Origin of the sequence: Rummeliibacillus pycnus, assembly GCF_044359855.1 — a bacterium.
In the GTDB taxonomy this organism is placed as follows: Bacteria; Bacillota; Bacilli; order Bacillales_A; family Planococcaceae; genus Rummeliibacillus; species Rummeliibacillus pycnus_A.
Genome location: NZ_CP132291.1, coordinates 3,344,946 through 3,402,616, shown reverse-complemented (window position 1 = coordinate 3,402,616; position 57,671 = coordinate 3,344,946). Strand labels below are relative to the sequence as shown.

Genomic DNA, 57,671 nt, shown 5'->3' with positions numbered 1-57,671 from the left:
TATGGGGTATTCGCCAAGCCTAATACTTTTTTCATATCTACGACAGGCAATACTTCACCACGTAATTGAATAATACCTTCAACATGTGGGTGAGCATGTGGGATAAAAGTTACCGGAATCGGTTGAATAATCTCTTTTACTTTAATAACATTAATACCAAATTTATTAGAGCCTACTTCAAATTCGACAATTTCCAGCTCATTTGTGCCGCTTTCTAGTAAAATACCTTTGTTTTCATTCATGCGGGCTTCCTCCTTGAACACTACTTCTTATTGCTTCAATTGTACCATATATGCACAATTACTCCCATATCAATTCGTGACATTCGTCCGAACTCTTAAATGGATAAGCAACCCGATAATCGTCATTACGATTAATGTAGATAGCGCTATTCGGCTCGCGACAGTACCATAGTCCCTTAGCAATAAAGTTACAGTCCCGTAGATAACTGGACCAATTATAGATGAAACTTTCCCTGAGAAAGCGAATAATCCAAAGAATTGTCCTTGTTTCTCCTTAGGTGATAATTCGATAATCAGAGTTCGTGATGTAACCCACATGGAGCCAAGCGAAATACCAAACATGCTGCCTGCGATCCAAAACATCAAAGGATTTAAAGCAAATACAGCAAATATTAATGCCACAATCATTAATAACGACACACAAGTTACTGCAGATTTTGCACCAATTTTCTTCGTAATATATCCAAATGCTATAGAGCCAATAATCGTTGAAATGGTCGAAACTAAATATAGTAAGATAAACTCACTAGATGTAAATCCTACAATAGCTGTTGCATAAACTGCCATCATGGCAATAGTCGTTGCGATGGCATCATTTATAAAGAAATAAGCAATCATAAAGGTGAAGATCGCTTTATACTGTTTCATATCTTTAAACGTTGCAATAATTTCTCTATAGCCATCTAAAAAAGCTGTCCGACTACGCTCACTTTTAGGAATTGGTTGATCTTTATTGATCAAGAATATTGGCAATGAAAAAAGCAAATATAATACCGCTGTTGGAATAAAAGCTTTATGAAAATCCGAATTACCAACGTATAGATAAACTAACAATCCAAATAGCGTTCCTAAATAACCGATTGCAACACCAAATCCTGAAATTAATGGCATTTCTTCTTTTGTTCCTAAATCCGGCATCATTGCATCATAAAATACTAAACTAGAATTGAAAAAAAATTTGGCAATCACAAAACTAATAACTACATAAAATAAACTAATAGGAATCCCTGCATCTGATATACCAAAATCGATTGAGCTAAAAACGCCCATTAAGAAAGTAAAGAGAATTGAAATTAAGGCAAACCATACAATAAATTTCTTTTTAAAACCTGTACGATCAATCCATACTCCAAATAATGGTGAAAAAATGACTAAGAAAAAGCTCGCAATGGCATTTGCATAGGATATAAAGGTACTTGCAACTTGCTGTTTTACTTCATCTGTACCTAACGTTTCATCCATGTAAAACGGAAAGAAAATGGTATTAATATTCGATGAAAAAATCGTGTTTGCAAAATCATAAAAGGCCCAGGATAATATAGGTAAAGATAAATATAAAGCAATTGAACTACGTGCTTTTTTATTACTAAACTGTTTCTCCATAGCCTCCACCCCCAATAGAATATTATTCCATAAGACACGTATTATTTCCTTTGTTTCATCAAAAATTTACAAATTCCTTACAAAAAAATAAGTTGATCAAAAGAAACTTTGATCAACTTATTTTTGAATTCTTAATTTCCATAGAAATCGATTAATGCCTGTGTTCCGTTATCATCATATCCCTTAGCAGACAACTCATCATACATTTGTTTTGCAAGTGTTAGTCCTGGCAATTTGAGATGCATGAGCTCTGCTTCTTCTAAAGCGATACGCATATCTTTGATAAAGTGTTTTATATAAAATCCTGGAGCTTTATCACCATTTACCATACGAGGGGCTAAATTGCTTAATGACCAAGATCCTGCAGCACCTGCTGAAATAGATTCTAATACAGTGTTAATATCTAAACCTGCTTTCTTACCATATGCAATGGCCTCACAAACGCCAATCATATTCGTTGCAATCGCAATTTGGTTACACATTTTTGTATGTTGTCCTGCTCCTGCATCACCTTGATAAACGATATTTTCACCAAAGGCTTCAAACAAAGGTAATACTTTGTCAAATACAGCTTTATCTCCTCCAACCATAATGGATAGCGTTCCATTTTGTGCTCCCACATCTCCTCCAGAAACTGGAGCATCTAAAGCTTCCATGTGTACTGATTTAGCATGTTCTGCGATTTTTTTCGCTAAAGTAGGTTGTGAAGTCGTCATATCAACAACAATTGTGCCTGCTTTACTATTTGCAAATATACCGTGATCATCAAAATACACTTCTTCTACATCTTGTGGAAAGCCTACCATCGTAAAAATGATATCTGATTTTTGTGCTGCTTCTCCAGCAGTGCCATACCATTTAGCACCTAATTCGATTAACGGCTCTGCCTTAGCTTTCGTACGAGAATAGATATGTACTTCTTGTCCATCTTTTAATAAATGCTTAACGATACTTAAGCCCATTACACCTGTACCAATAAATCCAATTGACCATTTGTTTGTCATGATTGTTCCCCCTGCTAATGTGTTAACCATATTGTACCAGATTTTTAGGGGATTTTTAATTCTCGGGTTCATAGGAAATCGAACGTAAGCTTAACAGAGCCTAAATAAAAAGAGCAGATACCTAAAGTATCTGCTAAGAAAGGGGGAAATGAGATTGTTGCTGTGTTCTTTATTACTATTCCACCCATTTAAATATTTAAACCTAAATTCCGAAAAAAAGATGATTTTTTTCATTTCATTTGGGGAACGGTTTAATGCTTTATTAAATCAACGTTTATAGAATACTCATTCATCTCATTACCATTTTGTAATTGATAGGTATTTAATAATTGATCTAACTTTTTACTTAAGCGGATGGTTTCAACATTTGAAAAACCATTCTCAATCCCAGAGCGAATCATTTTCTCTCTTGTTTTTTCCAACTTTTTCAAGATGGATTCAGACATACACCATCCTCCTTTCAGCAAAATTCATGTTCATTATTATACTATTATTCCCACATTTTCGGAGATGAAAGTTCCGACATTATTCGACAATTCAACTTCTAGCTTCTTCCAAGTAAACATAGACGATATTACCACCTTGTTGTGCAATTCCTTGAAAATGCTTAAAATCTTCTCTTTCAACCAATGCTTCTCTTAATGAATAAAATTCATTTTTTCCAACTTTTATCTCTTTTAATGTTCCATTCTTTAACTCTTCTAGTTTATTTTTATAATCATTCATATTAATAACTCCCTTTTCGTATGTTGTAAAAAAATAAAATATAATTATCTGCAGATATTACTTTACGTGTGAACAATTTTAAGGCAAACTGTAAAGTATTAGTAGATGAAGGGACTGATTTTCATGAAAATAGCTGAAATTGGAAATATTATTGAGTTTGGTGATGGTCTTAAAGGTATTGTCGAAAAAATAAACGAAAACTCTGTAATCGTAAATCTCACTTACATGGAAAACTTCAATCAATTAGATATGGAAGAAAGAACAGTTGTAAACCATAAACGCTACAAAATTTTAGCAAATGTTGCTGAAAAATAGCGAAGAAAAGTCTTCTGAAAATTTTTACATATCCTGATTACAATTACTTTCTAACAATTACATTTATTGCAAATCACCAAAACACTAACGGCCGTCCTTCAAATTTTGTTGGGTGGCATTTTTTATAGAAGTAGAATTAATAACTGAAGGATTCAATTATTTTTTCTATACATTGGAATCCATTTCATAATGCAAAATATTTAAAAACCGAAAATGGATTTATGAAATTGATTCATTGATTGAAAGTATTCAATTTATTATTATGATTTACAATGTCATGGTAGCACTTCCATCCTATTATTACCATTTATTAATCCCGTAACCTGCATTTTTTATATCTATTCAGTTTTGAACGTTAAATCCTCAAGTCACAACGCTTTTTCGCTAGGAAATTCAAGAGATGTTTTCTATTCGAAAGCTTTTGTGATATTCAGGTCTGAACGAACATTCAGTATTATCTATCCATTTTCTGGACTCAATAAAAAAACGAGTAATGAACCAATCATTACTCGTTTTTGTTTTAAAGATTAATACGATAAATCTTTAATAGAAAGTCCTAACTTTTTTAGCAACACTATAGCTTGTTCCTTTTCTTCAGGAGATAGAACGTTTGTTAACTCATGCAATTGTTGTTCATGTCTTGGGAAAAGCTCGTCCATAAACGTCTTTCCATCATCAGTAATTTCTGCATACGTGATTCGGCGATCTGATGGACAAGAAATACGTGATAAATAACCACGTTTTTCAAGCTTATCAATTACATACGTAATAGAGCCACTTGCCAATAAAATTTTACTTCCGATCTTTTGCAGGGGTTGACGCCCTTTATGATAAAGTAATTCTAATACTGCGAATTCTGTTGGGTTTAAACCATTTTCTTGGAAGAACTGATTCGTGCACTCATTAATCGCTTTATTTGCTCTAGAAAGTACGATAAACAATTTTAACGATTGGTTCACTTCTTCTGATGCCATAATATTCATCCTCTATTTCGATTATCTTGATTTAAAACTATTATAGCGATACGGTAGAAGTTTTGTCAAAACATGCTTTTTCTTAAACTGGATAATAGAAATTGCGTTGCAACTGTAACTTAGGGAAATGGATTGACCTATCATTTTCTGCCACGCGATCATTTTGACTTTTTATAACTTGAGGAAACACAAGTTCAAAAGTAGTTCCTTCCCCTTCTTTACTTGTTGCAAAAATTTTCCCACTATGTTCTTCAATTGTTTTTACTACAAATGGTAGGCCTAATCCTGTACCCTCTGGCTTTGTTGTATAAAACGGAAGGAAAATATTTTCCAATTGTTGCTCTGACATACCTGTCCCATCATCTTTGATTGTTAAAGTTACTGTATCATAGTAATCTACATACTGTTGAATTGTAATATTACCACCTGCAGGCATTACTTCAATCGCGTTTTTTAATAAATTGATTAATACTTGTTTCATTTTATTTTTATTTCCTAAAATAAAGTCGTCTTGATATATATTCTTTTCGTATACAATTTGAATGTTTTGAATTAGTGCTCGAGGTTGCATTAACTCAATTGTTTGATCAACAAGTTCTCCAATTGAAAAAACATTCATTTCATATTCACCAGGTTTTGAAAGATTTAAAAATTCATTGACAATGCTTTCAATTCTCTGTATTTCACTATCGATAACTGATAAATAGCGTTTATTCTCATCAGTTGCAGTCATTTTCATCAAATCTGTAAAACCTTTGAGAGAAGTCATAGGATTCTTAATTTCATGAGCGATACTTGCTGCCATTTCACCAATCATTTGAAGAGTTTGTTGGTGTTCAATTTGCTTAATTAACATAGTCTTTTCTGTTTCATCACGTATTGCGGTTAAGTGAATATCAGCTAAACTATCATAGTTGCACATTAATTGTACGTAACGAATGCCGTCTTTAGTTGGAACTTGTATTGTTACTTCTCCATTTCCTGTTTCAACTAATTTATTAAAAAATCTTTGAATTTCACTTTTATCTTTTGGGAATAATGTTAATAATATTGTTGAATATTGTCCAATAAAGCCTTTGCTAGAGATATTAAGTAACTTTTCCGCCATTTCGTTCATTTCGATAATTTTGCCTTCTGCATTAGTTAATATAAACCCATTTCCAGGTTGATCGAATACACGTTGATATTTTGCTTCTATATCATAGTGCTTTTCAACTTTAGAAGGCGCTTCGGAATAATGAAAGCATAGTAAAATCCAATCGTATACATCTGAGTAATAGCTGGTAACTTTCATATCCTCAATCTTGTAATATAAAGTATCAATCGTCATTTTTTCAGCTATATACGAATGACTTTTAGTAGCATCAATCATTCTTTTCCAAGTTTCATAGGATTCTTGGTTAAACCAACTACTAATATTTACATCTTCTTCAATTTGTAATAGATTTTGAGCTAATTCATTTGCATACAAAATATGGTATCTATGATCCACAATAACAATTGGTTCTTCACATTCTTGAAACGAAAAATCAAAAACTTGAAAAATTTCCTTAGCCATTAGATACTCACCAAGCCCTTCTTTTTTATACTTATATGAATCTTGTCCAAAAACTATGACAAATTCTCTTATATTTTAAATAATATTGTTTATAGTAATATTCAGATTATTCCATAAATTCTAATTATTTAAAATAGGTATTTGTACTTATATTAATTTCGTTATAATTATTCTGTTACCTTTATTCTAATAGGTCTATGTAAAATATTCAATTAATTTCCACAATAACTTTTTAACTAGAGGAGCTTTTACATGAATATCGTTCTTGCTACATTAAACGCTAAGTATATTCATACCAATATTGCTATTCGGTATTTGAAATCATACGCTAAACCTGAATTCGACCCTATCTTAGCTGAATACACTATAAAGGATCCATCATTTAACATCGTGTCAGATCTTTATCAAAAAAAACCAGATATTATCGGTTTTAGTTGTTATATATGGAATATCGAAGAAACTATTCGCGTTATTCGAATGATAAAAAAAGTAAGTCCAAATACTAAAATTATTTTAGGTGGTCCAGAAGTTTCCTATGATGTTCATGATTGGCTACATCGTATTAAAGAAGTCGATTATATTATTATGGGAGAGGGCGAGTTGGCATTCAAACAATTGCTTCATTATTTAGACGGCCAAATTCCACTAGATGATGTACCTGGTATCGGTTATTTAAAAGAAGGTAAAGTCATCATTCATCCTGCTGCACCTAAAATTGATTTACGTGAAATACCTAGCCCATTCCGTTTCGAAGAAGACATTCCACATATTCCAAAACGGATTGCTTACATCGAAACGAGTCGAGGCTGTCCATTTAATTGCCAGTTTTGTCTTTCTTCTATTGAAGTTGGCGTTCGTTACTTTAATCGTGAGAAAATCAAAAATGATATTCGATATTTAATGGATCATGGTGTTCGAACAGTAAAATTTGTCGATCGAACATTTAACATAAGCAGAAGCTATGCGATGGAAATGTTTCAATTTCTTATAGACGAGCATAAACCTGGTGTAGTGTTTCAGTTTGAAATTACAGCAGATATTATGAGACCTGAAGTTATTCAATTTTTAAATGACAATGCACCTAAAGGATTATTCCGTTTTGAAATTGGTGTCCAATCGACAAATGATTTAACAAATGATTTAGTCAAACGCCGTCAAAACTTCACTAAACTTTCTCGTACTGTCAATATGGTAAAAGAGGGCGGGAAAATTGACCAACATTTAGATTTAATTGCTGGATTACCTGAAGAAGATTATATGAGCTTCCGTAAAACTTTTAACGATGTATTTGCGATGAGACCTGAAGAATTACAGTTAGGATTTTTAAAATTATTACGTGGTACTGGTCTTCGTTTACAGGCAAAACAATTTGGCTACCAATATATCGATATGGCTCCTTATGAAATCTTTGCTAATAACTTATTATCATTTGACGATATCCTACACATTAAACAGACTGAGGATATTTTAGAAAAATATTGGAATGATCATCGAATGAATAGCACAATCGAGTTTTTAGTAACAGAGGTATTTGACTCAGCTTTCGACTTTTTCCAAGAGTTCGGAACCTACTGGGATGAACAAGGATGGTCTCGTATCGGTCATCAACTAGAAGACTTATTTACTCGCTTATTAGAATTCTTAGAGCAACGTGGCAATGTTCCAATAGATATTGTTACCAATTTAATGCAGCTCGACTATTTAAAAGCGCAACAATTCCAGCCTCGTAAAATTTGGTGGCAAAATCGAACACAAGAAGATGCTTCAAAAATAATTTTCAAAGCTTTACGCGAAAAACCTGAAATAGTAGGTTTAGAATTTGCAAGTATGAATATTGTAGAAAAAGATTTATACAAGCATACATTGTTAACGCCATTTAGCATTAACTATGATGCATATATAAATGGAGAAATAAAAAAACAAAAAGGCTATTTATTCACTTTCTTCCGCAAAGACGGATCACCTTACTTCGCTACAATTGATGAAACAAAATTAGCATAAAGTGAAACTTCCATCAGTGGGGGTATTACTGACTGTTAATGCAGGATAAAGTTTTGAACTTCACTCAGCTTGAATAATACTGCCCATTAATAAGAGATAGATCTCTCTAACCGAATAATAAAAAGGGATTTCTAATAAGCATTAAACAGCTTATAGATATCCCTTTTCTCTTTGCTTTATAGCCTAATATGATTAACCAATTATTACACGCTCTTTTGGGTAATGATAATTTGTTTTTTTAGATTTCCCGCCTATCGAATATAAGAAAGAAATTATTCCAACCCTTCCTATGAACATTAGAACCATCATAACGACTTTACCAAATGCTGATAAATGTTCTGTTAAGCCCAGCGACATTCCAACTGTCCCGAATGCAGATGTAATTTCAAAAATAATTTGCATTAGTGTCGCATTTGGCTCTGATAATGTTAAAATCATTGTTGCTACAAATACTATGAAAATCGATACAATAATAACTACGTAAGAACGGTATACATCAATCATATGAATTTCACGATGGAAGATTTGAATATCTGTTTTATTCCTTGCAAAATTGATCAAGAAAAGAATGGCAACCGCAAAAGTTGTCGTTCGAATACCTCCCCCAACGGAATTTGGCGAAGCCCCAATAAACATTAGCGCACTTAAAAAGATATCTGTCGCTTCATTGAAATTCGATATATCAACTGTTACGAATCCTGAAGATCTTGCAGATAGAGAATGGAACATTGCTGTAAACAATGCTTCATGCCAGCTCATTCCTTTAAACGAATGGAAAGATTCTAATATTAAGATCCCCAATGAACCAACAACAAATAGAATAGCGTAAGTTGAAGTTGTAATTTTCGTGAAAAGAGAAAACTTAAAATTCTGGTCTGTATTTGAAAGGAATCTTTTCACTTCAATTAATACAGGAAATCCAATAGTCCCTAATACCATCATGATCATATTAATCAATTGTACGAAATAATCATGATGAAAAGGTTCCAAAGAACTTCCTGTTATATCAAAACCTGAGTTAGTTGTAGCAGAGATTGCAGCAAATAATCCGTTATAAAGAGCCTCTTTAAATGTGTCATAATACTGTGTAAAATAAAGAGTTAAAATTGTTGCCCCAATGAATTCAATCCCCAATAATATTTTGAGAATCTCTTTAATTAAATGTACTACACCTGATAGATTATATTGATTATGGTCTACCATAATTAATTGTCTCTCACGTAAACCAATTTTTTTTCCGAACAAAAGCCATGTGAAGGTACCTAATGACATAATACCGATTGCACCAAGCTGCATAATTAAAGTCAGCATCACAATTCCAAAGGTAGTATACGTCTCTGAAATATTGACAACTGATAATCCCGTAACACTTACTGTACTTACAGCTGTAAACAAACTATCTAATAAGGATACATGTACACCATCTTGATGCACACCTGGTAATCTTAAAAGAATAAATGAAATAGCTATAGCAACAAAGTAATATGAAACGATCGCTTGGAATGGCGTTGAACGCTTATTTAATTCTTTAGCTGTCCCCATAATATCGATCCTTTCACTCTTGAAACCATGATACAATCAATTGTATGCAAAATAAGGCAAAAAAGAAAGAGCCTTATGATATTCAACTTATAAATTTCATTATATATACACTATATAAAGTAACCATGTACCCAATTTGATCATAAAAAAATCCTATTCGAAAATTCCTGCGAATAGGATTTTTTGGGATTATTCTTCAATCTCTTATATATGTTTCGTTTGATTCACTGCTAACTTCTTTTTATTTCGTACACCTGTGATATAACCACCCAGAGCTATTAAGACGAGAACGCTCCAGAAAATACTTTTCCATAATACGGAGTGGGGGAAATGTTCATCTAATATTCCAACTTTAGGATGCGCTAATGTCATCACAGTTAGTTTTACACCAACCCATCCAACGATTAAGAATGCAGCTGTTTCAAGGGATGGGTATTGTTGTAATATGCGCACAAACCACTGCGCTGCAAATCGCATAATGATTAAACCGATAATACCACCTAAGAACATCACTGCAAATTGGCCGCCATTAATACCACCAATATGGAAGCTACCCAATTCTGGTAAAGTTACAGCGAGTGCGACTGCTGCTAACATCGAATCAATGGCAAAAGCTAAATCGGCCAATTCTACTTTTACAACGGTAGCCCAAAATCCAGATGCCTTTTTCTCTTTCTGTTGCTTATCCTCACCGTTTTTATGTTTTCGAATATCATAAATATGTTTACAACAAATAAACAGAAGATACGCAGCACCAATTCCCTGTACCCACCACCAGTTAACCAAAAATGTAATTAAGAACAGTGCAGCAAAACGTAATACAAATGCACCTATTAATCCATAAAACAATGCTTTTTTCTGTTGTACTGGTGGCAAATGTTTGACCATGACAGCCATTACAACAGCATTATCTGCTGCTAATAATCCTTCCAATACAATCAGTACTAATAATACCCATCCATATTCCAATAATATCGTTTCCATCCAATTTCCTCCTTTTTGCACAAAAAATAAAAGACCCCTGCCTAAAAAGGCAAAGGTCTCGCTTAGCAATTTGTAAAAGTAAAATTTGCTCTCATACCCGATGACAGTTAAGTCATGTAATGACGAGTATAAGGTAGGTTTCCCAATAGCTACTCCCCTTTGACAATAATGTCAAAAGTTATTTAGTTTTTGTATACGCCTAGTATAAAGAAAAATGATCTAAAAGTAAATGGGTTTACCTGATTATTTTATTTCAATTTGATATTTCTGATTATTTTTATGTTCTTCATAATATTGAATCATAGTCGGAATTGTATTGATAAAATCTGCACATTTAATTCCTGAATCCTTTAATAAAGTATTTGCAATTGTTGTATCAAAACTTGCATTCCAAGTTAAATAGTCAAGTGCTTCGTATTCAACACCAAGCTTTTTACGAATAGCGTGAATACCCAATGATGCTTGAGCAACATTTAACGGAATATGTCCTTTTGGTGTTTTACCCGTTATTTCTTTTACAAAAGCACGATATACTTCTTGAACGGGATGAGGATTCGGATCTGTTAAATGAACAGTGGTACCTCTCGCTTCCTCAAGTTCACTCAAATAAACAGCAGCTTCAAAAATATAATCTACGGGAACTACATTGATTTTGGAAGTAGAATGGCCGATATAAGGCAGAATTGGCAACTTTTTTAGCCGATCAATCATATTCAGTAAAAAATAAGGACCATCAAACTTTATCGTTTCTCCCGTTTTTGAATCTCCCCGAACGATACCTGGCCGTATAATTGTAACAGGAAGGCGGTCTTTTAGCATGTCTACTGATAATTCTGCTTCGAACTTCGTTTCCTCATAAAAGTTTTTAAATCCATCTGGACGTACAAGTTCTGTCTCAAGTAAATTTCCTAAGCGAGTTCCTGCAACATATGCCGTACTAAAATACATATAACGTTTTAAATGGGGTAACTCTTCTACAAAGAGGTTCATCATCTCTGTACCATGTACATTGACTTTCCAAGCAATAGGTCTTGGTACGGCTAAATCATAGATAGCAGCTAGATGCCATACGACTTCCACTTGATCTTGTAGCATAATAATTGTTTCATCGCTTAAATCTAATTGTGGTAAAGTAATATCTCCTTCAATTAGTACAATCTCTCTGTCTGGAAATTGTGTTAGAATAGCCTTTTTCTCTTTTTCTGCCTTATCAAATTGAGTAGCTAAAACAATGGCGTAAATACGTTCATAATGATATTTTTTAAATGCCTCGCGAATGATCCTACTTGCAATAAATCCTGGAAATCCGGTAAAAAAGGCTACTGTCATTGATTTTCCCTCTTTCTATTGTTATAAGAATGGCAAATTTAACACTCATTAGGATTATATTATCAATATATCATCAGCACTCATATTGAATCCCGTTTATATTTACAAAACTTTAATAGTACGTTAATTTACTAGAATCATCCATAATAGGCGAACAGATTGCAATGCTTCTATTCTATTATCATAATTATTATTCAGAATATTTACAAATATTTGTTGTGCAAATCAATATCATAAATCCAATTTTGTTTTTTAAATTCGAACATTTCAACACATTAATTTTTCAGTATTCAGATATGAATGTTCAGCTACGGTATTTATTTATCAATATATTTAAAAAAATAAAAAGACTGTAGATAAACTCGAATTTCTTCTAGTTTATCTACAGCCTTATATGATTTATTATCCATCGATTTATGCTATCGGCAACAGTTATATCTTCTATTATTACTTAATATCAATTATATTTGACAACGCAATTATTAAAGCAAGCTATATAATCGAATGTCTGGATTTTTATCATTAAACCAACGCATCGCAAATTCATTTTCGAATAAGAATACGAGGTTATCGAAACGGTCATGTACTAACATACTGCGTGGGCCTGACATTGATTCTTTAACATCTTCTTCATTTTCAATCCATCGAGCCATTTTGTTTCCGATTGGTTCCATACGAACATCAACATTGTATTCGTTTTTCATACGATTTTCGAATACTTCAAATTGAAGTTGACCAACTGCACCAAGAAGCACGTCTTCTGTATGAAGTGTTTTGTAGTATTGAATTGCTCCTTCTTGTACGAGCTGTTCAATGCCTTTATGGAAATGTTTTGATTTCATAACGTTTTTCGCAGTTACACGAACAAATAGTTCTGGTGTAAACTGTGGTAGTTTTTCAAATTGGAATGTTTTTTTACCACCAACAATGGTATCACCGATTTGATAGGTACCTGTATCATATAAACCAATGATATCTCCAGCAACCGCTTCATCTACAGTTTCACGATCATCTGCTAAAAACTGTGTAGATTGTGTTACTTTAAAGGATTTATTAGTACGTGTTAAAGTGACATTCATACCACGCTCGAATTTACCAGATACAATACGTACGAAAGCAATACGGTCACGGTGTGCTGGATTCATATTCGCTTGGATTTTGAATACAAATCCAGAAAATTCCTTATCTAAAGGTTCTACAAGAGCTTCATCTGCTGTTAAACGAGGCTGTGGTGTTGGAGCAAAATTTAAATACGTTTCTAAAAATGTTTGTACACCAAAGTTAGTTAAAGCAGATCCAAAGAATACTGGAGTTAGTTCGCCTTTGATAATGCGTTCTTCTGAGAACTCATTACCAGCCTCATCTAGAAGCATAATGTCGTCCATTGCTTGTGTATAATAGGATGTTTCTTTCATGTCATGTTCAACAGCAAGCTCACCATTGTCATCTAATGGTAAGAAACGATTTTCTTCGTCTGTACGGAATTGTTCGATACGTTTATTATATCGATCATAAATACCAAGGAATTCTTTCCCCATACCAATAGGCCAGTTCATTGCATAAGCTTGTATACCCAATACTTCTTCTAATTCTTCCATCAATTCAAGAGGTTCTTTACCTTGACGGTCTAACTTATTGATGAAAGTAAAGATTGGAATACCACGCATACTACAAACTTTAAATAATTTTAATGTTTGCGCTTCAATCCCTTTGGCAGCATCGATAATCATAACAGCACTATCTACTGCCATTAAAGTACGATACGTATCTTCAGAGAAATCTTGGTGCCCTGGTGTGTCCAAAATGTTGACACGGCAGCCATTATAGTCAAATTGCATAACAGATGATGTTACAGAAATACCACGTTGCTTTTCGATTTCCATCCAGTCAGATGTTGCAAATTTACCTGATTTTTTTGCTTTAACAGTACCTGCATCACGAATGGCACCACCAAAGTATAGTAATTTTTCGGTCATTGTCGTTTTACCAGCATCCGGGTGGGAAATGATGGCAAACGTACGACGAGCTAATATATCTTGTTCAAACATAGAACTCATTTCTTTATCTCCTTCTAATCAATTCGTCTTATTATAAATTAAAATATCCAAATGAAGACAATTTTTTCTACACTGGGTATCACGTTCCTTATCTATTTTAAATACTTATATATATATTTTGAACAATAATTTTCATCTTCAAAACCTAACCTTACAATTATAACAAAAAAAGTGAGGGTTTTAATACCCCCACTTGTTGTGATTGTCTTATTTTTTTACGATTAGTTTTTGGCCTACATAGATTAAATCTGATTTTAAGTTATTCCATTTTTTTAGATTTGCTACTGAGACACCATATACTTTCCCGATAACTGATATCGAATCACCACTTTGTACGGTATATTTCTTGGTACCTGTTGTTTTTTTGGTTGATGAAGTAGTTGAGGAAATCATCATTTTTTTAGGTTTTTGTATCTTAATTTTCTGGCCGATATAAATCGTTTCTGATTTTAGATTATTCCATGCTTTTAAATTCGCAACTGAGACGTTGTAAACTTTCCCAATAACATATAGAGAATCACCATTTTTGACCGTATACGTAGTTGTGTTTTTTGAATTGCTAGAAGTTACGGAAAAACGCCCATTACTTTTAGGATTTGTTTTTAGCTCACTTACATTTAGCTTTTGGCCAACATAGATTAATTCTGATTTTAGATTATTCCATGTTTTTATATTTGATATGGTTATTTTATACTTTTGAGCGATTCTGGATAATGAATCACCCTTTACTACTGTGTACATTTTAGTACTCATCGTATTACTCGGTTTCTTGATGGCGTCATTTGTTTTATTAGATGTTTTTGGACTTGTTGTTGGTTTACTCACATTTAACTTTTGACCTACAAAAATTAATTCTGACTTTAGGTTATTCCATTTCTGTAAATTCGCAACTGTTGTTTTATATTTGTGAGCAATTTTTGATAATGTATCACCTTTTACTACTCTGTATGTTTTTGTATTTGTTGTAGTACTTGGTTTTTTGTTCGTACTATTCGATGCTGGTTTTGTAACAGAGGTTAATTTTCTTATGTTTATTTTTTGACCAATATAAATTAAATCTGAATTTAAATTATTCCATGTTTTTAAATTGGATACCGTTACATTAAATTTTTGGGCAATTTTTGATAATGTATCACCTTTAACAATTATGTAGGTACTTTGTGTACTATTTGAGCCCGTTGTAGGTTTACTTGACCCAGAAGATGTTCCGTTAGCTGCTTCCTTATCAAGATAAACAGTATCATACTGGGTTAAATTATAAGTTTCTATTAGATTATTAAGCTTTGTGGCATAAAGTGTATCCGTAGCATATGTACCTGTTAATGCAGCTGTTGCATCTCGATATGATTTTGTATTTGCAACCCAAACTTTCGAATAAAAATAAGGATTCCACGATAATCCATTTCTAATTAAATTCACATAATCCTGCAATGATCCTTGATAAGATGGATATTTTCTAAATTTAGCGTTTACTTGAGAATAATGTCCCTTTCCATCATCCTCTAATGTTGGCATTAAAACATATTTCCCATTATATGTACCCTTCATCCCAAATAAATTATAATTTGGTGCTGAAGAAAGATCACTTGTACCATAAGCGCTTTCCAATGTAGCTTGTGCAATCATAACAGATGCATATAATCCATTATTATGTGCAAGTGATCGAGCAATTGGTGCAATACCACTTATAAAAGAATTAACAGAGTAATAGCCAACACTAACCGCTGTATCTAAAACTTGATAATTTTGTTCTGGTGCTGAAATCTCTTTTTCTTCAACATTTTTATCTTTTACAGATTTAGTTTGTAGTATAGGTTGATCTAGTGCTTTTTCAGTCTCTGACTCTTTTACAATAATACTAGCATCATTATTTATAGTTGTATTATCATCTTTTGATTCTTCATCTTGAATTGATATTTCTTCTTTTGAATTATTTTTTAAAGTAGGGGTATCCTCTTTCACATCTAATTCAGATTTTTTAATAGACTGCTCGAGTTTTGTACTATTTGTTTCTTGTTTATTGACATTCTCATTTACAGCTGCCAGGGTAATATTAGGGACTGTAGCTGTCGTAATGACAGCTGAGATTCCTGCAATTAAAACTTTATTAACTTTCCGTTTCTTATCCATACTAGTTAACTTATTATCTTTTAATTTCATATTTCTCCCTTCCTTTTTATTAGCATTATTACTTGTATCATCGCATCATTTTTAGAAATTTTAAGTTCCCTCTCCTAAAAAAACAAAAAAATACTACAAATGTTAACAAAGTGTAACATTTGTAGTATTTGAAATAATTATTTATTAGTATTTTTGAACTTTTCTCTAGCAGCTTCTAGTGCTATTTCTGCATCACTATGTGGGTATTTTGTGTTTTCTATGATTTGATAATCTTCATGACCTTTACCAGCAAAAATAATCATATCACCCGGTTCAGCAATCTCTACAGCATAGCGTACTGCTTCTACACGATCACCAATACATTTATAACGATCATGTTGCATCCCTTTTTCTAGGTCATTCATAATACTTTCGTAATCTTCATAGCGAGGATCGTCGGTTGTTAAGATAACATAATCGGCACGAGAAGCTTCTGTTGCCATATCTGGACGCTTTGATTTATCGCGATTACCACCTGTACCGATTAAGAAAATCATTTTGTTTTTCTTATATGGCATTGCAGCTGTAATTGCTTTTTCTATTGCATCAGGTGTATGTGCATAATCGACAAAAATATTAATAGGAAGATCTTTTGTCGAAACTTGTTGCATACGTCCTTTTACAGGCCCCATTACCTCTAATTGTTCGATAATATCTTTAATCGCATAGCCTTTACAATAAAGAGCAGCTGTTGCAGCTAAAGCATTATAAACATTAAATTCACCAAGTAAGTGTAATTGTACTGGGAAAATACCTTCTGGTGTTACCATATCAAAATAGGTCATATGGTCATGATATTGACAATTAATACCTTTGAACATTGCTTCTTCATTCTTTAAGCCATATGTCCAAATTGGAAAAGGTGTTAAACCTGCATATTTTTCTGACCACGGATCATCAGCATTTAATACCGCATGCTTGTCTTTATCAAGATCTTGTCCTAGTTGTGAGAACAGCAAACCTTTTGCATTTCCGTAGTTTTCCATTGTTCCATGAAAATCTAAATGATCATGAGTAAGATTTGTGAAGATTGCTACATCAAAATCCACTCCTGCTACTCTTCCTAATACAAGACCATGAGATGATACTTCCATTACCATTCCACGACATCCTTCTGCTCTTGCACGGAATATCATTTGTTGCGTTGATAATGCATCACTTGTAGTGTTTCCAGATTCGTAAAGAATACCATTTAAGTTAAACCCAATGGTACCTTTCATAGCTGAGCGTATACCTAAACCAAGTAAGATATTCTCAATCATTGTTGCTACACTTGTTTTACCATTCGTTCCGGTTACCCCAAACATTGTCATATCTTTTGATGGATAATCAAAAAATTTAGCAGCTAGTAAGCCAAGTGCTCTATTCGTATCTTTTACGATTACTTGCGCAACATTACCTTCTAAATCAAGTTGATGTTCTGTTACTACAATAATTGCACCGTTATCAACTGCCTTTTGCGCAAAGTCATGACCATCAACTGTATAACCTTTAATACAGACAAATAGACTTTTTGGTTGAACACTGCGAGAATCAATTGCAATGTCTTTAATATTTTCAGGTAATGTACCGATAATTTTTTTTACAGGTAAACATTGTAGTAATTGTGTTGCTTGCATAATTAAATTTCCTCCTATTATTCATCAATCATAGATGATGTAACATACGCAAGCAGTAATGCAGCTGTATTGCGTAGTGAATCGACATGTGTTCTTTCATAAGCGTGCGAAGACTCAATACCAGCACCAAATAAAGCGTGGCGAATATCATAACCTGCTCTAATGGCAGCTGATGCATCTGAGCCATAGTAAGGATAGATATCTAATTTATAATCTATTACATTTGCTTTTGCGAGTGAAACTAATTGACGAGTTAATTCATAATGATATGGACCACTTGAATCTTTTGCACAAATTGATACAGTACACTCATCCGTAGCTTGCCCATCACCAATTGCACCCATGTCAACAGCAATATATTCTACAACTTCAGAAGGAATACTAGCATTACCACCATAACCAATTTCTTCATTATTAGAGATATAGAAATGTGTAGTATATGGCAATTCAATTTTCTTTGTTTTTATCGTTTTTAAAAGTTGAAGCAATAAAGCGGTACTTGCTTTGTCATCAAGATGGCGAGATTTTACAAATCCCGTTTCTGTTACTTCAAAACGTGGATCAAACGAAACGAAATCACCTACTTCAATACCGATAGCTCGTGTATCATTAGCATTCAAGACTTTTTCATCTACACGTACTTCAATATGTTCATCATTACGTGGTAATTCTCCTGCTCCTTTATACACATGTACTGAAGTTTCATGCATTAAAATTGTTCCTCGAATTTTTTTGCCGGAAGCAGTATGAATTGTACAACATTCTCCTTCCACTGCATTCCAGTTAAAACCACCTACCATTGACAGTTTTAATCGACCACTCGATTTAACATCTTTGACAATTGCACCAAGAGTATCGACATGAGCAGTAAGTAAGCGATGGCGCTCATTGTTTTCCCCTGGAATTGTTGCGATCAATGCACCTTTGTTAGTTTGTTTAAATTGTACTCCTATTTCTTTCAATAGTCCTGATATAAATTTCATAATGTCCATTGTGTAACCTGATGGACTCGCAATATTAGCTAATTTCCCTAGTAATTTGACTGTTTCTTGTTCATTAAAAGTGTTATTCATGACAAAAGCCTCCTACCTATTCTTTTCATAATATCAAAATACGACATTTTACGGCAACGCTAAATAATGTATGATGGTATTAATACCCTATTCAAGGTGGATATTAATACCATATCCGAGGTGTCTTTATGAAGGAATCAAATGTTTTGCGAAGAAGAAATCAATTCGTATTATTTATCCTAACAGCAGCAATTATCATCTATACATTGTTTAACTTATTAGGATTACTAGACTACGAAATACCAATACCCATCATTGCTATTCTATTTTGTTTACTTGTCAGTTTATTATCATGGTACAAAGCAGATGAACGCTTAGTATGTATCCTTCTAGTCATTGGACTAAATAGTGTTGGATTGCTGATTAACTTTCAATCCGGTTACACGCACTATTTAATATTTCTTATTTTACTACTTTTTGTACTCGCTTTATATCAGTCATTTTGGTTAAATTTTTTAATGATGATTGTGACAATGTTAGAATTTTATTTATTATTAAAATTTCATTATAAAGATTTCTCACATTATTATAATCGATCTGATATTACCATTTTCTTCCTAGTTATTAGTTTTTTTGCGGTAATTGGCATTATCCAAATTTTATATATGAATCAAAGGTGGAAAAAAGTAGAACAAGAAGCAAGTAGCAAAGAGCAAGAGTTGTTATCAAAGGAAGGCTATCTAAAATTATTTTTTGAAAATGCCAAGGATAGTATTGCTGTATTTGATTTAGATAACAATGTTATTGCAGTAAATCCTGCATTTGTTAAGCTTTATGGATGGTCTAAAGAAGAATGTATTGGTAAATCAATACCAATGGTCCCTCCTGAAAATATAGATCATGCAAATGACCGGATCCGTAGAATGCTAAATGGTGAAAGTTTTGACTTACTCGAAACAAAAGATATGAAAAAAGATGGCACCTATTTCGATGCAGAAATTACCCTTTCTCCAATTTTTGATACAGGTGGGCAAATCATCGCAACTTCTGTTATTACACGCGATATTTCATATAAAAAAGAAGCCGAACAAATTCGTATCCAATCCGAAAAATTAAAAATGGCGGGTGAGATTGCAGCTGGTGTTGCACATGAGATACGAAATCCTCTTACTGTAATCTCTGGTTTTGTACAAATGATGAATGATGATCAAAATTCACCATATAGTTTCTATACAAATTTAATCGATTCTGAAATTGATCGAATTAATTTGATTATTAGTGAATTTTTAGTATTATCTAAACCTCATTCAATGAATCCAATAGATTTTAAGATAGATAAAGTGTTATCCGATATTTTGACATTATACAAACCTGAGCTACAGGCTAGAAACATTGCTTTATCTGAACATTGGAATGATAATGATATTGCTATTACAGGTGATGCAAATCATATTAAACAGGTTCTTATCAATCTTATCAAGAATGCAGTAGAAGCTATCGAAAAAGACGGTGCTATCAAACTTACCATTGAAAAAACATCCACACAATTTTGTTCAATTAGCATTGAAGATACAGGATTAGGGATGAAAAAAGAAGTAGTCGATCATATATTTGAACCGTTCTATACAACAAAACCTGACGGAACAGGATTAGGAATGATGATTACTGAGAAAATTATTCAAGATCATCATGGCCATATAGAAATTGATAGTACATACGGAGAAGGTACTGAAATTACAATTTCCCTCCCATTATCGATAAAATAAATAGAAGGATTGCCCAACTCTCATCTTCCAATGACTGTTGGACAATCCTTTTCATTTTATAGATAGTTTTTGGTTAATTTCGCTACAGCGACGCGCTTTCCGAGGGCGAACCGACGAGCCATCTCTATTTTTAACGTAGAATAGTTTTTACTAATTTCACTTTTTGTTTATATGGAGGGAATAGTAAGTTATTCGCTAATTTTGTTGATTTTTTTAAGATTGATTTTGGGTGAGTAAAGCATTCAAAGCTTGCTTTTCCATGGTAATTATGAACTCCTGATGTTCCAACGCCTCCAAATGGTAGATGAACGCTCGCAACATGAGTAATCGTATCATTGATACAACCTCCTCCAAATGGCAATTCATCTAAGAAATATTGAACCGCTTTATCCGTTTCAGAAAAGAAATATGCAGCAAGTGGTTTTGGTTTTTGTCGAATTTGATGAATGACTTGGCGTAGATCATCATAAACTAGTATTGGCATAATTGGACCAAAAATCTCATCTTCCATGATGGGACTATTCCATGTAACATCCTGTAAAATAGTTGGTTCAATGTATAGGTCATCACGATCTGTTTGACCCCCAAATAAAATATTATCATGTTCTTTATCCAACAAATTCGCTAGTCGATTAAACTGCTTCGTATTAATAATCCGTCCAAAATCGGAACTTTCTTGTGCATTTTTACCATAAAATTTTTGCAACGTTTTTTTCAAATGTCTGATAAACGGTACCTTTATCGACTCATGGACAAGTACATAATCAGGTGCCACACAAGTTTGACCAGCATTTGTGAATTTTCCCCAGACAAGTCGTTTTACTGCTACTTCTATTTTTGCTGTTTGATCAATAATTGCTGGGCTTTTTCCACCAAGCTCTAATGTATAGGGTGTTAATCGCTCAGCACAAGCTTTCGCAACAATTTTCCCAACTGCAACACTTCCAGTAAAGAATATATAGTCAAATGAAGCGTGAATAAGTGCAGTCGTTTCTTCAACTTCTCCTTCTACAATGCGAATATAGTTTTCTTCAAATGTTTCTTGTATGATTTTCTTTAAGATTTCTGCTGTATTCGGCGCTGATTCAGAAGGCTTTACAATTGCCGTGTTACCACCGATAATTGCACCAATCAATGGTTCCATCACAAGTTGAAATGGATAATTATAAGGTCCAATAATGAGCGTAACACCATAAGGCTCTCTTACGACAAAGCTCCTTGCAGGTTGAAAATGTATCGGTGTCGAAACCGCAACCGGATGCATCCACTCCTCTAAATATTTTTGCATATAACTAATGCTTTCTAATACCAAGCCTACTTCTGTAGAATAGGCCTCAAACTCACTTTTATGCAGATCATCATACAATGCCTGCATAATCCCCTTTTCATTATTGCTAATCGCAGCCTTAAGTTTTCTTAACTGTTCTTTACGAAATTCAATCTTTTTGGTAGCGCTTGAAAAAAAATAATTTCGCTGTTCAGTTATCATCTGCTCTACATCTTGTGCAGTAAAATTCGCCATAAATATCCCCCTTCAACGTATAAAAAAGGTGTAGCCATCCATACTATTTTCAGCTACATAGCATGTTGATTTGCCAGCACGTACTGTCTTTTTCAAATTGTACCATTTGTGAATTTTGAATTCTACTCGCGAAGGGAGAACAGACGATGTTAAAAACAGAAACTTGGTGGGAATCACTATTTTCAGGAGACTTGTCAATTGGTATTTCAGTAGAGCGTCAGCAAGAAATAGATAATGAGGACTTTTTGTATTTAAAAAATTCAGGTGATGTTGATTTCCATGAAGAATCTCCATCTTAGAAAGGTCTTTTGGTTAATTTTCCAGCCTTCCATTTTCGGGTATGTATACGGTAAATGCCCGTATACATACTTTTTTTCTCCTTCAAGAAAGGTGGAGCATCGATGAAGAATAGTTGGAAAATTTACTTAAACGACTTAAAAAGTATTAGAACAAATTGGGTATCAGCTATCATTATATCTGGCCTCATTATATTACCATCCCTTTATGCATGGCTTAATATTGCTGCTTCTTGGGATCCGTATGGAAAAACAAACCAAATTCTAGTAGGGATTGTCAATGAAGATACTGGAGCAACAGTGCAAGGTAAAACATTTAATGCTGGTAATGAACTGATAAGTAAACTAAAAAATAATAATGATATGGATTGGCAATTTACTAATCGTACAAGGGCACTGGATCATCTAAATAATGGTGATTATTTTTCTGTAATAATTATCCCCCAAAATTTCTCTCATGATTTAGCTTCTGTAGTAAATGAAAATCCTCATAAAGCCCAGCTTGAATATTTTGTAAATGAAAAGATTAATTCTATTGCACCTAAAATAACAAGCAGTGGTGCTAGTGTACTTGTCGATTCAATGAGTAGCCAATTTATCGGCACTGTTAATGGGACAATATTTGATATCTTTAATCGTATTGGTATTGCAATGAAACAGGACTTACCTGATATTGAAAAATTAAAGAGTTTTGTCTTTACACTCGAGAAAGATTTGCCATCCATTTATAAAAAAATAAAATCCGCACAGCTGGATGTAAATAAAGCTAGGCAAATCGTAAATTATGCGAAAAAAGAGATACCCAAAACAGAGAGCTTAACATCTCAAGGATTAACAACTGTTAATGATACTCTTGATTTTATCGATCAAGCCGAGACACAATTAAATGCAATAAGTCCTCAAGTAAAAAAAGATATGCAAACAGTACAACAAATCGCAATGGATGCTAACAAGTTACTAACACAATTAAAGCAGGCAAATATTAGTTTTACAGAAATTGAAACTGTAAAGAATAATTTAGATACCCGAGTTACAGAAGCAATTGATAAAATATCTACAATCAACCAACTTCTACTGTCACTTAAACAATACAATCTAGAAAACAATGCTTCGACAAATTCGAAAACTTTAGATCAGGCCATCGCACAAACTGAAGCTACCAGTAAAATTTTAAACGATGCACAAACAAATGCCCGCAAAATGGATACAGCACTTGGAAATAAAGAACAAGAAATTACTAATTCAATAAATCAACTACAACGAATTGCTACTAATACATCTGTTGAATTAGATCGCTTTGTTAAGGAATATACGCAAACAGTGGAACCAACAATTTTTGAACAAATCCATCGTGCAAAGCAAACATTGATAGGTGCAAAGGAAGTCCTTACAGATATTCAGGGTACAATACCTAAAGTAGCAACCTTACTAAATAATACGGATGGCTTCATTAACGATACACAAAAAGGTATACAAACCTTTATAAGTGAGTATCCATATGTAAATGAAAGAGTGCACCGATTAGCTGATAAAATTCGAACTTTAGAAAAAGAGACCGATTTAAATAGCATTATTCAATTGTTAATAAATAATCCTATTGCAGAAAAATCATTCTTTGAACAGCCCATTAAGATGAATGAGCATCGTGTCTTTCCAATTGAAAATTACGGGACTGGCATGGCTCCGTTTTATACAGTATTAGCCATTTGGGTTGGCTGTCTCTTGCTGATTTCACTTTTATCAGTTGATACTAAACAGGTTGATGACTACGAAATTCGAGAAGTTTATTTTGGAAAACTTCTTACTTTCTGGACAATTGGAATTCTTCAAACAATCATTATTGTTTTGGGTAATATTTTTATCTTAAAAGTATCCGTACATGCCCCATTTTGGTTCGTTGTATTTTGTTTATTTATAAGCCTTGTATTTATGTCCATTGTATATACACTCGTTTCAGTATTTGGAGATGTAGGAAAGGCGCTATCAATCGTTTTGCTTGTTCTACAGCTTGCTGGTTCAGGTGGAACATTTCCAGTCGTACTTTTGCCGAAGTTTTTCCAAATACTTAATCCATTTCTTCCATTCACTTATGCTATTTCGTTAGCTCGAGAAGCAATTGGGGGAATAATTTGGACAAAAGTTAGGACTGATTTTGTTTTCTTATTTGTCGTTCTGGTTATAGTCTTACTTTTCGGTAGTATTTTCAAAAAACAACTCCGTAATTTAACACAGAAAATGTTACGAAAATCGAGAGAGTCTGGTCTTTTTCATTAATCCTTTTTTATTTCATTAAAAAGTACTTGCCTTTTTCAAAATTCATTGTATAATACTATCTTAGGTGCCAAACCTATGTGATATTTACTTGTAAATCATCACAAAAAAGAACTCCGTAACGGCACGGATTGCCGGGAGTTCTTTTCTTATGAGCAGGCAGATGAGCGCCTGCTTTTTTTATACCCTTTTTTTCTTGAGATACCCCTAGAGTAACAATCCCCTTCCATACTACATATTTCTGACATAATATATTCCTAATATATCTAATCATTTGATACATAATAACCAACTCATCTAATACTTCAACTTCAGATAACTATATTTTTTTCTACAAAAAAACTGCCTCCAGCTAGTAATTAAAGCTGTTAGACAGTTGTTGAAAAGTTATTAGAAAAACATATTTAAAATGAAGTAGCATACCGCTGCTAAAGCTGCTGCTGTTGGCATTGTAATAATCCAAGTCATGACAATTTTACGTGCCACTCCCCATTTAACACCTTTTACACGTTGTGCAGATCCCACACCCATAATAGCAGAAGAAATAACGTGTGTCGTACTTACAGGTAAGTGAATTAATGTTGCTCCAAAGATTACAGATGCTGAAGCTAAATCTGCCGCTGCACCATTTATAGGACGTAGTTTCATAATTTTACCGCCCACTGTTTTGATGATTTTATAACCACCAATTGAAGTTCCTAAACCCATTGCAGTAGCTGCTGCAACTCGTACCCAAGTTTGAATCTCCTCACCAGTTTGCCATCCAGCTGCAATGAGAGCCATTGTCATAATTCCCATTGCCTTTTGCGCATCATTCGTACCATGGGTAAAAGATTGAATTGCTGCAGTACAAATTTGTAATATGCGAATTCCTTTATTTGTTTTATAAAGATTAGCTTTTCTGAAAATCACTTTAAATAAAGACATCACAAGGAAACCTGCCGCAATAGCGATAAATGGTGATAATAATAAAGCTTCTAGAATTTTTATAAACCCACTATAGTTTAAAATACCGAATCCTGCAGCTGCAATAGCTGCACCAGCTATTGCACCAATAATAGCATGCGAAGAACTGGATGGAATACCATAGTACCAAGTAATTAAATTCCAAATTATAGCTGCTATTAATGCCGCTAAAATTACGATAGAGCCATTAGACAAAGCAAATGGATCGACAATATCCTTTGTAATCGCTTTTGCTACACCTGTAAAAGTAATGGCACCTATAAAGTTCATTGTTGCAGCTAACACAACAGCAACTTTTGGCGGTAGAGCTCTAGTTGAAACGGATGTCGCAATAGCATTGGCTGTGTCGTGAAATCCATTGATGAAGTCAAAAGTCAGTGCGAAAATTACGACTAAAACGGTCAGTACAATTATTGAATCCATTCGTTATCATTCGCTCCTTATGCATTACGCATAATAATTGTTTCCATCGTGTTCGCCACGTTTTGACAATCATCTGCAATATCTTCTAGTTGTTCATATATATCTTTAAGTTGGATAATACGTATTGGGTCTTTTTCATTTAAAAATAATTTTTTAATAGAAGTACGTAATACTTCATCACACTTACTCTCATAATCTTTTATTAAAATAGCATTTTCACGCATGCTAGTTAAGTTTTTATTTTGTAATTTATCCATTGCTTTTACGATTTCATCAGCACTTTTTACAATATAGCTGATGAAAGTATTCATCGATTCATCTATATTGGTAAGTGCGAACATATCATAATGAGCGATACATTCTTCCATACCATCAAGAACATCATCCATACTATTTGCTAAAGCAAGGATATCTTCTCTTTCAATGGGGGTCATAAATGATTTGTTTAGCATGACGATTAGTTCATGAATCAGAGTATCTCCTTCTGTTTCATATTTCTTCATACGAGTACTAATTTCTCGTAGATCCTCTAAATTTTGAATACGAAAATCATTGGCATAGTGGACTGCCTCTTGAACGTTGACTGAAATTTTTGCTAATACCTCAAAAAATGGATCTGCTTTTTTTCGACTAAACATAAATTCCTCCTGAAAAAGTTAGTGTCAAAACTTGTTGTTTTGAGCGCAAAAATATCTTAACAATAAATTAATAAAATTTCTCTTAAATTTACACTATTTAACGCAACATTTACAATCTTGTAATATAAGCGTTCACAAAACCGAAAAAAACCATTAGCTTTTTTAGTAAAAATCATTTTATTCACAGCATAATTTTAACTTAAATAGAATATTTAAGTTAAAATAAAATTTGCCATTCGTGAATTTAAAGCGATTTCACAAGTAGCATACCCATGTCAATTTAATTTTTTTGTAAAGTTTAACTTGTTGTATTTTTTATGAATTAGCCTGTATTCATAAAAAACAAATTTACAAAAAAACGTTTATTATCATCTATTCTGCTCTTCATAATTGGGGAATTTTATCAAATCATGCTACGATATTAGGCTAACTTCCTTTAAACGATCTCTGTCAACGAAGATAGCTATACCAGATTTTCATCTATTTTTACTTTTTCAGTGCCCACGTAGGAGGGAGGAAGTGATTAACTCCCGACTTTAACATCATCGTTCAATAAGAGAGATTATGTTCATTCTGGGCCCACTAAAAAAAGATACGTAAAATTTTACGTATCTCTCTACTTGTTCAACAAATGTTGAATTTGATTATATTTTTCTAACCACCATTTTCCATCTTGATCATGAATTATGCTTACTCCACCATTCGATAGCCGAGCACTTTGGGGGAAAATCTCAGCATTTTCTACCATTGAAAAAAGTGTATGGATTACAGCACCATGCGTTACTAATATTACACTTCCATCAGGATATTGCTCATGAATTTTAAGCAAACCACTTGCTATTCTTTCTTTTAATTGTCCAATTTTTTCCTGGTTTGGATATTCTTTATGTGGGTAAACCTTTACTCGTTCTTCATAGGTCATCCCCTCCGCTACTCCGAATGTTCGCTCAGCAAACTCTCTTAATTGAAAGAATGGTAATTTTAATTCTTCATTCATAATAGTCGCTGTAAGCATTGCTCTTTGTAGGGTACTGGTAAATATAGCATCGCATTTTATCTTTTTAAAATAGTTTCTACATACAGTTGCCTGTTTCTTTCCTCTGTCATTTAAAGTCGTATCTGTACCACCTTGAAGTCTACCTTCACAATTCCAATCTGTTTCACCATGGCGTACAATATATATTTTTGTCATACACACACCCCATTATCTACTATGAGTTACATCGTACCATAGAAAATGGAAAATACTCTACATTTTTATAGAGTAGTAGTAATTAATTTGCAATATGAAGAAGATTAACGGCATGAATAACCCCTTATTTTTCGACAGTAAATCTGCAATCTTATAATTCTTATAGCACCTGTTTCACACAATGACAAATTTTCACAATAAACGACTTGATTATCAATTAGTGCACTTTAATGTCGAATACGCAAACTTGACTCTTGTATATAAATCCGATCAAAAACGACAATAATTGAGAGTGATCTATAAATATGTAGAAGAACCCGGTGAAAGAGGATAAAAAAACTAATTGTTCTAAAATAATCGAAGTAAATTAGGTTGAATCAAAAAAACATTGTTAATTGATTGCTACTAAACACTAAATGATGGAGAAGAAAGTTAATTTGGTAATTGTGCGATACAACATTGAATTAATCTAAACTCCAAATAAATATCGCGTAAGTAATATGAAGAAAATGTTATTGTTCATTTATCCAGCTCAAGGCGCTTGCTTTTCGGCCAGGATGTGGGCACTTTCCTCGCTATAAGGTAGAAAGCGCCTATTCGCGTGAAGAACATCTACCTCACAAAGCTGAAAGAGCTCTCTCCGCTTTTATTTCAGCTCGCTTTCGTAAAACCTGCTTTTTGTGCTTCTTCTTCTGTACAAAACATTTTCTCTGCTTTTACTTCTTCGTAATTATTCATTCCAGGTAAATGGTACAATTTTTTCCCTTTACTATTAATATTTCCTTTAATTTTGCAAACTCCAGTTTCGGTGTTTTTGTTATTATTTTGTGATTGATTAGATGTAGAAGATGCATTTGCATTTGTTGATTTGCCCTTTGTAGCATCCTCACCAGGTCTCCAGTTTTTCACAACCGATTTAACAAAGCCACGATCTGTGACATAACCATCATATTGCCAAATACCTTTTTTCTCTTTTTTTGCTTCTTCTTGAATTTTCTCATACTTGTCTACATATTTTGTATTAGGTTTGTAAATATACCCTACTCGCACAAGTCCTTCCCGAATAAGTTGTTCTTGTACACTTTTTCCATCTGCATAAACATATGCTAGTAAGCGTCCATACTTATCTTCTTTACCACCAACATCAAATTCTAGTGAAACGTCTTTTACATTATTTAATATTTCTCTATTTCGAGCTTGTGCTTCACGACCAAATGGTTGCTCGCCTATTTTTTTATGGTACATTTCAGGTGCATCAACTAATAAATATCGAACTTTTTTTGTTTCACCTTTGTATTTTACTTTAATCGTATCGCCATCCATTATACTGATGACCTCAACTGAAACTCGATTGTTATCCTTTGTAGATTTGGAAGTTTGTCCAATTTTACATCCCGCTAAAACTAAAAGAACAAAAATGCATAATACAACCAACCATATTTTCATTTATTTCACCAACATTCTTTCTCTATTGCTTGATTTGTTTTTTGAACAGCGCCAAACCATTGGCGCTGTCCCTTACTAAATTTTATCTCTACCAACGATTGATTCACCTGCTTCTTCTAAATCACGAATCCGATGAGCTAATCGAGACGATGCAGATGCAGCAATACTTCCCACTAAATCATCTAAAAAAGTATGGACACCATGACCAGTCTTTGAATCAAGTTGTTGGATTATTCCAGTTTTCTTTTTATCTAAATGGCCATATGTTGTAACAGCAATACTCCCGTACGTAAGAACAGACCCTATTGCAAGTGTTTCATCGACGCCAAATAGACTTTCATCAGATTCAATTAACTGTTGCAATGGTTGAGATAACATTCTTTTCTCAGCCAATTCATCTAATTCAATCCCGACAAGAAGAGCATGCTGAACTTCTCTTTTGTTTAATACACGTTCAACTGATTCTACGCAATGGTTTAATGTTAACCCATTATTATAAGGATATTGCATTTCATAAACAATTTCCGCAATGTCATTGATTGTTACACCACGACGTTCTAATGCTTCTCGTGCTGCTTTCGCCACAATATCTGAAGACACTTTAAGTTTTTCATTGTACATTGATAAACCTCATTTCTAGTTAATAATTCAGTCTATCTACTATTATACCTTTACGAACTCATATGTTACAATTTCCCTACATATACATTAAAGGAGTGTTCAATGTGGGACAAGGAACCATTACAGATATTGAATTTTACAGCGAGACCCTACAGGAAAAGTTAGAACTATTAATCTATATCCCAGCAAATTATTCTCCCTTTTATAAATATTCCGTTTTAATCGCTTCAGACGGTAAAGACTATTTTCAATTAGGTCGCATAAGCCGTGTAGCTGACGAATACTTAGCCAATGAAGAAATTGAAAATTTGATTATTGTAGGTGTTCCTTATAAAAGTATTGAGGATCGCAGAAGGAAGTACTTACCTAATGGTGATTTACATGATGCCTATTTGCGCTTTTTAGCACATGAACTTGTGCCATATATAGATGAACATTATTCAACTTATCGAATGGGCATGAGTCGTGCACTTATTGGTGATTCACAGGCAGCTACCGTTTCTTTGCTTGCTGCTATCGCTTACCCTAATATTTTTGGCAAGGTGATTCTGCAATCTCCATTTGTTGACGATACGGTACTCGATAAAGTTCGCGAAGTAAAAGATCCACATGCTTTCTCTATTTACCATGTTGTGGGTTCTTTAGAACATGAAGTGACGACAATGAATAAGACGATTAAAGACTTCCTTACACCGAATCGTAAACTTCATCAATTATTGGTTGACAGAGGTTTTACTACTTTTTATGAAGAGTTTGAGGGACAACATACATGGAAATATTGGCAAAAGGATTTAAAAAGAGCAATAAAACAAAAATTTAGTCTATAAAGTAGTTATCACATTTCATGTTCTCAATTTTCTGCTATACTGAAAATTGAGAACAATAAACAATTAACTCCAAGGAGGTTCTGCTTGATGAAATATGGTATTGTTGCTTTCCCATCTAAGCAATTACAAGACTTTGCGAATTCTTATCGAAAAAGATATGATTCACATTACGCTAAAATTACACCTCATATTACATTAAAAAGTGTGTCAGAAGTAGAGGATTCACAAATTGATAATGTTTCAAATGCTATCAAAGAGATTTGTACTCATTTCACTCCCATCTCTATCCATGTGTCAAAAGTGAGTTCTTTTGCACCTGTGAACAATGCAATCTATTTAAAGGTGGATCCAACCGAACAGCTTTTAGATCTACATGAAGCATTCCATTCAGAGTACTTTGGTGGAAAGGCACTATACAAATTTGTTCCCCATATTACCATTGCACAGGACATGAATTCTGGAGAACATGACGATATTTTTGGGCAACTCCGTATGACAAATGTTGATTTTAGCGAAACTATCAATCGTATTCATTTACTATATCAGCTTGAGGATGGCTCTTGGACTGTTTATGAAACTTACCGATTAACAGGAGAAGCTTAACTTTTGGTTTTTGCGAAGATTGTTGAAACTGAAAAAGAATTACAAGATGCCTTCTTTGTACGAGAAGAAGTTTTCGTCAAAGAACAAGGAATTCCTCTTCCATTAGAAATAGATGAGTATGATGAAATCGCTACACATTTTGTAGCATACTTTGATAATCGACCAATCGCAGCAGGTCGAGTACGTTTTATAGAAGATTTAACCGCTACTGTTGACCGCGTTTGTGTATTACCTCCTTTTCGCAGGAAACAAATTGGTGTTTTAATGATGCAAAGCCTAGAACAATTTATTCAAGGTTCTAACATTAAAAAGGTGAAACTAAATGCACAAACGCATGCTATTCCATTTTATGAAAAACAGAACTATTACATCACTTCTCCTGAATTTTTAGATGCGGGTATCCCACATCGCGCAATGGAAAAAGTGTTTAATTCTTAAAAAAAAGCTACGATGTACTATGAAAAAAATCATAACACATCGTAGCTTTTTATATGGAAGTGTTTTACACTAGTTTGTAAATTGTCATAATGATTGTGTTAGTATCAAACTCAAGCTCACAATTATAATAGCTTTATCTATACATAAAAATTATAGATTAATCCTTTACCTGTAACGTTAGCCATACCCTTATCATATGAAGATGTATGAAGGGCGTTATATACTGATTTCTTTCGCTCCCAATGCATTAAATCTGAGCGTTTCGTTCTTTCTTCTTGTCCTCTGCCAAAACGAGATTCCTTTTTTATACCGTGAACATTATGAATATAGGAATAATGTTCACTATTAGAAAGAGAACGTCTGATATATTGTGTAGCTTGGAAGTCATCCATTGGTAATATATAGCCCATTAAAGCCACCCCCTGTAGTATACTTTTACTTTTATGCAAGAAATGTAATCGTTATTACAGGGGAATAGCCTCATTCTACATCATATTTTGAATTTTACTTAAATCTAAGGATTTGCCATTTTTAAGAATAGACGCAACAATCTGTTCTTCTAATTCTTTCGTTACTGGCTTATTTGCAAGCTTTGCAACCTTACGAACAACTTTGCGAACTTGTCGTTCATCTTGAAAATCAGCATTTTGTATAGCATTAGCTAGCGCAAAGACTTCTTCCATTGGAACTCCTGTTTTCTCTTCGATTTTACGGAAGAAATATGGATTCATCTTAACGCCCCCTTAGTAAATAAAGCTAGTGCCTACAATAATTAACAGAATGAATAAAACAACGATTAAAATGAATGTTGAACCGCCGCCGTAGCCACCACCGCAGCCACCACCGTAGCCGCCACCATAGCCACAACTACTGTAACCTCCATATCCTGACATTGCAATCCCTCCTCTCTTTTCTCCCATATGTTATGCGGAATTAACAAGAAGAGTCGGGCATTTGTACTATGGTTGCTGTCCTTTTGAATGAAATATCAAAGCACCGATCATTCCAAATACAATTGCAGCGCTAATACCAGAGCTTGTTACTTCAAACATTCCTGTCAAAACACCAATCCAGCCATGTTTTTCAGCCTCAACAATTGCTCCATTAGTTAATGAATTACCAAATGAAGCAATCGGAATTGTTGCTCCAGCTCCTGCAAAATCAATTAAGGGTTCATATAGATTAAACCCGCCCAATACAGCTCCTGCTACAACCAAAATGCTTAGAGTATGTGCAGGTGTAAGTTTTCCAACATCCATCAATAGTTGTCCTATTACACATATGAGACCACCCACGATAAAAGCTATTACAAGAGATACAATCATTAAAATTCCTCATTTCATCGAGATTTCAATTGCATGGGCAGTACAAGGAATAGACTCATTCTGTTGTACTGTTAATGGCGAAAGCAATGCCCCCGTCGCAACTGCAAGAACCCGCTCAATTTTTTTATCATTTAATTGTTTTAAAATATAACTAAAAAAAACAGATGCTGAGCAACCAGCACCACTTGCACCTGCTAAAAAAGCTTCATCATCGCCATAATATTCTGCACCGCCATCCCTAATTTTCATCACGTCTTGCTTGGACATACCTTCTTTAATAAGCATTTCTTTTAATATAGAAAGCCCTACTTTTCCAAGGTCACCAGTCATGACCAAATCATAATCCTTTAATTTCTGTCCTCGACCTTTTAAATGACGAGTAATAGTATCGCATGCAGCTGGAGCCATAGCTGCCCCCATATGAAATGGATTAGTTTGTTGCAAATCAATTACTTTTCCAACAGTAGCCGCTTCAATAGCTGGGCTATTCATCTGCCCCTTCGCTATTAAAACATAACCAGCAGCCGTCACAGTCCATTGTGCAGTGCCAGGTTTTTGTCCACCATATTCAACAGGATAACGGAATTGACGTTCAATCGAATTATGTTGACTTGCTGCTCCTGCAAGTGCATACCTGCTACCTCCCAATTCCGTCAATAATGATGCAATTATCACACCTGAAACTGCCGTTGCACATGCAGAAAAGAGACCAATATATGGTGCTCCTAAAGTTGCTGCTACAAAATTAGATGGTGTCATCTGATTAACTAAATCACCACTCATCAGAAAATCTATATCTTGTTTTTTTATTTTTGCCTTTTGTAAGGCAATTTGACAGGCTTGCTCGGCCATTTGTTGATGGCCTTTTTCATTAGTATCTTCATCTGCTCGCTCATCGTCATAAAGCATGTCAAAATCTGTTGCAAATACACTTTGTTTCTCAACAGGTCCAGCAACAACGCCAGAGGCAATGATTGCTGGCTTTGATGGAAAATATAATACACCTTGATCCATTACCAATTCGTCACCCCCATAGTTACTAAGATAAGCTTCACAAGAGCTACTACAAATGCTGAAACAACCCCAAAAACAATAACTGATCCAGCTAATTTGAAGATGTTTCCTCCGACTCCTAATACAAATCCTTCCGTTTTGTGTTCAATCGCTGAAGAGATAACGGCATTACCGAAGCCGGTAACAGGTACTGCAGATCCAGCACCAGCGAATTGACCAATTTTTTTATAAAGGCCAAAACCAGTTAAAAGCATCGAGAGGAATATCATTGTCGCAACAGTAGGATTTCCAGCTGTCTTTTCCGTAAAGTTAAAATTAGCAATATAAAAGAAGGTAATAAGCTGACCAATTGTGCAAAAAATACCTCCAACAAGGAATGCTTTAAGACAATTTTTTAATATTGATGGTTTTGGCGATAATGACTGTTGTAAGTCTTCATATTGCTTTGCATCCATTACGTTTCCTCCTTAGACAGATCTTTTAACTTTGTAATTTCCTTTTTAAGTTTTTCATCATTCATTTTTTTCTTCGATAATTTTTCGGTTTCCCAAATTATTTTCAAGTCTGTACTTACCAAAACTTCATGATTTGGTAAGGCTTTTTCCATTTCCTTCTGCCATTCTTTTTCGTATTTCTGTTTATTCCATTTAGAAAATGGCTTTACTTCGATACCAATGAGAGCTGCATCCTTTGTAAAAACTGCAGTTACTCTTTTGATATGTTGATCATCCTTCACAATTTTTTCCACATCTTGTCGCTCAGTCTTATAATTGTCGTCTTTAGTTGCTGTAAAATAAGCAGTTTTTCCATTATTGCAGCCAACCAACAATAAGAGGACAAGCAACAGAAGTCCCTTTTTCATACTTCTCACCCTTTTTGAGTTAGTATGATGCTTTTTAAATAAAAATATTCAGGTAGAGTGACAACAGCCCGATTCTATAATTAAATCACTCATATGGTATAGAGAGTTAGAAAGGGAGGTGAAAACAAGATGGGGTGCGGAAGAGAAAGTTCTAACGTAAAAGAAAGTTCAAGCCATAATCACCATAAAAAACAAAACTGCGTATGTGATGTTGTTCGCGCAATTCTTGATATTCAAAACCAAGGTGTAAATCATGATTGCGACTGTCCTACAAATTGCTTTTTAGAACCGCTTGGTGGTTTAGTAAGTCCTACAAGAAGCAATAATGTTGATACCCGCGTATTCATGCTACTTACAGAAGACGGAACACCATTTAAAGCATTCTTCAGAGAAAGTGGAAGTCCTGATTGCTCATGCTTCTCTGTATTCTTCAGAGTAGAGGATGTTTTCGATAGTTGCTGTGCAACTTTACGAGTTTTAGAGCCACTTACTCATGATAATAATGATGTTCAGCTTATTGCTAATCATGGTCAAGATTTAGACTTAAGAAATCTTTGCAAAGTAAGAAAATTTGCAGCTACTAATAGTTGTATCACAGTTGATTTAAATTGTTTCTGCGGTGTTCAATGTGTTAAAGATGTTTTCTTAGGGGTTTGCACAGATTAATTTTTTAGGTGAAGCAGCGTCGGTAAAAGAAGCGATGGCTTGATATTATATCAAGCCATCGTTTTATTGTTTGGCGAACCGAGGATTATTCTGGATAGAGAAGATAGGAACTACAGCTGAAGATGAAGGAAGGAGGAGATATTTTAAAAATGTAAGCAAATAAAAACGAGTTCAGAAAAGTTCTGATACTCGTTTTTATTACTTAAATCTAAATATAGTAACCTAATCATTGTACATTCAGACTATAAAAAGGATTTTCCCCGCCATAGTAAATCTTCAAGCTTAGAAATAGAGATAGGATGCACGACATCATTCGTAGTTCTGATCATAACCTCATGCGTTTCAATATTGACCTCTTGTACTTCTCCTGCAATTTCCCGCCCATCATTAACCACGAACACAAGGGGTTGATATGCTTTCTGCTGAAATGGATTGGATAAAAAAAGGAGTTTTTCTTTTCGTTTTCGCATTTCCCCATCTTCTAACACTGGAGACATTTCTTGTGAAATAAGTAATGATTCATCTTGTTGTTCCAAAATAGCTAATTTGGCTTCATCAAACTTTTCCATAAGGTCAGATTCTTCTATTTCTTTAAAAAAAGCTGGTGGGCTTTTGATAAAAAGGAGTGGGTTTTTCCCCACATTAACACATCCTTTTTTATCTTTATACTATGCCCCTAAGACAAAATTGGTTCACATTAGATGATTGATAAAAGCGGTAGCAATACCAAGATAGATTAATATACTTGTAATATCATTTAAGGTTGTGATAAATGGACCCGATGCTACTGCAGGGTCAATGTTTAATCGATACATTAATAGTGGAATAAATGCACCTGCTAAAGTAGCTACTACGATTGAGCAACAAATTGCTACACCTACTAGTAGGCCAAGTAATAAGGTGTGCTGCCAAAAGTAAACTATTCCTAATGCAAAGGTACCGCAAACAAGCCCCATAATGAGCCCTGTAATTAACTCTCTAAACATTAGCTTCAACTTATTTGTACTTTCAACATCCCCAGTAGCAATTCCTCGAACTGCTACGGCTAATGCTTGCGTTCCACTATTCCCAGATGTACCACCTATTAATGGAATAAATGCAGCAAGTAATGCAACTTTTTCAAGTGTACCTGTAAATAAATCTACTAAATTAGCTGTTATCATTCCCAAAAATAATAGTACGACTAGCCAAGGCAATCTTTTTTTAGCTGCTGCAAATGGGCTAGTATCAAAAGTATCCATATCAGAGACACCAGCCAATTTAGAGTAATCCTCTGATGCTTCTTCATCGATAACATCGATAATATCGTCAACCGTAATAATACCAAGCATTTCATTTTTTGAATTAATAACAGGTACAGCTAAGAAATTATAATCTTTCATGATTTGAGCGACATCTTCTTGGTCATCTATTACATTCACACTAACAACACGTTCATTCATAATATCATGTATGAGAGTATCTTCTTCCGCAATAATCAGATCACGTAATGATATAACTCCCGTCAAACAATTTGTTTCATCTACTACGAAAAGGTAGTAAATAGTTTCTGCATCTGGCGCAGCGTTACGCAAAATAGTCATGGCAGAGCGTACTGTTGAATTTTCTGGAATTACGACATATTCTGTTGTCATAATTGAACCAGCTGTGTATTCTTCGTAATGCAGAAGATCTCTAATTTCCTGCGCTGATTCATTATCCATTATTCTAAGAAAATGACTAATTTGATCTTTATCTAGTTCATTTAAGACATCGACTGCATCATCAGTATACATCTCAGCTATCATTTGTGCTGCATACGCTGGAGACATTTCTTCAAGGAATCTTTTGTATTCGTTATCGTCTAGTTCGAGGGCTTCGAAAATCTCCGCCATCTCTTTCGGGGACAAATACTGATAAATGGCCTGTCGTATGTCAGGCTCCACCTTCTCGTAAAACTGTGCCTGATCATATGGATGAAGTGCAAAATAATTTTCTCTGAAAACATCCATATCACCATTTTGTACTAACAATCGTAGATGTTCCTCGTTAAATTGCACTTCATCTTTTTCCATTGTTTCGTTTATCATGCATGTCCCCTCCTCTCGACTTCTATTCTTTAAATAACACCTTACTAATAATAGTTCGAACAATTGATAAGGGTCAATTAATTTTTGTAAAATATTTTTGGAACAAATTTAATAGTACCACTTAAACTTATATAGACTCAAATGTACCTTTCTCTATTTCCTAGGAAATATTTCTTTTTAAATAAACAAGGGGCTGTGAATCCTGTATACATACATCGTGTGGTTGAAGAGACGTTTTGCAAGTAGAACGATAAGTTTTATCATTGTATTTTTTCAATCCGACATAAATATGGAGAAACTAATCACTAAGCAAATCGTGCTCTAATTGAATTTTCACACCAATATGCCCACTACCTTTTGCACCTTGGTATGTAGAAATTCTAATTCATCAATAATTGATAAGTTCATATCAAAAACGCCATTCTTTCCTATGATTCTAAAGAAAGAATGGCGTTTTTTTTATTTTATGGAAAGTTTGTTTTGTTAGCTTGATAGCACTGACATGCTCCCCTTATGGTTTATTAATTATTTGAGTCCATATTAAAACTGCTACTGTCCCTACACATATACAAACTGCATATATAATACCGCTAATTCCACCCAATAATTCCAGTCCAAAAGGTAATAAAAAAGTAGCAATACCTACTATGTAAGAGAATATACCGAAAAACTTAGCTAGTTTATCTTTATCACCAATAAAGCAATCTTCTTGATAACCTGCAATGAGCCATAGTTTCTTTTTTATATGGATTTGATATCCTATAATAATCATAATTAAAGCAACAACTATACAAGTAATAAATCCTGCAATCACCTTACTCCGCCTCCCTTTATACACAAACCGTGTGAGCCAACTACGTTGACTCACACGGTTCGTTTTTACGCTATATAGAATTCAGGCGTTAACTTATTTTTTTCTATATATTTTAAGGACTTATTCAACCGGCCTAGATTTCGAAATTTTTCCGAATTAATCGCTGAAAATAGAAGAATATAGAGATTAATTAATCCAAACGAATATTACACAACAATAACTTTTTGCATATCTTCAGGGAGCTCACTATGCCATTCCATTTCTTCATGAGTTAATGGATGTTGAAGTACTAGTGAAACACAGTGTAAGGCCTGTCTATCAATGAGTTCTCTTGTGCCACCATATAAATCATCCCCTAGTAAAGGATGACCAATCGACGACATATGCACTCGAATTTGATGTGTACGCCCAGTATGCAATGTTAATCTTACATGACTTATTTTCTCACCTTGTACACTAAATCGTTTGATGACTTGTACATCTGTATGTGCAAATTGACCATCTTGCCGTACTTCTCTTTCAATAATGCTCCCATCCTTACGACCAATGGGTGAGATGATTTGTTGGAAGTCATCGAATACGTGTCCATGAACGAATGCTTCATAGGTTCTGCTAATGCTATGTTTCTTTTGTGCTTCACTCATAAGATGGTGAATATGCCGATGCTTAGCAATGCACATTAACCCTGAAGTATTACGATCTAATCGTGTCACCACATGGACGGTAGAGACAATTTGTTGTGCTTGTAAATGTGCCGCTATGACATTCGCAACACTACCAGTTGGATGGTCATGTGAAGGGATTGTACTTTGATACGGTGGTTTTTCTACAATAAGCAATGCATCATCTTCATATTGTACGGCTAATTCTCCTTTTTCGGGAAGTAGCCCCTCGCTTATTTCTTCAATAGGAAAAATAACTGTAATCTCATCCCCAATTGCAAGAGGATACCGCACATTACGTTCTACTCCATTTACGAGTAAAGACCCACCTTTAAATTTAATGGCTGTTAATGCTCGTTTTGATATACCATACTCCATTAATGCCTCTCTTAGTAATTGGCTATCATTTTGTGAGATAAAGGTTATACGATACCGAAAGTCTTTAATCATTCTTGTAAATCACTATCGATAAAAGAATCATGTACACGTTGCCAAAATGGGAAAGCTTTAAAACGAGCAAAACGAACTTTCTCATCTGCAACACGATATTGAATCGATTTTACATTTTTATGCAATAGTTGAACATGATCAACTGTAACCATAAAATCTTCTGCCATTACCGGTTTTAAGATGCAATTATGATGAGCCGGTAAAACGAGAGAAGATCCAACTGTACGGAAAACACGATTATTTATCGAAGCCATTTCTGTTAGTTGTAAAGCTTGCAAGGATGGATGCAAAATTGCACCTCCAAGTGCTTTGTTATAAGCTGTACTACCAGACGGCGTGGAAACGCATAGCCCATCACCGCGAAAACGTTCAAATGGACGATCATTTAGTTCTACATCCATTACGAGCGTAACTTCTGGTGATTTAACCGTAGATTCATTTAATGCTAAATACGTATAACAATCATCACTAGTTTGATAATTGATCGTAACCTCTAGGAGAGGATATTCAATTACTTTTAATTCATCTTTTGCAATAGAAATCACTAGTTTTTCGATTTCGCTTGGTTTCCAATCTGCATAGAAGCCAAGATGTCCAGTATGGATACCAACAAACGAAACTTCAGACAACATATGTGTGTAACGATGGAACGCATGTAGAAGCGTCCCATCTCCCCCAATAGATAATACAATATCCGGTTTTTCTTCATCTACTTCTAGACCAAAATCGGTTAAATAGTTAATCGCACGTTCCATTAGTTCATTTGATTGTGGATCGTTACGTGATTGGATGGCAAATCTCATAGGTTCTCTCGGGCTCCTTTCAGATGATCTTGACGAACTTTAGGTTTTGATGCTTCTTTATATTCTGTAAAATAGGCCTGCGCTTCTCGTATTTCTTCACGAATCTCAGACATTTCTTCATCGAGCTTAAAAGCTGCTTCTGCCGCATTTTGAAGACGTTTTTTTATTTCTTCAGGGAAAACCCCTTTATATTTATAGTTTAAGGAATGTTCGATTGAAGCCCAGAAGTTCATTGCAAGTGTGCGAATTTGAATTTCAGCTAATATCGTCTTTTCTCCTTGAATTGTACCGACAGGATATTCAATAATCATGTGATATGATCGATATCCACTATTCTTTACATTTGTGATGTAGTCTTTTTCTTCAATGATATGTAAATCATTTCGTTGACGTAACAATTCAATAACAGTTGGAATGTCATCTACAAACTGACACATAATACGAACACCAGCTATATCTTGTAATTCATGCGCAAGTGTATCTGAAGGTTCAAATACTAATCCCTTTTCTAATGTCTTATCATAAATACTCGCAAGTGGTTTTACACGTCCAGTAACAAATTCAATCGGTGATGTCGTGTTTGATTTTTCAAATTGTGCACGAATACCTTTTAATTTTATCTTTAGTTCGTCAACTGCTTGCTTATAGGGCTGTAAAAAGCGATCCCATTGTCCCATGATAAGTCCCCCTAACACATTTAGGCTTCACTCAATAGTTCTGCAAAAGTTTCTTCAACTGTAGTTGTAAAAACTTCTCCATAATTATAGTTACCTTCAATATTATATATAAGTGATTGTAATTCATCTTGAAAGTTGACCAATTCAATCTGCTCAGTATTCCATTTTAACATAGGATTTACTTTTGATTGTAACGTTTCGACTAATAGTGGCCAAACAGCTTGTGGGAATTTCACATAACTATAACCATCTTCTTCGTCCATTAAGTAAATAAATGCCATATCATCTGAATCAGTAATCATTTGTCCTGCTGGACGCCATTTAATATCGTGAACATTTTCTTGTAAATCAAATTGGATATGTGAATCTTGTATTGTACCTTTTTGTACTGTATAAGTTTTACGCAATGCCAATCTTCCTTTCTGTGAACCTGGTATCTATTTTATCATAGGCACTCAAATTTCTAACCATTTTTATGGATAATTGTCATGGTTTTTCGTCATTTTATGCACATTGCAATTTGTTATAAAATTCCTTTATAATTCATAAATAGAAAGGGTGTTTAATAATGACCCAACAATTAGAAATAGAATTCAAAAATATGTTAACAAAAGAGGAATTTGATCAACTGTGTGAATCCTTCAAACTAACAGAAGAAAATTTCCACGAACAAACCAATCATTATTTTGATTCACCAGATTTTGCTTTAAAAAATGTACGCTCTGGTTTACGTATTCGCGAAGTACAAAATCGTTTTGAATGCACATTAAAAGAACCTGCAGCAGGCATTGGTCTAATTGAAACAACGGACTTACTTACAAAAGACGTAGTTCAATCTATTCTAACCGGTAGCTCTACCCTTCATGCAAATGAAGTTAATAAACGCCTTCAAGCTTTAAAGATAGATCCACAGGATTTGCAAATTTTAGGTACACTCTATACCAAACGTGCCGAAATAGAATATGAAGGTGGTCTTCTAGTATTTGATCATTCTCATTATGCAGACACAGATGATTATGAATTAGAATACGAAGTGGCGGATGAAGCAACTGGTAAGGTGATTTTTGAGAAATTCCTTGCACACTATTCAATCCCAATGAGACCAGCTGATAAAAAAATCGCTCGTTTTATGAGCGCTGTTAATAAGAAACGAGGAGAATAGATGAACACACAATCATTACAATCTTTGGCTCAGCTTCAAGCATTACAAAGCATGAGCTCTTCTGGTACAAGTGCTGCGAATACTTCAAATTCGACATCTGATTTATTCGCTCAAATGTTGTCACAATTAACCAATTCACCATCTAGTACATCTGATACTACTCAAATGCTTGGACTAACAAATTCTCTTTCAAGCTCAAATAGTTCTTCCTATTTATCACAGCTATTATCATCTTACAGCCCACTCAGTAGCCTATTAGGAAACGCTTCTTCAACAGACTACAGTCAATTGCAAACTGGTCTAGGAAGCTCAGCTACAACTGATTATAGTCAACTATTAAATGGCTTAAGCAATTCCGTAAGCAATACAAATAACTCTTTATTTTACAAAGGTACATCGCCTGTTTATACACCTGTATCTGTTTTAAACAAGATCAACAATAATTATGACCAAGCATTAAGTAATTTAACAAACCAACAAGCAGGATCAACTAGCGTATCTTCTAATACTAACTACGATGCATTTATAAAAAAAGCATCTCAAACTTTTGGGATTCCAGAAAAAATGATTAAATCTGTTATTAAACAAGAATCTGGTTTTAAAAACAATGCAACAAGTTCAGCTGGGGCTGGTGGTTTAATGCAATTAATGCCGGGCACAGCAAAATATTTAGGTGTTTCTAATGTATATGATGCCGAGCAAAATATTATGGGCGGAACCAAATATTTAAAGCAATTGTATGACAAATTCGGTGGAAACTATCAATTAATGCTAGCTGCTTACAATGCCGGACCTGGTGCCGTAACAAAATATGGAGGTATCCCACCTTATAAGGAAACAACAAACTACGTCAACAATATTATGAATACATACAAAGCATAATTTGACAAAATACCAATAACTTCGCTACTATTCATTCATCCTTTATTTTTTTATAATTATGATGAATTGCTCTAAACATGCGACCGTTATTGGTTTTTTCATTTTAAAATATGAAATTTGGAATAGAGAGCGAGTAATTTGTTTGTGAAAATACAAAGAGGTTGATAAAATAGTATTACAGCTAAAGCAAAGGAGAATCATCTATGACGCAAAAACCTATAATTCCTTATGAGGAAATTGGTAAAGAAAAACTATATAAATTAATTGATATTTTCTATTCCAAAGTTGCTAAAAATCCGAAGCTAAAGCCTATATTCCCTGATGATTTATCCGAGACAGCTCGCAAACAGAAACAGTTTCAGACACAATATTTAGGTGGTCCCAATATTTATACAGAAGAGCATGGACATCCAATGCTCAAAGCACGCCATATGCCTTTTAAGATTACACCTGAACGTGCACAAGCTTGGTTAGAATGTATGTCTGAGGCAATGGATGAAGTAGGTCTTGAAGGTAAATTTCGCGATGTCTATTATCAACGTCTCGTCCTTACGGCACATCATATGATTAACTCACCGGATGATGACGAGGAGGTTTTAGAGTGAACAATATTCAATATTTAACCGAAAAACCTACTGTATCGCCCGCAACTGCACTGAGTAAGCCAATCGAACTTTATGTTTTTATGGATTTACTTTCTCCCAGCAGTTGGGAACTACAATCACTGATCCGTCAATTACAAATAAATTATGGTCAATATTTTTCAGCACGCATTGTCTTAAGTACAGAACTTAATTCATTAAATACTGCATGTCAACGAATTAATAGTTGTGAATCACATGAGGAGCTTGTCGATGTATCTCACCCTGTCCTCCCTTCAATTGCCGTAAAAGCAGCTGAACTGCAAGGAAAAAAAGCGGGTTATCGTTTTTTGGTGAAATTACAAGAATACGCTTTAATTAATACAAAAAATGTCTGCCAATGCAGTACGTTACAAGAAATTGCACATGAAACTGGATTAGATGTTGAAGAATTCCAATCCGATTTACTTTCAATGGAAGCCTCACGTGCATTCCAAAGTGATTTATGTATTACTCGTGAAATGGAAGTAGAGGAAGTGCCAAGCTTTGTATTCTTTAATGAAAATATAGAAGATGAAGGTTTAAAAGTTTCTGGTACTTATTCCTATGAAGTTTATGAAAAGATATTAGAAGAGTTACTCGATGACAAACTAGTTTGTCAACAACCACCTTCAGTAGAAGATTTATTCTATCGTTATCATACATTAACAACAAAAGAAGTTGCAGCTATTTATCATATCTCTCTCAATACTGCTGAACGTGAATTAAAGAAAAAAATGCTTCAACAAAAAATTGATCGAATAACATGTGATGAATTATCGCTCTGGCGTTTAAAATAAATATCTATCTATTGAATCCCAATTAATAGCGTAAGCATTATTGGGGTTTTTTTTGCTCTATTTTAAGCTAAGTTGGATTCGCTATTTTTTGACAAAAACAAAAGAAGCATCTCTACGAGAGATGCTTCTTTTCACAAAGGGGATGGGAGAAATGTTCACGTTCAAACAAAGGGGTGTATGTTTGTTTGTGATTTATTTCACATCTAAACTTTAGCATGAAAAATCATATATAGCAACGCTTCACGCTTATATTCACAAAGTTGTCATATAGTAAGCGTTTCCAACTGATTTGATGTTTTTTTATGTATATTATGTAATGAAATTGCCGATGATTATAACTTATAGGATGTATTTCATTTATATTCATTTTGAAGATATTGGGAGAACAACCTCGAAATTTGTCGTTGAAATTTGTTTGAACGCGCCTACAAATACCCAAATATTAACATGAAACCATCTTATAATTTACCTTATACTTTATAATGTTATCGGAATAATTTTGAGCAAACTCCGCACATCAGTAGATAATTTAAAATGATTCATAGATATGCAAAATTCATATGAAATCAAATAAGAAAGTCACAGAGGAAACTCCCTGTGACTTCAAAATACAATTTTTTATTCAGCAAGCAACTTTTCTAGCTCATCTAGGTTACGTTCAAATACTTTACATGCTTCTTCAATCGGAGATGCTGATTCCATATCTACACCCGCTGCTTTTAGTACATTGATTGGGTAATCTGAGCAACCTGCTTTTAAGAACTTGTTAATATAGCGTTCTACAGCCACATCGCCTTCAGATAATATTTGCGAGCTTAATGCAATGGCTGCACTCTTACCCGTTGCATATTGATATACATAATAGTTGTAGTAGAAATGAGGAATACGTGCCCATTCTAAACCTATTTCTTCATCTACTGCCATATCTGCACCAAAGTATTGTTTATTTAAATCGTAATACACTTGTGTCATACGTTCAGCAGTTAGCGCTTCACCTTTTTGATCTAAGTCATGGATAATATGTTCAAATTCAGCAAACATCGTTTGACGAACAATCGTTCCTCGGAAACCTTCTAACCAGTGATTTAAAATGTAAATACGTGTTTTTGGATCATCAATTGTTTTCAGTAGATAATCATTTAATAATTCTTCATTACATGTTGAAGCTACTTCAGCAACGAAAATTGAATAATCACCATATACGAATGGTTGATTATTACGAGTGTAATAACTATGAACACTATGGCCAAATTCATGTACAAGAGTGAATAAGTTATCTAAATTATTTTGCCAGTTTAATAAGATGTATGGGTTTGTACCGTAAGAGCCTGATGAGTATGCACCGCTGCGTTTTCCTTTACTTTCAACAACGTCTACCCAACGATCTTTTAATGCTTTTTCAATAATACCTACATATTCATCACCCATCACGCCTAAAGCTTTTAACATATGGCCTTTTGCTTCTTCGTAAGTCATATCGATTTTAGATTCCGGTACTAATGGTGTGTAAACATCCCACATATGCAATTCATCAACGCCAAGAATTTTTTTGCGTAATGAAATATAACGGTGCATTAGTGGCAAATAGTTGTGAATTGTTTCAATTAATTGATCGTACACTTTTTCAGGAATACTGTTAGCAGACATTGCAGCTTGACGCGCAGAATCATATTTACGAATACGCGCACTGACATTATGCGCTTTCACATTACCTGTTAAAGTAGCGGCAAATGTATTTTTAAAATCACCATACGTACCATACATTGCATGGAAAGCTGCTTCTCGTACAGAACGATCTTTGCTTTCTAAAAAGTGGACATAATTACCATGTGTTAATTGGACTTGATTGCCTTTTTCATCTTTAATTGTAGGAAATTCTAAATCAGCATTGTTCAACATGCTAAATGTGTTTGAAGATGCACCTGTAACTTCTGACATTTGTGAAAGGATTGCTTCTTGTTCTGCCGGTAAAATATGCGGACGTTCTTTATTGATTTCTTCTATTTCTTGTTTATATAATTTCAGATCTTCGTTTTCTGAGAGATATCCTTCAATAACCGCTTCATCTAAAGATAGAATTTCAGGTGTTAGGAAAGATAAACTTGTCGAAATTTGAGCATACAATGTTTTCGCACGACTATCCATCGCTTGATAAATTGCATTTGTTGTATCTTGATCATTTCGCATATGAGAATATGCATAGAGACGACCTAATTTACTATATACATCATCACGGAAACGTAAAACCTTAAGTAATGCCTCGGCTCCATCTTTAATTGTCCCTTGATAACTAGCAGCTTGTTTACTCTGCTCACTGATTTCTTTATATGATTCTTCCCAAGCAGTATCAGTTGCAAAAATATCTTCTAGTTTCCAAGTTAGCTCTGTAGGTACCTCCTCTCTTTTTAATACTTTGCTTTGTAAATTTTCAGTCATGATATGACCCCCTATTTAAATTTGCTCCTGAGAAACGAAGTACCCTAATATTTTCTCAATTTTCTTAATGCTTTGCAAGAAATTGAACGTATAAATACCGATATAGCGCTGTTTCGTCAAATATACTGTTAATATGCGTTACACCTATTTTTTTAAGTATTTCATTATAATCTTGTAGTGATTTCACAGCATATTTATTTATAAATAATACTGGATACATCTTTCTAAATTCATCGATAAAGTACGAAGATATATACTTGAAGTCGTATCCTTTTTCCAGCAAAAACAACAACCATAGCATCTGCCATTCAGCTTCAAAAACAGAAAAGCTGCTTGTTTTCGACACAGGTATGCCGATAAATAACGGTAAATTTTCCACATGGCAGCCCATAAAATAACACGCTCGTAAAAAGGAATCTTGTACCCCATTTTTACTTATAAATAATCGTCTCTTTAGGAATTGTTGTCTGTTCTTTTTCCAAAGCTGCCAATAGATAAGAAATTCATCTTTGGAAGGCTCTTTAACATTTAAAAAAGGAAAATGTTGAGTTTCTATAGATAAATGCTTTACATTTGCAATAAAACGATAACCTCCTAATGGGATTAAATGTGAAAAGTATAAAAAAGCTGCTTTTTCCGGATCAAAAGTAATGATATGCGCATGATTTTGAATATATGTGATAAATTGTTGTTTAAATGGGGATAGTTTTATTTGTTGAATACCATTTTTGTAAGGTTGCTTTTCTTTTGGGGTTTTTAAAATCCATATAGGAATCATATTTGCTTGCAGATACCCTATTGTACGAGTTTCCATTTGGGGAATAGGAATCGTACTGCATTGAAATTCAATCGCAAATTGTTGTTGTTCTTTTTCAACTAGAACGTCAGGTCGTTGAGCTAATACCGGTAAATAAGGCTCTAATTGTACATTTAACTGTAGTTTCTTGAACATCTCATACAATTGATGTTTTCCTAGTAAATGTACTGCTGTTTCACCTTCTGAAAAAGTTTGTTGGCAGTTACTCTGTTTTTTGTGCGCAAAATGTGGAATCATCACTTGTCCTATTTTCAGATGAACAGGCTCCTGACATTTGGGACAGTAAAACTGCTCGTGATTGCGTAATTCTATCAGTTGATCTCTTGCATATTGCCTTGTCAAAACGAATAACTGCTTATTCGCATTCAACGCTGTTAAAATAGTATCACCTCCTATTTTAATTGTAAGAATTTTCTATACAACTTGCAATAAAAAGAGTTATTCAAAATTACCGTTTGAACAACTCCTTTCGCGTCAAAGATAAACGTTAGATGTCTCTATAAATATAAAATGGGTGTCTTAAAAGTAATTTTTTATACTTTCAAGACACCCCTACTTCATTTATTTATTAAAAAAATTTTCTGACTGTTTCAAAACAATGATCAGTCATAATTGCCTTTCCGTATTCCTCTAACAAATGGATCGTCGTATCAGCTTCTTCCGCACCTTCAGAAATAACACTTAAATAATTCTCTAGTTCTTCCATAGAGTATTCTTCATCGAATTCTACGTGCAGATAATACTTGCCGTCCATTTCGTATAATGAATTTTCGAAATTTGCTTCTTCTGGCATTCTATATGCTATGTCGATGATATCATCAAATTCATTTAGTACAAACGTATAGCCATCAACATATTCATCTGAGTCGATGAAAATTTCATCAAATTCATGTGATTTGATATCCATACCACTAAACGCATTTTCGAAAAACTTTCTCTTCTCTTCTAGACTTGATGGTAAATCAAGCAATCCATCTGAAGTGAATTTGGCAGAAGTAACAGTTAGCTCAAGTCCAGTTTCTTTTGCTACGACTTGAATCCATAATGGACCATCCATTTCAAAATCTATATCGTCAGTAATCTCTTCCATCATTACCCAGAAGAGTTCTTCGCCTTTATCTCGGTTATACCATATTTCATCTTTCGTGAAACCGCGTTCTTCAATGTCAAGATAAGAAATGAAGAGTTTTAGTGTATTCTCATTAATGCGTTCCATATCCATACTTACACAACTCCCTCCGGTCACTACTTCTAAAAAGATTTGTCTGCTAGCCAGATACTTGAAGGTGTACCACATAAACAGCGTCTCTTACTATTGTATGACGAGATGGCGAAAAATGAAAAGGATAAATCTCAAGAAATAACAATAGTATATGAAATATAATAGAGTTGTTTACGTTTACAAGTAAAACTTATCGAAACGTAACTCATTTTAAGAATAATACTATATTGTTATGAAGTTTGCCTCATATCGATCATCCTTATTGCCTTTTTAATAATGGTTAAAAAACAAAAAAGCTAAAACTCCAAATTTCTAATAAGCGGAGCTCTAGCTTAGCTTGTACATATAATCATTAACTTATGTGACTAGTTCACCATTTTTTGTGCTTCTTGTAATTGATAAGCACGAACTTTACGTGGTAAGAATCGACGAATCTCATCTTCGTTGTAACCAACTTGTAAACGTTTTTCATCTAAAATAATTGGGCGACGTAATAACCCAGGATTTTCTTGAATTAATTCATATAATCGTTGTAGTGGTAAAGATTCTAAATCCACTTTTAGTTTTTGGAATATTTTAGAGCGAGTAGAAATAATTTCATCTGTTCCATCCTCAGTCATTCGTAAAATTTCTTTAATTTCACTAATGCTAAGTGGTTCAGCAAAAATATTTCTTTCTTTATATGGAATTTCATGTTCTTCTAACCATGCTTTTGCTTTTCTACATGAAGTACAACTTGGTGATGTAAATAATGTTACCATCATATCAAACACACCCTTTCAAAATGTTAGTTAAATTATATAAACATTTAGCTATTTTTAAATTAGAATTACTCTAATAAAGAGGTCTAACATCATTATACAACAAATTTTATCATTTGAATATACACAAAAAAAGAAATTATTTCAATTGATTTATGTCTAATTATTCTACTACTTTAAGCTTTTTATTTAAAACGTGTAGAGTAATTCTCACTTACAATTTTAATATTACCAAAATTTATAGCTCTTAAACATCAAAAGAAAATAAAAATTTTCTCATTTAGCAACTTGAAATTGAAAATAATTTACGTTTTACTATATCTACGTATTATATTTCAAAAGGTTGCATTTTTTTATTTTTTTCTACACAAGCTTTTTCCAAAAAAATTAGCTTTTAGACAAATATTTTGAAATGAAGATTGCTTTATGTATCAAAAACAGGCAAATTTCATAGTATATTTAATAAAGTAGAAACTTGAAATTTAAATTGGGCTATATTATAATCTTCAACATAAATAATTAAAACGAAGACGAAGAGTAGTACTTGTAGTAAGTATGTGTAGAGAGTCTGTGGAAGGTGTGAACAGATCATACACTATGAGGAATGGACTTCTGAGTTAGCTTTATGAACCATCATGTAGTAGTGAAGCTCGGGCATCTCACGTTAAGAGATTGAGTGGTCGATTTTTCGACAAGCTTGGGTGGTACCGCGGATACAAAACATCATTCGTCCCTTTTGGGATGCATGATGTTTTTTTATTTTCTAAGGAGGAATTATTACATGAAAAGAATTTTCTCAGGTGTTCAACCAACAGGCGTTATTACATTAGGCAACTATATCGGTGCCTTCCGTCAATTTGTCGCTATGCAAGATGACTATGATTGCATCTTCAGTATTGTAGACCAACATGCTATCACTGTACAACAAGATAGTGATGAACTAAGCAAAAACATTCGTACCTTAGCAGCAACTTATCTTGCAGCTGGTATTGATCCTAATAAGTCAACATTATTTATCCAATCTGAAGTTCCAGCTCATGCACAAGCTGGATGGATGCTAACTTGTACATCTTACATTGGTGAACTAGAACGTATGACACAATTCAAAGATAAAGCTAATGGTAAAGATGCTGTATCAGCTGGGTTATTAACTTATCCACCTTTAATGGCAGGCGATATTTTACTTTATAACACAGATATTGTTCCAGTTGGCGAGGACCAAAAACAACATCTTGAAATTACACGTGATTTAGCAGAACGCTTCAACAAACGTTATGGAAAAACATTTAAAATTCCAGAAATTCAATTACCTAAAAACGGTGCTCGTATTAAATCATTACAAGACCCATTGAAAAAAATGAGTAAATCGGATGATAACAAAAAAGCAACGATTCGCGTTTTAGACTCTGCCAAAGATATTGAGAAAAAAGTGAAATCTGCCGTTACAGATTCTGAAGGTATTGTAAAATTCGATGTTGAAAACAAACCGGGTGTCTCTAACCTTTTAATAATTGAATCTTCTTTAACTGATGTTTCAATTGATAACTTAGTTGCAAAATATGAAGGGTTAGGTTATGGAGCATTTAAAGCTGGTGTTGCTGAAAGCATCATCAACCATTTAACACCAATTCAAGAAAGATACGAAGAATTAATCAATTCATCTGAACTAGATCACATTCTAGATATTGGCGCTGAAAAAGCAAATGCAATTGCTAGTGAAACAGTTTCTAAGATGGAGATTGCGATGGGCTTGGGAAGAAAAAGACGATAAGCATTCCAATACATGATACAACGAAGATTTTAAAATCGACAGTCTGTAAGATAAAAGTAAAAACGGTTGTCCATGTATACCCTAATGCTCGATAGTTTAAATACAAAATCATGTGCGTAGAAGTTATCACAATAAGACCATAACAAATTAGAAAAATTAATATTTTCATTAGCATAAATCCTTTACTATTTTTTACATTCTATGAGCAAAAGACTTTCTCTATTCATGAGAAAGTCTTTTTAGTAGATAGCTGCTAAATTTGGGCACTTTCCGCGGGCAAGCAAGACTATGTATGAACCTCACTGAATTACATCGCATATAAGAAATTCGAATTGCGGCTTGGCGTCCGCCCGCAGCTGAGATCAACGGGCTTATTTATCTATATTAATTGTAAAACAAAAACACAGAGCTTATTTGCCCTGTGTTTTTGTTTACTATTTTTGATAAGCATTTAAAAATCATTAAATGCTCTAGAATTTCTTGAATAACAATGAAGCATTATGACCACCAAAACCTAGTGAGTTGCTTAATGCATATGTGATTTCTTGTTTACGTGCTTCATTTGGAACGTAATCCAAATCACATTCTTCATCAGGTGTTTCTAAATTCATCGTTGGAGGCAAAATACTTTCTTTTAAAGCTAATACAGAGAAAATTGCTTCAATCCCTCCAGCTGCACCAAGTAAATGACCTGTCATTGATTTTGTTGAGCTAATAGCTAATTTATAAGCATGTTCTCCGAAGACTGTTTTCATTGCTTTTGTTTCATATAAATCATTGTATGGTGTACTTGTTCCGTGCGCATTAATATAATCGACGTTCTCTGGCGCTACCCCAGCATCATCAATTGCTTGTTTCATTGCACGGGCTGCACCTTCACCTTCTGGAGCTGGTGCTGTGATATGGAACGCATCACCTGTTGAACCATAACCTATTACTTCTGCATAGATTTTGGCACCACGTGCAACTGCATGATCATATTCTTCTAAAATCAAAATACCTGATCCTTCACCAATAACAAAACCATCACGATTTTTATCAAATGGACGTGATGCTGTTTGTGGATCTGGATTTAGTGTTAATGCTGTATTTGAGCAGAACCCTGCAACTGCCATATTCGTAATCGGTGCTTCAGCTCCACCAGCAATCATTACATCCGCATCGCCGCGTTCGATTACTTTAAAAGCATCACCGATTGAGTTTGTACCTGAAGCACATGCTGTTACAGTACATGAGTTAATCGCTTTTGCGCCAAAGTGAATAGATACTTGGCCAGCAGCCATATCCGGAATCATCATTGGTACAAAGAATGGGCTAACACGGCGTTGGCCTTTTTCAATGAAGTTCATAAATTGTTGTTCATATGTTTCCATCCCGCCAATTCCAGACCCGATCCAAACACCTGTGCGTAGACCTAGTTCAGGTGTAATTTCAAGGTTTGCATCTTCCACTGCCATAATTGAAGCAGCTAATGCAAATTGTGTGAAACGGTCCATTTTACGAGCATCTTTTCTAGGAACATATTTTTCTATATCGAAGTCTTTTACCTCTGCCGCAACTTTTGCAGGGAATTTTTCTTGATCTAATCTTGTTAAAGGACCTACTCCAACTTTACCTGCTTTAATATTTTCCCAAGTTGTTGAAATATCGTTTCCTAGTGGTGTTACTGCTCCAATACCAGTCACTACTACTCGCCGTTTTGTCATGATTTTATTCCTCACTTTTCCTTTGTGTTATTTTCCCCATTTGATTGCTACTGCACCCCAAGTTAAGCCACCGCCAAAACCTACTAAAACTAGTAAATTATCATCATGAATTTTACCGTTTTCTAATTCTTCTACTAATGCATTCCCAATAGAAGCGGCTGATGTATTACCATACTTTTTGATGGCTGTAGACATTTTCTCAGGTGGTAAGTCTAAACGTTGTCTTGCTGATTCCATAATACGAATATTTGCTTGGTGTGGAATTAAATAATCTACATCATTTTTAGTATATCCTGCTTTTTCAATCACATTTAATGCGGATTGACCCATTTGACGAACAGCAAATTTAAATACTTCACGGCCATTCATCGCAATATGATCATTTTCATTTTGATAAAGGAATTTACTACCAGTACCATCTGCTCCTAGCTCATATGATAATATCCCTCTACCTTCAGAAACTTTACCAACAACCGCAGCAGCTGCACCATCTCCAAATAGAACTGCTGTGTTACGATCTGACCAGTCGACTATTTTAGATAATTTTTCTACACCAACTACTAAAACATAATCATAAGCATTGTTTTCGATAAATTGTTTTGCTGTAATAAGTCCATAAATATAACCAGCACATGCAGCAGAGAGATCCATAGCTGCAGCGTTTGTTGCACCTAATCGTTCTTGAATCATACATGCAACACTTGGGAATGGTTGATCCGGTGTTACAGTTGCAACTAAAATTAATCCAACTTGCTCTGCTGTAATTCCTGCATTTTTAAGAGCATTTTCAGCTGCTTCAAATGCCATATCTGATGTATCTTGATCATCTTCTGCGATATGTCTTTCTTCTATTCCAGTACGTGTACGAATCCACTCATCGGAAGTATCCATCATTTTTTCAAGGTCAAAGTTTGTTACGACCTTTTCTGGAACGCATCTTCCTACTCCAATAATCCCAGCATTCATGAGGTAGCGCCTCTCTTCTTATTATCAATTATTAGTATCTGGTCTTAATTATAACGAATAAGTTTTTACTTTTCAACAATCCGTCATAACTTTGCCAATAATAAAAAAGAAGACGAAAAGTTTCTTTTAAATAAACGGCTATATATGATATTATAGAACAGGTAGAAAAGTCTGTTAGAGGTGAAACAAATGAGATATATTATGTTAGTTGTATGGTCTGCACTATTAGTTTCGACATTAAACTATGTAGTCAGCTCTATTAACAATGTACCATTAGATGGCCCAGCATTTACAAAAGGCTTATGGATGTCACTTGTATTTTCTGTATTAATCCTTGTAATTGATGCAGTTCTTCCAAAGGATTCACCTAAAGAAATCGGTCATCACGAATAATGAAGATCCTGCCCATTATAAAGGCAGGATTTTTTCTTATATAAAAGACCCATTTTAAACCATCACAATTTGGTGCTTTTCAGACTTCTTACTTTTACTAAAATATATCGATTTACAATTAACTTATTATTGTAATCCAACTAAAAAAGCCACAAAATACGATAATTCCTTTCGTACTTTGTGACTCTATTCATTAGTTATGCTTGTATGGTATTAAGCTTTTTCACTACGAATTGACGCTTTGTCACCATCCATATATACAATTACTTTATCCCCTGGTAATGTGTCACCTTTTAATAATTCCTGAGCGACAATCGTTTCGATATTACGTTGGATGAAACGACGTAAAGGACGAGCACCGAATGCTGGATCTACACCTTCTTTAGCAATCCATTGTAGAACATCTTCTTCAACCACTAGTTCAATTTCTTGTTCTGCTACACGTTGTTGTAAGTAGCCAATATATTTTTTAGCTATTTGATAAAAATGTTCATCAGTTAATGAATGGAACATCACAATGTCATCTAAACGATTCAATAATTCTGGTTTAAAATGTTGTTTTAATGCAGACATGACTAAATCTTCAACCGCATGTTTGCTTTCTTGATCTTTCATATCAAGTAAATAATTTGAGCCGATATTAGAAGTTAAAATAATCACCGCGTTCGTAAAGTTTACTGTACGTCCTTGACTATCTGTAATACGACCATCATCCAGAATTTGAAGTAAAATATTTGCAACATCTGGATGTGCTTTTTCAATTTCGTCTAATAAAATGACTGAATATGGATTACGACGGACAGCTTCTGTTAATTGACCACCTTCCTCATAACCGATATAGCCTGGAGGTGCTCCAACTAAACGAGATACACTATGTTTTTCCATGTATTCAGACATGTCGATTCTGATAAAGTGATCTTCAGAGTCAAATAATTGTGCAGCTAATGCTTTTGCTAACTCTGTTTTACCAACACCTGTAGGTCCTAAGAATAAGAATGATCCAATTGGTTTATTGGGATCTTGAATACCAGCTCTTGCACGCCATACAGCTTCTGTTACTAAACGAACTGCATCATCTTGACCTACTACACGTTCATGTAATGTGTCTTTCAAATGCAATAATTTTTCACGTTCACCTTCTACTAATTTTGTCACTGGAATGCCTGTCCATCTGGAAACGATTGAAGCGATTTCTTCTGATGTAACATCTTCACGTAAAAGACGAGCATCATTCGCTTCTTGCGAAGATTTTTCTAAACTTTGTAATTCTTTTTCTAGTTCTGGAATTTTACCATGACGTAAAACTGCAGCTTTGTTTAAATCATATTGATTTTCTGCTTCTTCCAATTCGCGACGATAGCGATTCAATGTTTCACGTTTTTCTTGAATTGTGTGCAATGAAGCTTTTTCGGATTCCCATTGATTTTTCATCGCTTTAGATGATTCTTTTAGTTTTTCTAATTCTTCACGTAATACAACTAGACGTTTTTTACTTGCTTCGTCTTTTTCCTTCACTAATGCTTGTTCTTCAATTTCAAGTTGCATTTGTCGACGTGTCACTTCATCGAGTTCTTGTGGCATGGAGTCGATTTCTGTACGAATCATGGCACAAGCTTCATCGATTAAATCGATTGCTTTATCTGGTAAGAAACGCTCTGTCAAATAACGATTTGAAAGTTCTGCCGCTGCAACAATTGCACGGTCATGAATTTTCACTGCGTGATGTAACTCAAAACTTTCCTTTAAACCACGTAATATTGAAATTGTATCTTCTACAGATGGTTCGCGTACTAATACTTGTTGGAAACGACGTTCTAATGCAGGATCTTTTTCGATATACATACGATATTCATCTAAAGTTGTGGCACCGATACAGTGAAGTTCACCACGAGCAAGCATTGGTTTTAACATATTACTTGCATCCATTGCACCATCTGTTTTACCAGCACCTACAATCGTATGAATTTCATCGATGAATAAAATAATGCGTCCTTCACTTTCTTTTACTTCTTTTAAGACACCTTTCAATCTTTCCTCAAATTGACCACGGTAGCTAGCACCTGCAATCAATGCACTCATATCTAATTCATAAATAAGATGATCTTTTAAACCTTCAGGGACATCCTTTTTGACAATACGTTGGGCTAGCCCCTCTACGATTGCTGTTTTACCTACCCCTGGTTCACCAATTAATACAGGATTGTTTTTTGTTTTACGAGATAGGATACGAATGACATTTCGGATTTCTTGATCACGACCAATCACAGGATCCATTTTACCTTTTTTAACTTCTTCCACCAAATTACGTCCAAATTGTTCCAATGGGCTTTTTTGTTCTTCATTGTTCATTTTCATTTGCATAAGATCCAACTCCTTTGTTTGACCTTTATTGACCTTTTGATTAATTACATTATAATTCTATTAGTTTTAATTGTAAAGAGAAATGTTTGACCTTTTTTGACTTTTGAAATCCCCCATTTTCATTCTAAAATCTAAAATAAATGTGACATTTCACATCATCTTATATAATTCTAAATTCCTATGTTATAATTGAGAAAACTAAGTGAAGGTTGTTGATGATATGGTAACTTTTTATGAGATTGAACCACTTCCAACTAAAATCCGTAAAATTTTCGAAGAAAATGGTTCTTTAATTAAAGTTTCAAAAGGCAGCCACTTATGCTTAGAAGGAGAACCAGTAAAGGACATTTTCTACGTTGTATCAGGAAAAGTCATTTTATCCAAAGAAACTGTCAGTGGAAAAGAATTGACACTTCGTATTTGTGATAGTAATGACTGTATCGGTGAAGGTATTATTTTTAGTAAAACAGGCTATTATCCGTTAAGTGCTAAAGCTTTAGAAATTTCGAATATTAT

Annotated in this window: 56 protein-coding genes, 2 pseudogenes and 1 other annotated feature (2 of these 59 cut by a window edge); of the genes and pseudogenes, 16 read left to right on the top strand and 42 right to left on the bottom strand. The window is 34.1% G+C overall.

Annotated elements, in window-relative coordinates:
- The 5 genes from Q8X41_RS16530 to Q8X41_RS16510 form a co-directional block, all read right to left on the bottom strand.
- On the bottom strand, positions 1–242 hold the start of the coding sequence (locus Q8X41_RS16530) for a chemotaxis protein (protein ID WP_397537336.1). It extends 664 nt beyond the left edge of the window; 242 of the gene's 906 nt are visible here — the first part of the coding sequence; its start codon is at positions 240–242; its stop codon lies off the left edge, out of view.
- A gap of 69 nt (positions 243–311) precedes the next feature.
- Positions 312–1,625 carry an MFS transporter gene (locus Q8X41_RS16525; protein WP_397537335.1) on the bottom strand — a complete coding sequence of 438 codons (1,314 nt, stop codon included), beginning with the start codon at positions 1,623–1,625 and terminating at the stop codon, positions 312–314.
- A gap of 131 nt (positions 1,626–1,756) precedes the next feature.
- Complete coding sequence (locus tag Q8X41_RS16520; RefSeq protein ID WP_397537334.1) at positions 1,757–2,629, bottom strand: NAD(P)-dependent oxidoreductase; 873 nt, start codon at positions 2,627–2,629, stop codon at positions 1,757–1,759.
- Positions 2,630–2,880: 251 nt separating this feature from the next.
- Complete coding sequence (locus Q8X41_RS16515) at positions 2,881–3,075, bottom strand: aspartyl-phosphate phosphatase Spo0E family protein (RefSeq protein WP_397537333.1); 195 nt, start codon at positions 3,073–3,075, stop codon at positions 2,881–2,883.
- A 91-nt stretch (positions 3,076–3,166) separates the two neighbouring features.
- Positions 3,167–3,355, bottom strand: coding sequence for a hypothetical protein (locus Q8X41_RS16510; RefSeq protein WP_397537332.1), 189 nt, complete (start codon positions 3,353–3,355; stop codon positions 3,167–3,169).
- Positions 3,356–3,478: 123 nt separating this feature from the next.
- Between Q8X41_RS16510 and Q8X41_RS16505 the strand changes: the two genes are divergently transcribed.
- Positions 3,479–3,670 (top strand): YkvS family protein, encoded by a 192-nt coding sequence (locus Q8X41_RS16505; RefSeq protein WP_397537331.1) that lies wholly within the window; start codon positions 3,479–3,481, stop codon positions 3,668–3,670.
- Positions 3,671–4,197: 527 nt separating this feature from the next.
- Here the strand turns inward: Q8X41_RS16505 and Q8X41_RS16500 are convergent.
- Complete coding sequence (locus Q8X41_RS16500; protein WP_397537330.1) at positions 4,198–4,644, bottom strand: MarR family winged helix-turn-helix transcriptional regulator; 447 nt, start codon at positions 4,642–4,644, stop codon at positions 4,198–4,200.
- A gap of 82 nt (positions 4,645–4,726) precedes the next feature.
- Positions 4,727–6,202 carry an ATP-binding protein gene (locus Q8X41_RS16495; RefSeq protein ID WP_397537329.1) on the bottom strand — a complete coding sequence of 492 codons (1,476 nt, stop codon included), beginning with the start codon at positions 6,200–6,202 and terminating at the stop codon, positions 4,727–4,729.
- Between the two features lie 252 nt (positions 6,203–6,454).
- Here Q8X41_RS16495 and Q8X41_RS16490 point away from each other — a divergent pair, with 252 nt between their 5' ends.
- A complete protein-coding gene (locus Q8X41_RS16490) occupies positions 6,455–8,203 on the top strand; it encodes a B12-binding domain-containing radical SAM protein (protein WP_397537328.1) in 1,749 nt (582 codons plus the stop codon).
- Positions 8,204–8,395: 192 nt separating this feature from the next.
- Here the strand turns inward: Q8X41_RS16490 and Q8X41_RS16485 are convergent, their stop codons facing one another.
- The 7 genes from Q8X41_RS16485 to Q8X41_RS16455 all read right to left on the bottom strand — a co-directional run bounded on the left by Q8X41_RS16485 (position 8,396) and on the right by Q8X41_RS16455 (position 18,967).
- Positions 8,396–9,745, bottom strand: coding sequence for a TrkH family potassium uptake protein (locus Q8X41_RS16485; protein WP_397537327.1), 1,350 nt, complete (start codon positions 9,743–9,745; stop codon positions 8,396–8,398).
- 204 nt (positions 9,746–9,949) lie between these two features.
- Positions 9,950–10,729, bottom strand: a complete 780-nt coding sequence (locus tag Q8X41_RS16480) for a TerC family protein (protein ID WP_397537326.1) — start codon at positions 10,727–10,729, stop codon at positions 9,950–9,952.
- A gap of 243 nt (positions 10,730–10,972) precedes the next feature.
- The gene (locus Q8X41_RS16475) at positions 10,973–12,058 is read right to left on the bottom strand and encodes an SDR family oxidoreductase (RefSeq protein ID WP_397537325.1); all 1,086 of its coding nucleotides are present in this window, start codon (positions 12,056–12,058) and stop codon (positions 10,973–10,975) included.
- A 482-nt stretch (positions 12,059–12,540) separates the two neighbouring features.
- A complete protein-coding gene (locus Q8X41_RS16470; protein WP_397537324.1) occupies positions 12,541–14,115 on the bottom strand; it encodes a peptide chain release factor 3 in 1,575 nt (524 codons plus the stop codon).
- A 207-nt stretch (positions 14,116–14,322) separates the two neighbouring features.
- Positions 14,323–16,275 (bottom strand): LysM peptidoglycan-binding domain-containing protein, encoded by a 1,953-nt coding sequence (locus Q8X41_RS16465; protein WP_397537323.1) that lies wholly within the window; start codon positions 16,273–16,275, stop codon positions 14,323–14,325.
- A gap of 137 nt (positions 16,276–16,412) precedes the next feature.
- Positions 16,413–17,894, bottom strand: coding sequence for a UDP-N-acetylmuramoyl-L-alanyl-D-glutamate--2,6-diaminopimelate ligase (locus Q8X41_RS16460; RefSeq protein ID WP_397537322.1), 1,482 nt, complete (start codon positions 17,892–17,894; stop codon positions 16,413–16,415).
- A gap of 17 nt (positions 17,895–17,911) precedes the next feature.
- Positions 17,912–18,967 carry a M42 family metallopeptidase gene (locus tag Q8X41_RS16455; protein WP_397537321.1) on the bottom strand — a complete coding sequence of 352 codons (1,056 nt, stop codon included), beginning with the start codon at positions 18,965–18,967 and terminating at the stop codon, positions 17,912–17,914.
- 128 nt (positions 18,968–19,095) lie between these two features.
- Here Q8X41_RS16455 and Q8X41_RS16450 point away from each other — a divergent pair, with 128 nt between their 5' ends.
- Complete coding sequence (locus Q8X41_RS16450) at positions 19,096–20,673, top strand: nitrogen regulation protein NR(II) (RefSeq protein WP_397537320.1); 1,578 nt, start codon at positions 19,096–19,098, stop codon at positions 20,671–20,673.
- Positions 20,674–20,803: 130 nt separating this feature from the next.
- Here Q8X41_RS16450 and Q8X41_RS16445 read toward each other — a convergent pair whose 3' ends face one another.
- Entirely contained in the window at positions 20,804–22,195 is a 1,392-nt protein-coding gene (locus tag Q8X41_RS16445) for an aldehyde dehydrogenase (protein WP_397537319.1), read from the bottom strand.
- A 146-nt stretch (positions 22,196–22,341) separates the two neighbouring features.
- On the opposite strand from Q8X41_RS16445, the gene Q8X41_RS16440 reads away from it, so the two are divergent.
- Together Q8X41_RS16440 and Q8X41_RS16435 are read left to right on the top strand one after the other, a co-directional pair.
- The gene (locus Q8X41_RS16440) at positions 22,342–22,494 is read left to right on the top strand and encodes a hypothetical protein (RefSeq protein WP_397537318.1); all 153 of its coding nucleotides are present in this window, start codon (positions 22,342–22,344) and stop codon (positions 22,492–22,494) included.
- Between the two features lie 102 nt (positions 22,495–22,596).
- On the top strand, positions 22,597–24,765 hold the full coding sequence (locus Q8X41_RS16435; RefSeq protein WP_397537317.1) for a YhgE/Pip family protein: 2,169 nt from the start codon (positions 22,597–22,599) through the stop codon (positions 24,763–24,765).
- A 387-nt stretch (positions 24,766–25,152) separates the two neighbouring features.
- On the opposite strand, the gene Q8X41_RS16430 is transcribed toward Q8X41_RS16435, so the two are convergent.
- From Q8X41_RS16430 to Q8X41_RS16410, 5 genes are all read right to left on the bottom strand, one after another.
- Positions 25,153–26,151 carry an anion permease gene (locus Q8X41_RS16430; RefSeq protein WP_397537316.1) on the bottom strand — a complete coding sequence of 333 codons (999 nt, stop codon included), beginning with the start codon at positions 26,149–26,151 and terminating at the stop codon, positions 25,153–25,155.
- A gap of 17 nt (positions 26,152–26,168) precedes the next feature.
- On the bottom strand, positions 26,169–26,789 hold the full coding sequence (locus Q8X41_RS16425) for a DUF47 domain-containing protein (RefSeq protein ID WP_397537315.1): 621 nt from the start codon (positions 26,787–26,789) through the stop codon (positions 26,169–26,171).
- Between the two features lie 616 nt (positions 26,790–27,405).
- The gene (locus tag Q8X41_RS16420) at positions 27,406–27,981 is read right to left on the bottom strand and encodes a histidine phosphatase family protein (RefSeq protein WP_397537314.1); all 576 of its coding nucleotides are present in this window, start codon (positions 27,979–27,981) and stop codon (positions 27,406–27,408) included.
- A gap of 651 nt (positions 27,982–28,632) precedes the next feature.
- Positions 28,633–29,427, bottom strand: a complete 795-nt coding sequence (locus Q8X41_RS16415; RefSeq protein ID WP_397537313.1) for a thermonuclease family protein — start codon at positions 29,425–29,427, stop codon at positions 28,633–28,635.
- Positions 29,428–29,502: 75 nt separating this feature from the next.
- Positions 29,503–30,048: a phosphatidylglycerophosphatase A gene (locus tag Q8X41_RS16410; protein WP_397537312.1), complete on the bottom strand. Its 546-nt coding sequence runs from the start codon at positions 30,046–30,048 to the stop codon at positions 29,503–29,505.
- A gap of 104 nt (positions 30,049–30,152) precedes the next feature.
- Between Q8X41_RS16410 and Q8X41_RS16405 the strand changes: the two genes are divergently transcribed.
- The 3 genes from Q8X41_RS16405 (at position 30,153) to Q8X41_RS16395 (ending at position 31,916) form a co-directional block, all read left to right on the top strand.
- Entirely contained in the window at positions 30,153–30,875 is a 723-nt protein-coding gene (locus Q8X41_RS16405) for an alpha/beta hydrolase (RefSeq protein WP_397537311.1), read from the top strand.
- An 87-nt stretch (positions 30,876–30,962) separates the two neighbouring features.
- On the top strand, positions 30,963–31,478 hold the full coding sequence (locus Q8X41_RS16400; protein ID WP_397537310.1) for a YjcG family protein: 516 nt from the start codon (positions 30,963–30,965) through the stop codon (positions 31,476–31,478).
- A 3-nt stretch (positions 31,479–31,481) separates the two neighbouring features.
- The gene (locus tag Q8X41_RS16395; protein ID WP_397537309.1) at positions 31,482–31,916 is read left to right on the top strand and encodes a GNAT family N-acetyltransferase; all 435 of its coding nucleotides are present in this window, start codon (positions 31,482–31,484) and stop codon (positions 31,914–31,916) included.
- A 137-nt stretch (positions 31,917–32,053) separates the two neighbouring features.
- Here Q8X41_RS16395 and Q8X41_RS16390 read toward each other — a convergent pair whose 3' ends face one another.
- The 7 genes and pseudogenes from Q8X41_RS16390 to Q8X41_RS16360 form a co-directional block, all read right to left on the bottom strand.
- The gene (locus Q8X41_RS16390; protein ID WP_397537308.1) at positions 32,054–32,326 is read right to left on the bottom strand and encodes a hypothetical protein; all 273 of its coding nucleotides are present in this window, start codon (positions 32,324–32,326) and stop codon (positions 32,054–32,056) included.
- Positions 32,327–32,401: 75 nt separating this feature from the next.
- Entirely contained in the window at positions 32,402–32,647 is a 246-nt protein-coding gene (locus Q8X41_RS16385; RefSeq protein WP_397537307.1) for a stage VI sporulation protein F, read from the bottom strand.
- A gap of 12 nt (positions 32,648–32,659) precedes the next feature.
- A pseudogene (locus tag Q8X41_RS16380) lies at positions 32,660–32,743 on the bottom strand (YjcZ family sporulation protein); the annotation flags it as partial.
- Between the two features lie 132 nt (positions 32,744–32,875).
- Positions 32,876–33,241 carry a stage V sporulation protein AE gene (gene spoVAE, locus Q8X41_RS16375; protein ID WP_397537306.1) on the bottom strand — a complete coding sequence of 122 codons (366 nt, stop codon included), beginning with the start codon at positions 33,239–33,241 and terminating at the stop codon, positions 32,876–32,878.
- 9 nt (positions 33,242–33,250) lie between these two features.
- Positions 33,251–34,255: a stage V sporulation protein AD gene (locus tag Q8X41_RS16370; protein ID WP_397540292.1), complete on the bottom strand. Its 1,005-nt coding sequence runs from the start codon at positions 34,253–34,255 to the stop codon at positions 33,251–33,253.
- Positions 34,255–34,710, bottom strand: coding sequence for a stage V sporulation protein AC (gene spoVAC, locus Q8X41_RS16365; protein ID WP_397537305.1), 456 nt, complete (start codon positions 34,708–34,710; stop codon positions 34,255–34,257). Before spoVAC ends, Q8X41_RS16370 begins: the two co-directional genes overlap by 1 nt.
- The gene (locus Q8X41_RS16360; protein WP_397537304.1) at positions 34,710–35,117 is read right to left on the bottom strand and encodes a hypothetical protein; all 408 of its coding nucleotides are present in this window, start codon (positions 35,115–35,117) and stop codon (positions 34,710–34,712) included. Before Q8X41_RS16360 ends, spoVAC begins: the two co-directional genes overlap by 1 nt.
- 129 nt (positions 35,118–35,246) lie before the next feature.
- Here Q8X41_RS16360 and Q8X41_RS16355 point away from each other — a divergent pair, with 129 nt between their 5' ends.
- A complete protein-coding gene (locus Q8X41_RS16355) occupies positions 35,247–35,783 on the top strand; it encodes a CotY/CotZ family spore coat protein (RefSeq protein ID WP_397537303.1) in 537 nt (178 codons plus the stop codon).
- 242 nt (positions 35,784–36,025) lie between these two features.
- Here Q8X41_RS16355 and Q8X41_RS16350 read toward each other — a convergent pair whose 3' ends face one another.
- From Q8X41_RS16350 to Q8X41_RS16315, 8 genes and pseudogenes are all read right to left on the bottom strand, one after another.
- The gene (locus Q8X41_RS16350) at positions 36,026–36,424 is read right to left on the bottom strand and encodes a hypothetical protein (RefSeq protein WP_397537302.1); all 399 of its coding nucleotides are present in this window, start codon (positions 36,422–36,424) and stop codon (positions 36,026–36,028) included.
- A 51-nt stretch (positions 36,425–36,475) separates the two neighbouring features.
- Positions 36,476–37,852 (bottom strand): magnesium transporter, encoded by a 1,377-nt coding sequence (gene mgtE / locus Q8X41_RS16345; RefSeq protein ID WP_397537301.1) that lies wholly within the window; start codon positions 37,850–37,852, stop codon positions 36,476–36,478.
- 199 nt (positions 37,853–38,051) lie between these two features.
- A pseudogene (locus Q8X41_RS16340) lies at positions 38,052–38,228 on the bottom strand (IS4 family transposase); the annotation flags it as partial.
- Positions 38,229–38,363: 135 nt separating this feature from the next.
- The gene (locus Q8X41_RS16335) at positions 38,364–38,666 is read right to left on the bottom strand and encodes a DUF3784 domain-containing protein (protein ID WP_397537300.1); all 303 of its coding nucleotides are present in this window, start codon (positions 38,664–38,666) and stop codon (positions 38,364–38,366) included.
- 206 nt (positions 38,667–38,872) lie between these two features.
- The gene (locus Q8X41_RS16330; protein WP_397537299.1) at positions 38,873–39,778 is read right to left on the bottom strand and encodes an RluA family pseudouridine synthase; all 906 of its coding nucleotides are present in this window, start codon (positions 39,776–39,778) and stop codon (positions 38,873–38,875) included.
- A complete protein-coding gene (locus Q8X41_RS16325) occupies positions 39,775–40,581 on the bottom strand; it encodes an NAD kinase (RefSeq protein ID WP_397537298.1) in 807 nt (268 codons plus the stop codon). Before Q8X41_RS16325 ends, Q8X41_RS16330 begins: the two co-directional genes overlap by 4 nt.
- Complete coding sequence (locus tag Q8X41_RS16320; RefSeq protein ID WP_397537297.1) at positions 40,578–41,258, bottom strand: GTP pyrophosphokinase family protein; 681 nt, start codon at positions 41,256–41,258, stop codon at positions 40,578–40,580. The genes Q8X41_RS16325 and Q8X41_RS16320 overlap by 4 nt, the downstream gene beginning before the upstream one ends.
- Before the next feature lie 20 nt (positions 41,259–41,278).
- Positions 41,279–41,665 carry a hypothetical protein gene (locus Q8X41_RS16315; protein WP_397537296.1) on the bottom strand — a complete coding sequence of 129 codons (387 nt, stop codon included), beginning with the start codon at positions 41,663–41,665 and terminating at the stop codon, positions 41,279–41,281.
- Positions 41,666–41,826: 161 nt separating this feature from the next.
- Here Q8X41_RS16315 and Q8X41_RS16310 point away from each other — a divergent pair, with 161 nt between their 5' ends.
- The 4 genes from Q8X41_RS16310 to Q8X41_RS16295 all read left to right on the top strand — a co-directional run bounded on the left by Q8X41_RS16310 (position 41,827) and on the right by Q8X41_RS16295 (position 44,722).
- Positions 41,827–42,420 (top strand): CYTH domain-containing protein, encoded by a 594-nt coding sequence (locus Q8X41_RS16310; protein WP_397537295.1) that lies wholly within the window; start codon positions 41,827–41,829, stop codon positions 42,418–42,420.
- Positions 42,421–43,302: a lytic transglycosylase domain-containing protein gene (locus tag Q8X41_RS16305; protein ID WP_397537294.1), complete on the top strand. Its 882-nt coding sequence runs from the start codon at positions 42,421–42,423 to the stop codon at positions 43,300–43,302.
- A 203-nt stretch (positions 43,303–43,505) separates the two neighbouring features.
- Complete coding sequence (locus Q8X41_RS16300; RefSeq protein WP_397537293.1) at positions 43,506–43,907, top strand: globin; 402 nt, start codon at positions 43,506–43,508, stop codon at positions 43,905–43,907.
- Positions 43,904–44,722, top strand: coding sequence for a DsbA family protein (locus Q8X41_RS16295; protein ID WP_397537292.1), 819 nt, complete (start codon positions 43,904–43,906; stop codon positions 44,720–44,722). Before Q8X41_RS16300 ends, Q8X41_RS16295 begins: the two co-directional genes overlap by 4 nt.
- 618 nt (positions 44,723–45,340) lie before the next feature.
- Here Q8X41_RS16295 and pepF read toward each other — a convergent pair.
- The 4 genes from pepF to spxA form a co-directional block, all read right to left on the bottom strand.
- Positions 45,341–47,158, bottom strand: a complete 1,818-nt coding sequence (gene pepF, locus Q8X41_RS16290) for an oligoendopeptidase F (RefSeq protein WP_397537291.1) — start codon at positions 47,156–47,158, stop codon at positions 45,341–45,343.
- Positions 47,159–47,222: 64 nt separating this feature from the next.
- Positions 47,223–48,344, bottom strand: a complete 1,122-nt coding sequence (locus Q8X41_RS16285) for a competence protein CoiA (RefSeq protein WP_397537290.1) — start codon at positions 48,342–48,344, stop codon at positions 47,223–47,225.
- Positions 48,345–48,543: 199 nt separating this feature from the next.
- On the bottom strand, positions 48,544–49,197 hold the full coding sequence (gene mecA / locus Q8X41_RS16280) for an adaptor protein MecA (protein ID WP_397537289.1): 654 nt from the start codon (positions 49,195–49,197) through the stop codon (positions 48,544–48,546).
- Positions 49,198–49,562: 365 nt separating this feature from the next.
- Positions 49,563–49,958: a transcriptional regulator SpxA gene (gene spxA, locus Q8X41_RS16275; protein ID WP_397540291.1), complete on the bottom strand. Its 396-nt coding sequence runs from the start codon at positions 49,956–49,958 to the stop codon at positions 49,563–49,565.
- 518 nt (positions 49,959–50,476) lie between these two features.
- Positions 50,477–50,696: a binding site (T-box leader), on the top strand.
- A 43-nt stretch (positions 50,697–50,739) separates the two neighbouring features.
- Between spxA and trpS the strand changes: the two genes are divergently transcribed.
- A complete protein-coding gene (gene trpS / locus Q8X41_RS16270) occupies positions 50,740–51,729 on the top strand; it encodes a tryptophan--tRNA ligase (protein WP_397537288.1) in 990 nt (329 codons plus the stop codon).
- Between the two features lie 470 nt (positions 51,730–52,199).
- Here the strand turns inward: trpS and fabF are convergent, their stop codons facing one another.
- A complete protein-coding gene (fabF, locus tag Q8X41_RS16265) occupies positions 52,200–53,435 on the bottom strand; it encodes a beta-ketoacyl-ACP synthase II (protein WP_397537287.1) in 1,236 nt (411 codons plus the stop codon).
- A gap of 27 nt (positions 53,436–53,462) precedes the next feature.
- Positions 53,463–54,401: a beta-ketoacyl-ACP synthase III gene (locus Q8X41_RS16260; RefSeq protein WP_397537286.1), complete on the bottom strand. Its 939-nt coding sequence runs from the start codon at positions 54,399–54,401 to the stop codon at positions 53,463–53,465.
- Between the two features lie 189 nt (positions 54,402–54,590).
- Between Q8X41_RS16260 and Q8X41_RS16255 the strand changes: the two genes are divergently transcribed.
- The gene (locus Q8X41_RS16255) at positions 54,591–54,794 is read left to right on the top strand and encodes a YjzD family protein (protein ID WP_397537285.1); all 204 of its coding nucleotides are present in this window, start codon (positions 54,591–54,593) and stop codon (positions 54,792–54,794) included.
- Positions 54,795–55,007: 213 nt separating this feature from the next.
- Here Q8X41_RS16255 and Q8X41_RS16250 read toward each other — a convergent pair whose 3' ends face one another.
- Entirely contained in the window at positions 55,008–57,155 is a 2,148-nt protein-coding gene (locus Q8X41_RS16250) for an ATP-dependent Clp protease ATP-binding subunit (protein WP_397537284.1), read from the bottom strand.
- A gap of 202 nt (positions 57,156–57,357) precedes the next feature.
- Between Q8X41_RS16250 and Q8X41_RS16245 the strand changes: the two genes are divergently transcribed.
- A protein-coding gene (locus tag Q8X41_RS16245; protein WP_397537283.1) for a Crp/Fnr family transcriptional regulator crosses the window boundary here: on the top strand, positions 57,358–57,671 show its 5' portion. The gene runs 409 nt beyond the window's last position; the window shows 314 of its 723 coding nt (coding positions 1–314); the start codon lies at positions 57,358–57,360; its stop codon lies off the right edge, out of view.

What these genes read in the sequence shown, in the direction of transcription:
- spoVAE (WP_397537306.1), bottom strand. Translation starts at nt 33,241, where the DNA reads ATGATTGTATCTCTTGTAATAGCTTTTATCGTGGGTGGTCTCATATGT.
- Q8X41_RS16485 (WP_397537327.1), bottom strand. Translation starts at nt 9,745, where the DNA reads ATGGGGACAGCTAAAGAATTAAATAAGCGTTCAACGCCATTCCAAGCG.
- Q8X41_RS16360 (WP_397537304.1), bottom strand. Translation starts at nt 35,117, where the DNA reads ATGAAAAAGGGACTTCTGTTGCTTGTCCTCTTATTGTTGGTTGGCTGC.
- Q8X41_RS16495 (WP_397537329.1), bottom strand. Translation starts at nt 6,202, where the DNA reads ATGGCTAAGGAAATTTTTCAAGTTTTTGATTTTTCGTTTCAAGAATGT.
- Q8X41_RS16475 (WP_397537325.1), bottom strand. Translation starts at nt 12,058, where the DNA reads ATGACAGTAGCCTTTTTTACCGGATTTCCAGGATTTATTGCAAGTAGG.
- Q8X41_RS16470 (WP_397537324.1), bottom strand. Translation starts at nt 14,115, where the DNA reads ATGAGTTCTATGTTTGAACAAGATATATTAGCTCGTCGTACGTTTGCC.
- Q8X41_RS16480 (WP_397537326.1), bottom strand. Translation starts at nt 10,729, where the DNA reads ATGGAAACGATATTATTGGAATATGGATGGGTATTATTAGTACTGATT.
- Q8X41_RS16450 (WP_397537320.1), top strand. Translation starts at nt 19,096, where the DNA reads ATGAAGGAATCAAATGTTTTGCGAAGAAGAAATCAATTCGTATTATTT.
- mecA (WP_397537289.1), bottom strand. Translation starts at nt 49,197, where the DNA reads ATGGATATGGAACGCATTAATGAGAATACACTAAAACTCTTCATTTCT.
- Q8X41_RS16465 (WP_397537323.1), bottom strand. Translation starts at nt 16,275, where the DNA reads ATGAAATTAAAAGATAATAAGTTAACTAGTATGGATAAGAAACGGAAA.
- Q8X41_RS16505 (WP_397537331.1), top strand. Translation starts at nt 3,479, where the DNA reads ATGAAAATAGCTGAAATTGGAAATATTATTGAGTTTGGTGATGGTCTT.
- Q8X41_RS16400 (WP_397537310.1), top strand. Translation starts at nt 30,963, where the DNA reads ATGAAATATGGTATTGTTGCTTTCCCATCTAAGCAATTACAAGACTTT.
- Q8X41_RS16370 (WP_397540292.1), bottom strand. Translation starts at nt 34,255, where the DNA reads ATGGATCAAGGTGTATTATATTTTCCATCAAAGCCAGCAATCATTGCC.
- Q8X41_RS16430 (WP_397537316.1), bottom strand. Translation starts at nt 26,151, where the DNA reads ATGGATTCAATAATTGTACTGACCGTTTTAGTCGTAATTTTCGCACTG.
- Q8X41_RS16305 (WP_397537294.1), top strand. Translation starts at nt 42,421, where the DNA reads ATGAACACACAATCATTACAATCTTTGGCTCAGCTTCAAGCATTACAA.
- pepF (WP_397537291.1), bottom strand. Translation starts at nt 47,158, where the DNA reads ATGACTGAAAATTTACAAAGCAAAGTATTAAAAAGAGAGGAGGTACCT.
- Q8X41_RS16330 (WP_397537299.1), bottom strand. Translation starts at nt 39,778, where the DNA reads ATGATTAAAGACTTTCGGTATCGTATAACCTTTATCTCACAAAATGAT.
- Q8X41_RS16250 (WP_397537284.1), bottom strand. Translation starts at nt 57,155, where the DNA reads ATGCAAATGAAAATGAACAATGAAGAACAAAAAAGCCCATTGGAACAA.
- Q8X41_RS16440 (WP_397537318.1), top strand. Translation starts at nt 22,342, where the DNA reads ATGTTAAAAACAGAAACTTGGTGGGAATCACTATTTTCAGGAGACTTG.
- Q8X41_RS16415 (WP_397537313.1), bottom strand. Translation starts at nt 29,427, where the DNA reads ATGAAAATATGGTTGGTTGTATTATGCATTTTTGTTCTTTTAGTTTTA.
- Q8X41_RS16260 (WP_397537286.1), bottom strand. Translation starts at nt 54,401, where the DNA reads ATGAATGCTGGGATTATTGGAGTAGGAAGATGCGTTCCAGAAAAGGTC.
- Q8X41_RS16460 (WP_397537322.1), bottom strand. Translation starts at nt 17,894, where the DNA reads ATGCAAGCAACACAATTACTACAATGTTTACCTGTAAAAAAAATTATC.
- Q8X41_RS16455 (WP_397537321.1), bottom strand. Translation starts at nt 18,967, where the DNA reads ATGAATAACACTTTTAATGAACAAGAAACAGTCAAATTACTAGGGAAA.
- Q8X41_RS16325 (WP_397537298.1), bottom strand. Translation starts at nt 40,581, where the DNA reads ATGAGATTTGCCATCCAATCACGTAACGATCCACAATCAAATGAACTA.
- Q8X41_RS16355 (WP_397537303.1), top strand. Translation starts at nt 35,247, where the DNA reads ATGGGGTGCGGAAGAGAAAGTTCTAACGTAAAAGAAAGTTCAAGCCAT.
- Q8X41_RS16255 (WP_397537285.1), top strand. Translation starts at nt 54,591, where the DNA reads ATGAGATATATTATGTTAGTTGTATGGTCTGCACTATTAGTTTCGACA.
- Q8X41_RS16525 (WP_397537335.1), bottom strand. Translation starts at nt 1,625, where the DNA reads ATGGAGAAACAGTTTAGTAATAAAAAAGCACGTAGTTCAATTGCTTTA.
- Q8X41_RS16520 (WP_397537334.1), bottom strand. Translation starts at nt 2,629, where the DNA reads ATGACAAACAAATGGTCAATTGGATTTATTGGTACAGGTGTAATGGGC.
- Q8X41_RS16515 (WP_397537333.1), bottom strand. Translation starts at nt 3,075, where the DNA reads ATGTCTGAATCCATCTTGAAAAAGTTGGAAAAAACAAGAGAGAAAATG.
- Q8X41_RS16300 (WP_397537293.1), top strand. Translation starts at nt 43,506, where the DNA reads ATGACGCAAAAACCTATAATTCCTTATGAGGAAATTGGTAAAGAAAAA.
- mgtE (WP_397537301.1), bottom strand. Translation starts at nt 37,852, where the DNA reads ATGATAAACGAAACAATGGAAAAAGATGAAGTGCAATTTAACGAGGAA.
- Q8X41_RS16390 (WP_397537308.1), bottom strand. Translation starts at nt 32,326, where the DNA reads ATGGGCTATATATTACCAATGGATGACTTCCAAGCTACACAATATATC.
- Q8X41_RS16490 (WP_397537328.1), top strand. Translation starts at nt 6,455, where the DNA reads ATGAATATCGTTCTTGCTACATTAAACGCTAAGTATATTCATACCAAT.
- Q8X41_RS16425 (WP_397537315.1), bottom strand. Translation starts at nt 26,789, where the DNA reads ATGTTTAGTCGAAAAAAAGCAGATCCATTTTTTGAGGTATTAGCAAAA.
- fabF (WP_397537287.1), bottom strand. Translation starts at nt 53,435, where the DNA reads ATGACAAAACGGCGAGTAGTAGTGACTGGTATTGGAGCAGTAACACCA.
- Q8X41_RS16310 (WP_397537295.1), top strand. Translation starts at nt 41,827, where the DNA reads ATGACCCAACAATTAGAAATAGAATTCAAAAATATGTTAACAAAAGAG.
- Q8X41_RS16510 (WP_397537332.1), bottom strand. Translation starts at nt 3,355, where the DNA reads ATGAATGATTATAAAAATAAACTAGAAGAGTTAAAGAATGGAACATTA.
- Q8X41_RS16410 (WP_397537312.1), bottom strand. Translation starts at nt 30,048, where the DNA reads ATGTACAATGAAAAACTTAAAGTGTCTTCAGATATTGTGGCGAAAGCA.
- Q8X41_RS16445 (WP_397537319.1), bottom strand. Translation starts at nt 22,195, where the DNA reads ATGGCGAATTTTACTGCACAAGATGTAGAGCAGATGATAACTGAACAG.
- Q8X41_RS16435 (WP_397537317.1), top strand. Translation starts at nt 22,597, where the DNA reads ATGAAGAATAGTTGGAAAATTTACTTAAACGACTTAAAAAGTATTAGA.
- Q8X41_RS16385 (WP_397537307.1), bottom strand. Translation starts at nt 32,647, where the DNA reads ATGAATCCATATTTCTTCCGTAAAATCGAAGAGAAAACAGGAGTTCCA.
- Q8X41_RS16320 (WP_397537297.1), bottom strand. Translation starts at nt 41,258, where the DNA reads ATGGGACAATGGGATCGCTTTTTACAGCCCTATAAGCAAGCAGTTGAC.
- Q8X41_RS16420 (WP_397537314.1), bottom strand. Translation starts at nt 27,981, where the DNA reads ATGACAAAAATATATATTGTACGCCATGGTGAAACAGATTGGAATTGT.
- Q8X41_RS16500 (WP_397537330.1), bottom strand. Translation starts at nt 4,644, where the DNA reads ATGGCATCAGAAGAAGTGAACCAATCGTTAAAATTGTTTATCGTACTT.
- spoVAC (WP_397537305.1), bottom strand. Translation starts at nt 34,710, where the DNA reads ATGGATGCAAAGCAATATGAAGACTTACAACAGTCATTATCGCCAAAA.
- trpS (WP_397537288.1), top strand. Translation starts at nt 50,740, where the DNA reads ATGAAAAGAATTTTCTCAGGTGTTCAACCAACAGGCGTTATTACATTA.
- spxA (WP_397540291.1), bottom strand. Translation starts at nt 49,958, where the DNA reads ATGGTAACATTATTTACATCACCAAGTTGTACTTCATGTAGAAAAGCA.